This window comes from Frondihabitans sp. PAMC 28766, from assembly GCF_001577365.1.
Taxonomy (GTDB): Bacteria; Actinomycetota; Actinomycetes; order Actinomycetales; family Microbacteriaceae; genus Frondihabitans.
This window is the reverse complement of sequence record NZ_CP014513.1, coordinates 1403751-1461120: the sequence shown is the minus strand read 5'-3', so window position 1 is coordinate 1461120 and position 57370 is coordinate 1403751. Positions and strand designations below refer to the sequence as shown.

At 68.0% G+C, this 57370-nt stretch carries 52 protein-coding genes, 3 tRNA genes, 3 rRNA genes and 1 pseudogene (2 of these 59 only partly in view); 23 read left to right on the top strand and 36 right to left on the bottom strand.

Annotated features, from left to right (window positions below):
• A protein-coding gene (locus tag AX769_RS07170; RefSeq protein WP_082763543.1) for an aldo/keto reductase crosses the window boundary here: on the bottom strand, positions 1-329 show its beginning. 469 nt of this gene lie to the left of the window's left edge; 329 of the gene's 798 nt are visible here — the first part of the coding sequence; its start codon is at positions 327-329; the stop codon falls past the left edge of the window.
• A gap of 52 nt (positions 330-381) precedes the next feature.
• On the opposite strand from AX769_RS07170, the gene AX769_RS07165 reads away from it, so the two are divergent.
• Positions 382-1638: an FAD-dependent monooxygenase gene (locus AX769_RS07165; protein WP_066277588.1), complete on the top strand. Its 1257-nt coding sequence runs from the start codon at positions 382-384 to the stop codon at positions 1636-1638.
• Between the two features lie 12 nt (positions 1639-1650).
• On the opposite strand, the gene AX769_RS07160 is transcribed toward AX769_RS07165, so the two are convergent.
• From AX769_RS07160 to AX769_RS07145, 5 genes are all read right to left on the bottom strand, one after another.
• Entirely contained in the window at positions 1651-2610 is a 960-nt protein-coding gene (locus AX769_RS07160; RefSeq protein ID WP_066277585.1) for an amidohydrolase family protein, read from the bottom strand.
• 136 nt (positions 2611-2746) lie between these two features.
• The gene (locus AX769_RS07155; RefSeq protein ID WP_066277583.1) at positions 2747-3859 is read right to left on the bottom strand and encodes a Gfo/Idh/MocA family protein; all 1113 of its coding nucleotides are present in this window, start codon (positions 3857-3859) and stop codon (positions 2747-2749) included.
• Positions 3856-4674 carry a sugar phosphate isomerase/epimerase gene (locus tag AX769_RS07150; protein WP_066277580.1) on the bottom strand — a complete coding sequence of 273 codons (819 nt, stop codon included), beginning with the start codon at positions 4672-4674 and terminating at the stop codon, positions 3856-3858. Before AX769_RS07150 ends, AX769_RS07155 begins: the two co-directional genes overlap by 4 nt.
• A gap of 454 nt (positions 4675-5128) precedes the next feature.
• Positions 5129-5272: a hypothetical protein gene (locus tag AX769_RS23775; RefSeq protein ID WP_157887494.1), complete on the bottom strand. Its 144-nt coding sequence runs from the start codon at positions 5270-5272 to the stop codon at positions 5129-5131.
• 132 nt (positions 5273-5404) lie between these two features.
• Entirely contained in the window at positions 5405-6265 is an 861-nt protein-coding gene (locus tag AX769_RS07145) for a helix-turn-helix transcriptional regulator (protein WP_066277578.1), read from the bottom strand.
• Between the two features lie 85 nt (positions 6266-6350).
• Between AX769_RS07145 and AX769_RS07140 the strand changes: the two genes are divergently transcribed.
• Complete coding sequence (locus AX769_RS07140; protein ID WP_066277573.1) at positions 6351-7136, top strand: SDR family NAD(P)-dependent oxidoreductase; 786 nt, start codon at positions 6351-6353, stop codon at positions 7134-7136.
• 60 nt (positions 7137-7196) lie between these two features.
• Here AX769_RS07140 and AX769_RS07135 read toward each other — a convergent pair whose 3' ends face one another.
• Positions 7197-7724, bottom strand: a complete 528-nt coding sequence (locus tag AX769_RS07135; protein WP_204249333.1) for a TetR/AcrR family transcriptional regulator — start codon at positions 7722-7724, stop codon at positions 7197-7199.
• A gap of 75 nt (positions 7725-7799) precedes the next feature.
• On the opposite strand from AX769_RS07135, the gene AX769_RS07130 reads away from it, so the two are divergent.
• Positions 7800-8840, top strand: coding sequence for an aldo/keto reductase (locus AX769_RS07130; protein WP_066277566.1), 1041 nt, complete (start codon positions 7800-7802; stop codon positions 8838-8840).
• Positions 8841-8898: 58 nt separating this feature from the next.
• The gene (locus AX769_RS07125) at positions 8899-9648 is read left to right on the top strand and encodes a triose-phosphate isomerase family protein (RefSeq protein WP_066277561.1); all 750 of its coding nucleotides are present in this window, start codon (positions 8899-8901) and stop codon (positions 9646-9648) included.
• A 1-nt stretch (position 9649) separates the two neighbouring features.
• Here the strand turns inward: AX769_RS07125 and AX769_RS07120 are convergent.
• The 4 genes from AX769_RS07120 to AX769_RS07105 form a co-directional block, all read right to left on the bottom strand.
• Positions 9650-9721: transfer RNA gene (locus tag AX769_RS07120), tRNA-Arg, on the bottom strand.
• Positions 9722-9743: 22 nt separating this feature from the next.
• Entirely contained in the window at positions 9744-10238 is a 495-nt protein-coding gene (locus tag AX769_RS07115) for an HNH endonuclease (protein ID WP_066277558.1), read from the bottom strand.
• Positions 10239-10583: 345 nt separating this feature from the next.
• Positions 10584-11507, bottom strand: coding sequence for a C40 family peptidase (locus AX769_RS07110; protein ID WP_066277555.1), 924 nt, complete (start codon positions 11505-11507; stop codon positions 10584-10586).
• Positions 11508-11727: 220 nt separating this feature from the next.
• Positions 11728-12420 carry a metal-dependent transcriptional regulator gene (locus AX769_RS07105; RefSeq protein ID WP_066277553.1) on the bottom strand — a complete coding sequence of 231 codons (693 nt, stop codon included), beginning with the start codon at positions 12418-12420 and terminating at the stop codon, positions 11728-11730.
• Between the two features lie 149 nt (positions 12421-12569).
• Here AX769_RS07105 and serC point away from each other — a divergent pair, with 149 nt between their 5' ends.
• Positions 12570-13706, top strand: a complete 1137-nt coding sequence (gene serC / locus AX769_RS07100; protein ID WP_066277552.1) for a phosphoserine transaminase — start codon at positions 12570-12572, stop codon at positions 13704-13706.
• A gap of 82 nt (positions 13707-13788) precedes the next feature.
• Here serC and AX769_RS07095 read toward each other — a convergent pair whose 3' ends face one another.
• Positions 13789-14391 carry a DUF3027 domain-containing protein gene (locus AX769_RS07095; protein ID WP_066277550.1) on the bottom strand — a complete coding sequence of 201 codons (603 nt, stop codon included), beginning with the start codon at positions 14389-14391 and terminating at the stop codon, positions 13789-13791.
• The gene (locus AX769_RS07090; protein WP_066277545.1) at positions 14384-14761 is read right to left on the bottom strand and encodes a cold-shock protein; all 378 of its coding nucleotides are present in this window, start codon (positions 14759-14761) and stop codon (positions 14384-14386) included. Before AX769_RS07090 ends, AX769_RS07095 begins: the two co-directional genes overlap by 8 nt.
• 161 nt (positions 14762-14922) lie before the next feature.
• Here AX769_RS07090 and AX769_RS07085 point away from each other — a divergent pair, with 161 nt between their 5' ends.
• From AX769_RS07085 to AX769_RS07065, 5 genes are all read left to right on the top strand, one after another.
• Positions 14923-15204, top strand: a complete 282-nt coding sequence (locus AX769_RS07085) for a hypothetical protein (RefSeq protein WP_066277543.1) — start codon at positions 14923-14925, stop codon at positions 15202-15204.
• A gap of 36 nt (positions 15205-15240) precedes the next feature.
• Positions 15241-17133 carry a helicase-associated domain-containing protein gene (locus tag AX769_RS07080; RefSeq protein ID WP_066277540.1) on the top strand — a complete coding sequence of 631 codons (1893 nt, stop codon included), beginning with the start codon at positions 15241-15243 and terminating at the stop codon, positions 17131-17133.
• Between the two features lie 170 nt (positions 17134-17303).
• Positions 17304-18938 carry a DNA repair helicase XPB gene (locus AX769_RS07075; RefSeq protein WP_204249332.1) on the top strand — a complete coding sequence of 545 codons (1635 nt, stop codon included), beginning with the start codon at positions 17304-17306 and terminating at the stop codon, positions 18936-18938.
• Positions 18939-19038: 100 nt separating this feature from the next.
• Positions 19039-19731 (top strand): response regulator transcription factor, encoded by a 693-nt coding sequence (locus AX769_RS07070; protein ID WP_066277534.1) that lies wholly within the window; start codon positions 19039-19041, stop codon positions 19729-19731.
• 47 nt (positions 19732-19778) lie between these two features.
• Positions 19779-21437, top strand: a complete 1659-nt coding sequence (locus AX769_RS07065; RefSeq protein ID WP_066277532.1) for a cell wall metabolism sensor histidine kinase WalK — start codon at positions 19779-19781, stop codon at positions 21435-21437.
• Positions 21438-21767: 330 nt separating this feature from the next.
• Here AX769_RS07065 and groL read toward each other — a convergent pair whose 3' ends face one another.
• From groL to AX769_RS07040, 5 genes are all read right to left on the bottom strand, one after another.
• Positions 21768-23387, bottom strand: a complete 1620-nt coding sequence (gene groL / locus AX769_RS07060) for a chaperonin GroEL (RefSeq protein ID WP_066277531.1) — start codon at positions 23385-23387, stop codon at positions 21768-21770.
• Positions 23388-23577: 190 nt separating this feature from the next.
• On the bottom strand, positions 23578-23781 hold the full coding sequence (locus AX769_RS07055) for a cold-shock protein (protein WP_066277529.1): 204 nt from the start codon (positions 23779-23781) through the stop codon (positions 23578-23580).
• A 174-nt stretch (positions 23782-23955) separates the two neighbouring features.
• Positions 23956-24567, bottom strand: coding sequence for a LytR C-terminal domain-containing protein (locus tag AX769_RS07050; RefSeq protein ID WP_066277523.1), 612 nt, complete (start codon positions 24565-24567; stop codon positions 23956-23958).
• Positions 24568-24599: 32 nt separating this feature from the next.
• On the bottom strand, positions 24600-24863 hold the full coding sequence (locus AX769_RS07045; protein WP_066277522.1) for a DUF3263 domain-containing protein: 264 nt from the start codon (positions 24861-24863) through the stop codon (positions 24600-24602).
• 82 nt (positions 24864-24945) lie between these two features.
• Positions 24946-25938 carry a DUF2332 domain-containing protein gene (locus AX769_RS07040; protein WP_066277521.1) on the bottom strand — a complete coding sequence of 331 codons (993 nt, stop codon included), beginning with the start codon at positions 25936-25938 and terminating at the stop codon, positions 24946-24948.
• 126 nt (positions 25939-26064) lie between these two features.
• On the opposite strand from AX769_RS07040, the gene msrB reads away from it, so the two are divergent.
• Together msrB and AX769_RS07030 are read left to right on the top strand one after the other, a co-directional pair.
• Positions 26065-26469, top strand: a complete 405-nt coding sequence (msrB, locus tag AX769_RS07035) for a peptide-methionine (R)-S-oxide reductase MsrB (protein ID WP_066277516.1) — start codon at positions 26065-26067, stop codon at positions 26467-26469.
• Positions 26470-26549: 80 nt separating this feature from the next.
• A complete protein-coding gene (locus tag AX769_RS07030) occupies positions 26550-27047 on the top strand; it encodes a nitroreductase family protein (protein ID WP_239451963.1) in 498 nt (165 codons plus the stop codon).
• A gap of 35 nt (positions 27048-27082) precedes the next feature.
• Here the strand turns inward: AX769_RS07030 and AX769_RS07025 are convergent, their stop codons facing one another.
• Entirely contained in the window at positions 27083-27268 is a 186-nt protein-coding gene (locus tag AX769_RS07025) for a hypothetical protein (RefSeq protein WP_066277515.1), read from the bottom strand.
• 75 nt (positions 27269-27343) lie between these two features.
• Between AX769_RS07025 and AX769_RS07020 the strand changes: the two genes are divergently transcribed.
• From AX769_RS07020 to AX769_RS07000, 5 genes and pseudogenes are all read left to right on the top strand, one after another.
• A tRNA-Thr gene (locus AX769_RS07020) sits at positions 27344-27419 on the top strand.
• A gap of 180 nt (positions 27420-27599) precedes the next feature.
• Positions 27600-28217: a M15 family metallopeptidase gene (locus AX769_RS07015; protein WP_082763542.1), complete on the top strand. Its 618-nt coding sequence runs from the start codon at positions 27600-27602 to the stop codon at positions 28215-28217.
• A 136-nt stretch (positions 28218-28353) separates the two neighbouring features.
• Positions 28354-29376: a 3-oxoacyl-ACP synthase III gene (locus tag AX769_RS07010; protein WP_066277511.1), complete on the top strand. Its 1023-nt coding sequence runs from the start codon at positions 28354-28356 to the stop codon at positions 29374-29376.
• A pseudogene (locus AX769_RS07005) lies at positions 29373-32079 on the top strand (alpha/beta fold hydrolase). The gene AX769_RS07010 and the pseudogene AX769_RS07005 overlap by 4 nt, the downstream one beginning before the upstream one ends.
• Complete coding sequence (locus AX769_RS07000; RefSeq protein ID WP_066277509.1) at positions 32076-33053, top strand: NAD(P)-dependent oxidoreductase; 978 nt, start codon at positions 32076-32078, stop codon at positions 33051-33053. The pseudogene AX769_RS07005 and the gene AX769_RS07000 overlap by 4 nt, the downstream one beginning before the upstream one ends.
• Here the strand turns inward: AX769_RS07000 and AX769_RS06995 are convergent.
• The 10 genes from AX769_RS06995 to AX769_RS06950 all read right to left on the bottom strand — a co-directional run bounded on the left by AX769_RS06995 (position 33050) and on the right by AX769_RS06950 (position 47704).
• The gene (locus tag AX769_RS06995; RefSeq protein ID WP_066277506.1) at positions 33050-33460 is read right to left on the bottom strand and encodes a VOC family protein; all 411 of its coding nucleotides are present in this window, start codon (positions 33458-33460) and stop codon (positions 33050-33052) included. The genes AX769_RS07000 and AX769_RS06995 overlap by 4 nt on opposite strands.
• 346 nt (positions 33461-33806) lie before the next feature.
• Positions 33807-33881, bottom strand: a tRNA-Gln gene (locus AX769_RS06990).
• A gap of 52 nt (positions 33882-33933) precedes the next feature.
• Positions 33934-34878: an NAD(P)/FAD-dependent oxidoreductase gene (locus tag AX769_RS06985; protein WP_066277504.1), complete on the bottom strand. Its 945-nt coding sequence runs from the start codon at positions 34876-34878 to the stop codon at positions 33934-33936.
• Entirely contained in the window at positions 34875-36365 is a 1491-nt protein-coding gene (gltX, locus tag AX769_RS06980; RefSeq protein WP_066277501.1) for a glutamate--tRNA ligase, read from the bottom strand. The genes AX769_RS06985 and gltX overlap by 4 nt, the downstream gene beginning before the upstream one ends.
• Positions 36366-36480: 115 nt before the next feature.
• A 5S ribosomal RNA gene (rrf, locus tag AX769_RS06975) occupies positions 36481-36597 on the bottom strand.
• A gap of 208 nt (positions 36598-36805) precedes the next feature.
• Positions 36806-39936: ribosomal RNA gene (locus AX769_RS06970) — 23S ribosomal RNA — on the bottom strand.
• A gap of 516 nt (positions 39937-40452) precedes the next feature.
• Positions 40453-41988, bottom strand: a 16S ribosomal RNA gene (locus tag AX769_RS06965).
• The 16S, 23S and 5S rRNA genes sit together here, the layout of an rRNA operon.
• 586 nt (positions 41989-42574) lie before the next feature.
• The gene (locus AX769_RS06960; RefSeq protein ID WP_066277494.1) at positions 42575-43345 is read right to left on the bottom strand and encodes a fumarylacetoacetate hydrolase family protein; all 771 of its coding nucleotides are present in this window, start codon (positions 43343-43345) and stop codon (positions 42575-42577) included.
• A gap of 88 nt (positions 43346-43433) precedes the next feature.
• Complete coding sequence (locus AX769_RS06955; RefSeq protein ID WP_066277492.1) at positions 43434-46940, bottom strand: bifunctional proline dehydrogenase/L-glutamate gamma-semialdehyde dehydrogenase; 3507 nt, start codon at positions 46938-46940, stop codon at positions 43434-43436.
• A 53-nt stretch (positions 46941-46993) separates the two neighbouring features.
• A complete protein-coding gene (locus tag AX769_RS06950; RefSeq protein ID WP_066277490.1) occupies positions 46994-47704 on the bottom strand; it encodes a TetR/AcrR family transcriptional regulator in 711 nt (236 codons plus the stop codon).
• Between the two features lie 58 nt (positions 47705-47762).
• Here AX769_RS06950 and AX769_RS06945 point away from each other — a divergent pair, with 58 nt between their 5' ends.
• Positions 47763-49010: an MFS transporter gene (locus tag AX769_RS06945; RefSeq protein ID WP_066277489.1), complete on the top strand. Its 1248-nt coding sequence runs from the start codon at positions 47763-47765 to the stop codon at positions 49008-49010.
• Here the strand turns inward: AX769_RS06945 and AX769_RS06940 are convergent.
• Positions 48994-49200 carry a DUF2945 domain-containing protein gene (locus tag AX769_RS06940; RefSeq protein ID WP_066277487.1) on the bottom strand — a complete coding sequence of 69 codons (207 nt, stop codon included), beginning with the start codon at positions 49198-49200 and terminating at the stop codon, positions 48994-48996. The two genes, AX769_RS06945 and AX769_RS06940, sit on opposite strands and share 17 nt — an antisense overlap.
• 736 nt (positions 49201-49936) lie before the next feature.
• Positions 49937-50662, bottom strand: a complete 726-nt coding sequence (locus tag AX769_RS06935; RefSeq protein WP_066277485.1) for a LysR family substrate-binding domain-containing protein — start codon at positions 50660-50662, stop codon at positions 49937-49939.
• Positions 50663-50898: 236 nt separating this feature from the next.
• Between AX769_RS06935 and AX769_RS06930 the strand changes: the two genes are divergently transcribed.
• Entirely contained in the window at positions 50899-51237 is a 339-nt protein-coding gene (locus AX769_RS06930) for a DUF5997 family protein (protein ID WP_066283285.1), read from the top strand.
• Between the two features lie 108 nt (positions 51238-51345).
• Complete coding sequence (locus tag AX769_RS06925; RefSeq protein WP_066277482.1) at positions 51346-52431, top strand: NADP-dependent oxidoreductase; 1086 nt, start codon at positions 51346-51348, stop codon at positions 52429-52431.
• Between the two features lies 1 nt (position 52432).
• Here the strand turns inward: AX769_RS06925 and AX769_RS06920 are convergent, their stop codons facing one another.
• Complete coding sequence (locus AX769_RS06920; protein ID WP_066277480.1) at positions 52433-52663, bottom strand: hypothetical protein; 231 nt, start codon at positions 52661-52663, stop codon at positions 52433-52435.
• Positions 52664-52677: 14 nt separating this feature from the next.
• The gene (locus AX769_RS06915) at positions 52678-53151 is read right to left on the bottom strand and encodes an SRPBCC family protein (RefSeq protein ID WP_066283283.1); all 474 of its coding nucleotides are present in this window, start codon (positions 53149-53151) and stop codon (positions 52678-52680) included.
• Between the two features lie 106 nt (positions 53152-53257).
• Between AX769_RS06915 and AX769_RS06910 the strand changes: the two genes are divergently transcribed.
• Positions 53258-54199 carry an ROK family protein gene (locus AX769_RS06910; protein WP_082764029.1) on the top strand — a complete coding sequence of 314 codons (942 nt, stop codon included), beginning with the start codon at positions 53258-53260 and terminating at the stop codon, positions 54197-54199.
• An 87-nt stretch (positions 54200-54286) separates the two neighbouring features.
• Here the strand turns inward: AX769_RS06910 and AX769_RS06905 are convergent, their stop codons facing one another.
• Entirely contained in the window at positions 54287-55444 is a 1158-nt protein-coding gene (locus AX769_RS06905) for an AI-2E family transporter (protein WP_066277473.1), read from the bottom strand.
• Positions 55445-55519: 75 nt separating this feature from the next.
• Here AX769_RS06905 and AX769_RS06900 point away from each other — a divergent pair, with 75 nt between their 5' ends.
• Positions 55520-56023 carry a metallophosphoesterase gene (locus AX769_RS06900; protein ID WP_066277470.1) on the top strand — a complete coding sequence of 168 codons (504 nt, stop codon included), beginning with the start codon at positions 55520-55522 and terminating at the stop codon, positions 56021-56023.
• A gap of 4 nt (positions 56024-56027) precedes the next feature.
• On the opposite strand, the gene AX769_RS22940 is transcribed toward AX769_RS06900, so the two are convergent.
• Positions 56028-56690, bottom strand: coding sequence for a thioredoxin domain-containing protein (locus tag AX769_RS22940; RefSeq protein WP_239452017.1), 663 nt, complete (start codon positions 56688-56690; stop codon positions 56028-56030).
• Positions 56639-57046, bottom strand: a complete 408-nt coding sequence (locus AX769_RS25070) for a hypothetical protein (RefSeq protein ID WP_066277464.1) — start codon at positions 57044-57046, stop codon at positions 56639-56641. Before AX769_RS25070 ends, AX769_RS22940 begins: the two co-directional genes overlap by 52 nt.
• A 123-nt stretch (positions 57047-57169) precedes the next feature.
• Between AX769_RS25070 and AX769_RS06885 the strand changes: the two genes are divergently transcribed.
• Positions 57170-57370: the 5' end (the start) of an ABC transporter ATP-binding protein gene (locus tag AX769_RS06885; protein ID WP_066277461.1), read on the top strand. Its footprint extends 900 nt past the window's final position; only the first 201 of its 1101 coding nucleotides appear in the window; it begins with the start codon at positions 57170-57172; the stop codon falls past the right edge of the window.

Genomic DNA, 57370 nt, shown 5'->3' with positions numbered 1-57370 from the left:
GGCCAGTGGATCAGCAGCAGGTCGACGGTGTCGACGCCGAAGTTGCGGCTCGACAGGTGAAAGGCGCGGCGCACCCCGCCGTCGGACATGTCGGTGCGCCAGATCTTCGTGGTCAGAAAGCGGTCGGTCGGGGCGAGCCCCTCGTCGGCCAGGCCCGAGGTGACGTCGCGCTCGGTGTGGTAGCTCGTGGCGCTGTCGAATGCGCGGTAGCCGGCGGCCGCCGCGACGGCCACGGCCGCGTGATCCACCTGCCAGGTGCCGAACCCGATCAGGGGCATCTCGACGCCGGGGGCGTTGGTCAACGGGATGGTCAGGTCGGCGACGCTCATCTCGCCAGGCTAGTCGGACGTGCGCCCAGCCTCGCCGGGCCAGGATGGGTCGATGCAGCAGCCACTCGCGCACACCCGACCCCGCATCCTGATCGCCGGCGCCAGCATCGCCGGCCCCGCCCTCGCCTTCTGGCTGAACCGCTACGGCTACGACACGACGATCGTCGAGCGCGCCGCCGCCTTCCGCGAGGGCGGCCAGAACATCGACATCCGCGGAGCCGGCCGCGAGGTGCTGCGGCGCTCCGGCCTCGAAGACGCCGTCCGTGAGGCGACCACCGGCGAGGTCGGCACGCGCTTCGTCGGCAGCGACGGCAGGCCGGTCGCCGAGTTCGCCGCCTCGAAGTCCGACACGGTGGGGCCGACGGCGGAGGTCGAGATCCTGCGCGGCGACCTGTCGCGCATCCTGGTCGACGCCACCCGGCCCGACTCCGAGGGCGGCACCGCCTACGTCTACGGCGACAGGATCACGGGGCTCGACGACTCGGGCGAGCAAGTCACGGTCGCCTTCGAGCAGGGCCCGTCACAGAGCTTCGACCTCGTCGTGGCCGCCGACGGCATCGGCTCGGCGACCCGCGGTCTCGTCTTCGGCGACGAGGTCTCGATCACCTCGCTCGGCATGGAGACGACCTACTTCACCATCCCGCGCACCGACGCGGACGACGACTGGTGGAACTGGTTCAACGCCACCCCGGGCCTCTCGGTCACGCTGCGCCCCGACCGCCACGGCACCATCCGCGCGGTGCTCTCGACCGTGATCTACGACCCGGGCGAGGCTCGCGGGGCCGGTGTCGATCGGCGCTCGCTCGCCGACCAGAAGGCGCGCCTCCATGACGAGTTCGCGGGAGTCGGCTGGGAGGCTCCCCGAGTGCTCGCCGCACTCGACGCGACGCAGGATGCCTACACCGAGTCGATCGGGCAGGTCCACGCCCCGGCCTGGTCGCGTGGCCGCACGGCCCTCCTCGGCGACGCCGCCTGGTGCGCCTCCCCCGTCAGCGGCATGGGCACGAGCCTCTCGATGGTCGGCGCCTACGTGCTCGCGGGCGAGCTCGCGGCGCACGTCGACCACCGAGACGCCTTCGCCGGCTACGAGCGGATCATGCGGCCGTACGTCGATCAGGCGCAGAAGCTGCCGCCGGGGGTGCCGCGCATCGCGAACCCGCGGACGCGCGCGGGCCTGGCTGCCTTCCACGCCGGCCTGCGGGTCGCGTCCAGCAGGCTCGTCGGCGGCCTCGGCAGCAAGCTCTTCTCGCCGCCGGCCGACGAGATCGAGCTGCCCGACTACGCGCACCTCGAGCGCACTCGCGTGTGACCTGAAGGCGGGCTAGAACCGCAGCACGCGCTCGGCGGTGCCGTGCGCGATCGCCTCCTTCTCGGCATCCTGCAGCCTGGCCTCGGCGAGAAAACTCTCGGCCTTCTCGTTGCCGATGAAGGGGTAGTCGACCGCGTACATGATGCGGTCGACGCCGACGGTCTCGACGCAGAACTGCAGTTGCGCCTGCGTGAAGAGCCCGCTCGGAGTGATGTACATGTTGTCGCGGATGTACTCGCCGAGAGTCCGGTCGAGCCCCGTCATCCCTTTCGGCAGCCGGTCGTCGAGCCGGTCGAGATAGAAGGGGATCATCTCACCCCAGTGCCCGAGCACGAACTGCAGGCGCGGGTGCCGGTCGAAGACGCCACTGAGTGCCATGTGCAAGAAGTGCACCGCGGTCTCCTGGTGCCAGCCCCAGCCGGCCGTCTCGAAGACGCCCGTGACCTGTTGCGAGAGGCCGGCGTAGTTCCAGTCGACCACGGCGCGAGGCGGCGGCGCCGGGTGCAGGTAGATCGGCACGTCGAGGCGCTCGGCGGCTTTGAGGATCGGCTCGAACGGCTCGGCGTCCAAGAAGTCGCCCCGGGTGCGGCCGAAGATCATCGCGCCCACGAACCCGAGGTCGCCGATGCTCCTCTCCAGCTCGTGCACCGAGGCGGCAGGATCAGCGGTCGGCAGAGACGCGAAGGCCTTGTACCGGCCAGGATGCCGGTCGACCGCCGCTGCCATCCGATCGTTCGCCCGAGTGACGAGCCCGGCCGCCGACGCCGGCAGGGTCTGCGCCCCGAGGGTCGACAGCACCTGCACGTCGATGCCGTTCTGGTCCATGACGGCGAGGCGGCCCTCGTCGAGATCCCGGAGCGTGTCGGACAGAGTGTTGGGGAAGGGAGACATCGGCGTCTCGTGGGGCGAAGGTGCGGACGCCGCCATCACGGCGTCGTCGATGGTGTGCTCTTCGAGCGTGATGATGCGCATACGTCACGCTACGCCGCGGCACCTCATCGCCACCCACGTGGCGACCACCATCGCGGCGACACCCCGCATTCCGGCCGAGGTCCCAGCGCCGCGGCGCTGGGAGGTCGCCCGAAAGACGGGGTGTCGCGAGCCGCAGCTAAAGCGTCGCGGCAGCCGGGTCGAAGTCGACCGGCAGCGTCTCCGGCTGCTCGACCGAGCTCGTCAGGGCGACGGTCTCGCTCGAGACGGCCGCGTCGCGGATGCCGAGCAGCACGTCGAGCACGTGCGACGCGATGGCGCCGCTGGCGTGCTCGGTGACGCCTGCGCGGATCGATCGCGCGAGGTCGACCACGCCGGTGCCGCGGCCCCAGGTCGAGCCCTCGGCCGTCAGCGTCTCGGGCTCGCTCTGGCCGAATCGCCACAGCGTCGAGTCGCCCTCGAACGTGTTCGGGTCGGGCAGGACGATCGTGCCCTCGGTGCCGGTGATCTCGACGAAGCCCATGCGGGGCAGCGCCTGCTGGAACGAGAACGTCGACTGCGACGACTGGCCGCCCTCGAACGAGATCAGCGCCGCGTGGTGCGTCGGTACCTCGACGGGGAAGACGGTGCCGGCGCGCGGGCCCGAGCCGATGGTGCGCGTGTCATGCGACTTCGACGACACCGCCTGCACGTGGTCGACCGAGCCGAACGCGTGCACGAGCGTGGTCACGTAGTACGGGCCCATGTCGAACAGCGGGCCGGCACCCTTGGCGAACAAGAACTCGGGGCCGGGGTGCCACGACTCGGGGCCGGGCACCTGGAAGAGCGTCGTCGCCGTGAGCGGCGCGCCGATCTTGCCTGCACGGATGGCGCGGAGTGCCGACTGGATGCCCGCGCCGAGCACCGTGTCGGGTGCGCAGGCGACCCGCAGGCCTGCGGCCGACGCGTCGGCGAGCAGCGACGAGGCGTCTTCGGCGGCGAGCGCCAGCGGCTTCTCGCTCCAGACGTTCTTGCCGGCCTTCAGGATCTGACGCCCCACCTCGGCGTGGACGGCCGGGATCGTGAGGTTGACGACGATCTCGATCTCGTCGATCGCGAGCAGCTGGTCGACCGTGCCGAAGCCCTCGATGCCGTACTTCGTCGCCTGAGCCTCGGCAGCGGCCAGGTTGATGTCGGCGATGAAGAGCACCTTCACATCGGCGAACTTGGTGAGGTTGTCGAGGTACTGGGTGCTGATGACACCCGCGCCGATGAAGCCGACTCCGACCGCGGCTGTGCTGGTCGTCGTCATGCGCTGACGGTCTCGGGGTCGTTCGCCTTCAGCCACGCCAGGGACGTGGCGATTCCCTCGAAGACGTCGCCGGCGTAGCCGTCGAACTCGACGACACGCAGCGCCTGCGGGGCGGCCTTCAGGATGCCGGCGACATCGACGTCTCCGCTACCCGCGGGAAGCTGCAGCTTGAACGCGGCCATCAGCTCGTCGGGCACCACGAGAGCGCTCTCGGAGGAGGGCAGGATCGCGGCGATGTCGCCGGAGACCTTGCCGTCTTTCACGTGGATGAACTGCACGCGGTCGCCGAGGTCTTTCAACAGCTGGACCGTGTCGGCGCCGCCGACGGTGGACCAGAACGTGTCGAGCTCGAGCACGACCGCCGGGTCGAGGTTCTCGACGAACGTGTGATAGATCGAGCGGCCGTCGACCTTGTTGCCGAACTCCCACTGGTGGTTGTGGTAGCCGAAGCGCAGACCCGACGTCGCCGCCTGGGCGCTCAGCTGGTTGACGCGCTCGGCGATCTTCTTCGCGTCGTCGGCGGTCTGCCAACGGTCGGAGGGGATGAACGGGTCGATGACCGTCTCGATGCCCACCACTGCTGCCGCGTCGAAGATGACAGCGGCGTCATCGGAGTCGATCGCGGGGGCGTGGCCGGAGGGCGCGGCGAGTCCGGCCGACTTCAGCGCGGCCGCGTAGGCGGGAGCCCGGTCGACCCAGCCGTACGGCTCGACGTTCTGGTAGCCGATCGCAGCCACACGGTCGATGCTGCCGACGAGATCGTCGGCGATCGCGTCCCTCACCGAGTAGAGCTGGACGGATGTCTCGGTAGCCATGGGAACTCCTGGATCCTGGTGCCTTCGGGGCCCGATGCGACGGAGTCGTCGACCCGTGGAGGACTTCTGTTGATGGACAGTCGAAAGTCGCGCAAACGGCGACAAAACGACCATAGTCCCATTCTGGAAGGCCTGACAATCGACCCGACGCTCTTCGCGACGCCCGTCGCGCCGACTCCGCACGACCCGCATTCAGGAGCGATTTGCGCAAGCCCCTGGTGAACCGCGCGGTTCACGACTAACTTTGCCCCGACCGGGCTGGTTACTCGGTCGAGGTCGGCGATCTCGCCGCGGCAGCGGGGACCCCCTGATCCGGGCCCTCAACGCTTTCGCATGTCGTCGGCCGCGGGCCCCGGGCGCTCCCCCAGCGACCGGGGCCCGCGCCTCGGCGCCCCCTTCTGACATGGCCCCCGAAGAGGGGTCGCCAGACTTTCTCGGGGGGCGCAGACTGGGGCTACCTCGTCATGTGGATCAGGGTCGAGGCGCTTTCGGGGTTCGGGGCCTCACCACCCCGAACCCCGATCACCTGGCTCAGACGCTGACGCTCGTCGGGGTCGAGCCGAAGGAAGTCGGCGTAGCAGGGCTCGGCCCGCGACATCGGCTCGACTCGTTCTGGCCGCCCGCACTGCCCGTGGATCGGTGTGAGGGCCCCACCGAACTAGCTGAACGGTTCTCACTCGTTCTCGCCATTTGCGCATCTCGGACATCGGCGACAGCCGCGACGAAGGCCTCACGAGGCGTGCGGACGAGTCGACAGCGCCTGAGCCCCGATGACGCCGAGCAGTGCGAGGTTCTCGGCGTCACGAGACCCGACGGGTGCCGTGTAGAGCACGAGGTGCTGGTCGCGCTCACCGATCGTGAGCGAATCGCAGTCGACGGTGATCGGGCCGACAGGGGTGTCGCTGAACGTCTTGGTGAGCGGCGGCGGCACGTGAACGTCGTGGCGCTCCCAGAGGCGAGCGAATTCGGCGCTGCCGTCGCGGAGATCCTGGATCAGGTCGGCGATCGCACGGTCGGACGGGTACCGCGCCTGCGCCGACCGGAGTCGCGTGACGACTCCGACTTTGAACTCGACGCCGTCCGAGATCCCGTAGATCGCAGCCTCAGGATCACCGGGGCTGAGAAACGCGCGACGTGCGAGGTTGCGATCGCGGGGCTCGAGTGCCGCGAAGTCCTCCATCAAAGCCGCTGCGAGATCGTTCCAGGCGAGCACCTCGTAGGCGACGGACAGCACGATGCCCGCGGTCTGGGGCAGTCGCTCGAGCAGCGCGAGGACGCTCGGCCGGACATCGCGCCGGTGCACGCCCGACGGGGTGGGCGCGGTGCCGGCGAGGAGGTGGAGGTGGTCGGACTCCGCATCCGTCAGCCGGAGCGCGCCCGCGATGCCGGCGAGGACCTCGGCCGACGGGCGAGGCGCCCGGCCCTGCTCGAGACGCACGTAGTACTCGATGGAGATGTGAGCGAGCACGGCGATCTCCTCGCGCCGGAGCCCGGGGGTGCGGCGCCTCGATCCTGACGGCATCCCGACGTCTTCGGGGTGGAGCCGCTCGCGCCGACTGCGCAGGAACGCGCCGAGTTCGTCCTTGTCCATCCGCCCAGTGTGCGCCGTTCGAGGCTGCCGACCCTGGTACCGTCTGTGCCTGCATCCGGTTCTCGACAGGAGGGACGGTGTCGATATGACACTCATCTCCGAATCCTCTCCCGTCGCCCTGCTGGCCGGCAAGGTCGTCTTCATCACCGGCGCCAGCCGCGGCATCGGCGCGGAGGCCGCTCGGCTCTTCGCCGGCGAGGGCGCAGCCGTCGTGCTCGCCGCCCGCAACACGACGGCCCTCGACGCTCTCGTCGACGAGATCCGCACAGGCGGCGGCACGGCCGACTCCGTCGCCATGGACCTCACCGACCGCACGTCCATCCGCGCCGCCGTCGATCGGGTCGAGCAGTTGCACGGCCGCCTCGACGCCGCCTTCAACAACGGCGGGGTGGGCCAGCGGGTCATCGGCCCGCTCGACAGCACCCCCGACGACGACATCGACGAGCAGTTCACCGTGAACTTCCGCTCGCACTGGGTCGCGATGGTCGCCGAGGCGGCCCTCATGCGGAAGTCCGGCGGGGGTGCAATCGTGAACACGTCCAGCATCGGCAGTCGTCGGGCCGTCCCTCCGCTGCCCGCCTACGCCGCCATGAAGCGCGCCCTCAACAGCATCACCGAGACCGCTGCCGTCACCTGGGCGGCCGAGGGCATCCGGGTCAACGGCATCACTCCGGGCGGCACCGCGACCGAGATGATGGACGAGTGGGAGGCTCAGGCCCCCGGCATCATCGAGGCCAACAACGCGGCCAGCCCCATCGGCAGGATGGCGACGCCTCGCGAGGTGGCGGAGGTCGCAGGGTTCCTCCTCAGCGACCGCGCCTCGGCGGTCACCGGTGCCATCGTCCCGGTCGACGGCGGCGCGGGCGCCTGACCCCTCGACGCACCTGCGCGACATCGGCGGCCGGCTCACTCGAGCTCCGGGTCGAGACGGTCAGAGCCTGCTCGCGGCCAGGAGCGCGGCGGTGGCGGCATCGACGTCGACGTCGACACCCACCGCCATCTGCAGTGAGTACCCCTGGCAGAGCGCCGCGAAGGCCACCGCCATTCGACGGGCGTCGGCGGCGTCCCGCTCGGGCACGAGTGCCGCAAGGCGCGCCCGGACCTCGTCGAGTTGAGTGCGGACGATGCCCGCCACGTCGGGCGAGACAGCTGCCTCGGCGTAGATCTGGGCGACGAGCTGGGCGTGCCCTCGCTGCTTCGACAGCGTCTGCACCTCCTCCAGGAAGGCCCGGATGGCGGGTGCCGTCAATTCACCGGGCAGCGACTGGGCGCCCTGCTCGCAGATCGCCCGGACGATCTCGTCCTTGCCAGTGAAGTAGCGGTAGATCGCGCCGACCGAGAGCCCGGACTTCTCGACGATGTCGGGCATCGACGTGTGGGCGAAACCTCGCGCGGCGAAGAGGTCGCGAGCGGCGTCGAGGATCTGCTCGCGACGCGCGTCGAGGTGCGATTGGCTCACCTTCGGCAAAAGAGAACGACCTTTCGTTTTGTGATACGTTCCTAGCCTAATCGATCGCGAACGGAAGGAGCGCTCATGCGCTATCAGACATTCGGGCGACGGAGCGGCTTGCGCGTCTCCGAACTCGTGCTCGGGACAGCCAACTTCGGGTCCGCGCCGACATCGGCGGGGGTCGAGGGGTCGCGTGCGATCTTCGACTCGTTCGTCGCAGCCGGAGGCACGACCTTCGACACCTCGAGCATCTACCAGGCCGGCGAGAGCGAGCGAGTTCTCGGCACCCTGCTCGGCCACGAGCGCGACCGCTTCGTCGTGGTGACGAAATACAGCGCCAGCATCGACCCGCAGGCTCGGCCGAGCGTCACCGGCAACTCCCGCAAGTCGATGGTGCGGTCCGTCGAAGACAGCCTCGCTCGCTTGAAGACGGACTACGTCGACATCCTCATGCCGCACTTCCCTGACGGCATCACGCCCATGGCCGAGATCCTGGCAGGATTCGACGAGCTCATCCAGGCGGGCAAGATCCGCTACGGCGGCCTGTCGAACTTCCCCGCGTGGCGCGTCGCCGGGGCCGCCCTCCGCTCCGAGCTCGGCTCGGGCTCGTCCGTCATCGGCATTCAGACCGAGTACAGCCTCGCAGAACGCTCTGCCGAGCGAGAGCTGCTGCCGATGGCCGAGGCGCACGGGCTCGGTGTCGTGATGTACTCGCCGCTCGCCGGCGGCCTGCTCACGGGCAAGTACCGACGCGGCGAAGAGGGAAGGCTGAGCACCTCCGACCGGCTGCACTCGGGGCAGCGCGACGCCGTCCTCGACGCGGTCCTCGACGTCGCCTCCGCCCTCGAGACGCCGCCGGCCCAGATCGCGCTGGCCTGGCTGCGGAAGCGCGCCTCACTGTCGGCGACGTCGCTCGTGCCCATCGTGGGGCCCCGCACGACGGCCCACCTCGACGGCTACCTGGCGTCGCTCGACGTCGAGCTCGACGACCGGCACTACGAGGCTCTCGAGACGGCGAGCGCCATTCGTCTCGGCGCACCGTTCGACGACGTCGTCGGCGCCCTCCGAAACGGTGCCGACGGTGACCGCTCGCAGCTGACGCCGTCGGCGATCCCCGCCATCTGACGACCCCGCAGCCGCTCATCGACGGCGCCTTCACGGCGCACTGACCTACGCTCGAACCATGTCGAGTCGCCCTGTCATCGTCGGAATCAGCACCAAGTCGTACCTCGGCTACCGAGCCTCGCTGGAGTGGCTGCAGCAGGTCACCGACATCGCGCGGCACCACGAGGCCGTCTCCTCCGGGCGGGTGCGGCTCTTCATCGCACCCTCCGAGCCGCTGCTCGAGTCGGCCGTCCGTCTAGCCGCGGGCTCGGCCGTGGTCGTCGCGGCGCAGGACGTCTCCTCAGACGCTGCCGGGCCCCACACGGGCGATGTCCCGGCGACGCTGCTCGCCGAGATGGGTGTGCAACTCGTCGAGATCGGGCACGCCGAGAGGCGAGCCACGAGATGCGAGACGCCCGAGGTGATCCGAGCGAAGCTGGCCCAGGCGCGGGATGCCGGGCTGGCCTCGCTGCTCTGCATCGGTGAGGGCGAACGCACCACGGTCACCGGCGCGGTCGACGCCTGCCTGACGCAGGTCGCCGACGCGTCGGAGGGACGGATCGTGCTCGCCTACGAGCCCGTCTGGGCGATCGGCGCCCCGGAGGCCGCCCCCGCCGACTACGTCCGCGCCGTCGTCGAGGGAATCCGGGCCGGCCTACCCCAGGCCCTCGCCGACATTCCCCTCATCTACGGCGGAAGCGCCGGCCCCGGCCTCCTGGCCTCGCTGCGACCCGCCGTCGACGGCCTCTTCCTGGGTCGTTTCGCCCACGACCCGTCGAACGTCGAACGCGTGCTGGACGAGGCCGCCACCCTCGGACCGAACGACTAGGTGCCCCTGGAGGGACTCGAACCCCCAACCCTTTCCTTAGGACGGAACTGCTCTTCCATTGAGCTACAGAGGCTGACCCTCCAGCCTACCGAAGGCTAGGCGGCGGCGAGGTACTCGTCCCAGACGGCCTGCGGCTGCTCGACCCCGCGCACGACCCAGCCGACGCCGTGCGGCGCCTTCGGCACAAAGCGGAGGTTCCAGCCCATCTCGAGCGGCGTGCGGTCGCTCTTGATGTTGTTGCACTTCAGGCAGCAGGCGACGAGGTTCTCCCACGAGTCGCGGCCGCCGCGCGACCGCGGCTGCACGTGGTCGATCGTGGTCGCCGCCTTGCCGCAGTAAGCGCACTTGTGCGCGTCGCGTCGCAGCACGCCACGGCGGGACACGGGGATCTGGCGCTGGTGCGGCAGCCGCACGTAGCGCGTGAGCACGATCACGGAAGGCCGGTCGAAGACGGTCGTGGCGGCGAGCACCGGGTGCTCGGCGTCGGCCGCCAGCACCGTCGCCTTCTGGCTCATCACGAGTACGAGTGCTCGGCGGAACGACACGACGGCCAGCGGCTCGTAGCCGGCGTTGAGGACAAGAGTGCGCATTGGGTCCCTTTCGAAACGGCCTGGACGGCTTCCAGGCATTCGATCTCTCGGGGTGCTGCACGCGAAGGGGTGGGGCCCGACGAAAAAAGCACCGTCACGACGTGACGGTGCTTCAGGCGGCTGGCGATCCAGTCTGTATGGCACAGCTCAGGCGTGCATCCATGGTGCGGATGACTCCTGTGTGCGACATCAGACTCTCCCAAGGGCGTACTGGAACTCCGAGAGCACCAGGTTACGACATGAGCCGCCCTGCACATAGCAGGGCGGCTCATGGTTTACAAAGGGTTCACGGGGCGAAGCCTGGCTGCGAGGCCGACAGGGCCGCAGGATCCGACGGCTCGGCTCTTACTTGATGCCGAGGCGCACGAAGTGGTGCGCCTGGTCCCAGATGGGTCGGACGCTCACGACGCCGCCGGGCTTGGGGGCGTCGAGGATCATGCCGTTGCCGGCGTAGAAGCCGATGTGCTCTTCGTTGTCGAAGACGACGAGATCGCCGGGCTCGGCGTCGGCCTGCGAGATCGTGGTGCCTGCGGCGTCTTCGAGCGGCACGGAGTGCTGGAGCGAGATGCCGTACTGCGCGTAGACGTACATGACGAAGCCGGAGCAGTCGAAGCCGGCCGGGGTGGCGCCGCCGAAGACGTAGGGCACGCCCTGGTATTGCAGGGCCGTCTGGTAGACGGCCGCGAGGCTGAAGGCGGGGTGGGCCGGGGCGGCGAGGTAGTCGGCCGCGGTCTGGCCGGTGTAGGCGGTGCTCGCGGCGAAGGTGGCACGCGAGGCCTCGGCGGCCGCAGTGGTCGACGCAGTGGCGGTCGAGGCCAGCTTCGTGGTCGCGGTCTGCACCACGGGCAGGGTCGTCGTGTACGTGTCGCGAGAGACGGCGGCGCCGGCGACGGTGCTGGCGACCTTCATGTTCTGGGCGCCGGTGGCGCGAGCCGAAGCGATGGCGGCGGCGCTGGCCGACGAGCCGGTGGCGGTGGTCGCCGGGTGGGCGAAGGCGGGGAGGGCCATGGTGCCGAAGAGGCCCGCGGTGATCGTCATGACGGCGACCGACACGACCGTCTTCTTGGCGCCGGTGCGCTTCGAGCGGGCGGCCGCAGCGGCAGCGCGCTCCTGGGCTCGTCCGGCCTCGCGAGCGGCACGACGGGTGGTCGGTGCGGCGGCAGCGGTCTGCGTCACGGTCGTGATGGGACCGGTGCGGATCGGGTCGGTGCGGGGAGTCGATCGACGGGCGAGCTGTGTGCTCGGCGTCATGATGATGCCATTGGTCAAGAGTGGGTCTCTCCTGCGCCTCGACAGCCTGCAGGGCTGTCCCCATCCCGTTCGTTGGATCAACGACTCACAGCAAGAGACGGGGTCGGAGACGTCTTGCCACGGATCCGACAACCGGCCTTCCTGGCTGTTCGGACTTGGCGAGCGTACCCGAGTACGACGCCGGTGTCATCCTGAAGGCTGATCTTTGTAACGAAAAGGTAAAGATCTGCCCGCAGAACTACGCGGAGAGGTAGATGTGCGATGCGACGTCGGGCGCGAGCTCGATCGCCGCGTCGTACCCCTCGACGCGGATGGAGATGTACGAGCCCGCCGCAGACACCGTGGCCGTCTTGCCGGGTTGTACCCCGGAGTCGTGCAGCTGCTGGAGGAACTCGGGCTCGAACTGCACGGGCTCTGCCAGGCGACGAATCGTTCCTGACTTTCCGCTGGGATTCTGAGCTGCCACGTCGACGATCGAGATGACGCCGTCCATGAAGCGCCCCGCCGGGGAGTCGCCGAGCTCGTCGAGACCCGGGATGGGGTTGCCGTAGGGCGACTCGGTCGGGTGGTCGAGCATGTCGAGCAGGCGGCGCTCGACCTGCTCGCTCATCACGTGCTCCCAGCGGCAGGCCTCGTCGTGGACGAAGGCCCAGTCGAGGCCGATCACGTCGGCGAGCAGACGCTCGGCGAGACGGTGCTTGCGGATCACATGGGTCGCCTTCGTGCGCCCCGCCTCGGTCAACTCGAGGTGGCGGTCGCCCGACACGATCACGAGGCCGTCGCGCTCCATGCGGGCCACCGTCTGCGAGACGGTCGGGCCGGAGTGGCCGAGGCGCTCGGAGATGCGGGCACGGAGAGGCACGATGTTCTCCTCCTCGAGGTCGAGGATCGTGCGAAGGTACATCTCTGTGGTGTCGACGAGATCGGTCAACAGTGCCTCCCGGTACAGCGCTCGAAAGCAACAGGGCGCTTTACCCGCAATCCTACCGGCTCGCCTGTTACGACCGATTCACCTGCGCGTCTACTGGACGATCCTGGCGCAGCCTCATCGGGCTCTGCGCCGTCGATACGATCGAACGCATGCCGGACACACGAACGATCACAGACATCACGATCCCTCAGGATCTCCTCCCCGCCGACGGCCGTTTCGGCTGCGGCCCGTCGAAGATCCGGGGTGCGCAGCTCGAGCACCTCGTGACGCAGGGGGCCTCGATCCTCGGCACCTCGCACCGCCAGGCTCCGGTCAAAGACCTCGTCGGCCGCGTGCGCGAGGGTCTCGCTGATCTCTTCTCCGTGCCCGAGGGCTACGAGGTCGTTCTGGGCGACGGCGGCTCGACCGCGTTCTGGGACGCCGCGTCGTTCGGCCTCATCGACAAGCGCGCCGAGAATCTCTCGTTCGGCGAGTTCGGCTCGAAGTTCGCCAAGGCGGCCGGCGCCCCCTGGCTCGAGAAGCCGCACGTGATCACGGCCGACGGCGGCTCGCGCGCCGAGGTCGAGATCGTCGCCGGCGTCGACGTCTACGCCTGGCCGCACAACGAGACCTCCACCGGCGTCATGGCTCCGGTCACGCGGGTGCGCGGCGACGCCGGCGCGCTCACCGTCGTCGACGCCACGAGTGCTGCGGGCGGCGCGCAGTTCGACGCCGCCGAGTCCGACGTGTACTACTTCGCCCCGCAGAAGAACTTCGCCTCGGACGGTGGTCTCTGGTTCGCACTCATGTCGCCCGCCGCCCTCGAGCGCATCGACCGGATCGCTGCGACCGACCGCTACATCCCCGAGTTCCTGAGCCTCAAGAACGCCGTCGACAATTCCCGCCTCGACCAGACGCTGAATACGCCGGCTCTCGCCACGCTCCTGCTGATGGAAGACCAGATCGACTGGATCCGCGGCAACGGCGGTCTCGACTGGGCCGACGCCCGCACCAAGGAGTCGTCGGGCGCGCTCTACGACTGGGCGACCGCTTCGGAGTACGCGACGCCGTTCGTCGTCGACCCCGAGCACCGCTCGCAGGTGGTGGCGACCATCGACTTCGCCGAGACCATCGATGCGGCCGCCGTGGCGAAGATCCTGCGCGCCAACGGCGTCGTCGACACCGAGCCCTACCGCAAACTCGGCCGCAACCAGCTGCGCATCGCCACGTTCACGGCCATCGAGCCCGACGACGTGCGCCAGCTGATCCGCTCGATCGAGTTCGTCGTCGAGGCGATCTCCGCCTAGCGCGAATTCGGCCGCACGTCGAGAAACGGCTGCGGCGGTGGCCCGAGGGCTACCGCCACAGCCGTGTGACGGTGTTGAGGTGCTACTCCGACTCGTCGTCGTCGCCGCTGCGCGTTTCGGCGGCACTGGCGTCGAGGCCGGCGGCCTCAGCCGCCTCCTCCACGTCGACGCCGTCGAACTCGTCGTCGCCCGCGTCGCCTTCGAGGTCGTCGTCTTCGTCGTCGTCGTATTCGTCCGACTCGTCATCGTCGTCAGAATCGTCGTCGTCGTCGGAGTCGTCAGAATCGTCGTCGTCAGAATCGTCGTCGTCATCGTCATCGTCCGAGTCGTCGCCCGCTTCACCCGAGTCGCTGTGCTCGGCCGCGTGCGCCGCCTCCTGCGTCGCCTCGTACTCGGCGAGCCGCTCGGCCCACGGCACCCAGTCGGGCGCGAGCAGCGACGAGTCGCCGGGCAGCAGCTCGGTCTCGAGCACGGTGGGCTCTTCGCCCTCGACGTGGGCGATGCTGACCGTCCACTTCCAGTCGGGGTAGCCGGGCAGAGTGTTGGCGAAGCGGACGGTGGCCACGCCTTCGCCCTCGTCGACGATCTCGAGGGGTTCGCCGAGGGTGTCGTCGCGCGTGATCTCGAGCAGGGCTCGACGAGCGAGGGCGTAGTACGCCTCGGTGTCGATGGCCGCGTCAGGCATCGAGGTCGTCCGCGATGTTGCGCAGCATGGCGGCGATCGGCTTGCCGTTGGCCGGGTAGCGGCCGCGGCGCAGCTTGTTGCCGGCGTCGTCGAGCACCTTGACCAGGTCTTCGACGATGACGGCCATGTCTTCGGCCGACCGACGGTTGCGCTGGGCGAGGCTGACGGGCTTGTCGAGCACACGCACCGAGAGCGCCTGCGCGCCCTTCTTGCCGTCGGCGATGCCGAACTCGAGGCGGGTGCCGGCCTTCACACCGGTCGTGCCGGCGGGCAGGGCCGACGCGTGGAGGAAGACCTCTTGGCCGTCATCGCTCGAGATGAAGCCGAAGCCCTTCTCGTCGTCGTAGAACTTGACCTTGCCGGTGGGCATGACTGGACTCCTAGGGGTTTTGGGGCGACCTCAGCATACGGGCCCCACTCGACGGCGGCTCACTACGGTGACACAGGCGACGGCAGACGACCGCGTGCGCCCGTGGGCGACGGCAGGATCCCGGGCCCACAGGTCGGGCTCGCCCGGCTACGCTTGGCTCCGTGGCCAAGAACATCGAAACCAGCGGCAGCCTGCACGGCATCGAGCGTGTGGCGCGCGTGCTCATCTTCGGTGCCATCTCCGTCGTCGGTCTCGGCGTTGTCTGCATCGTGCTCACACTCGTCGGCTCGGTGACGGGGGCGAGCAACTCGCGCGCCGGCATCTGGCCCACCATCAACCTGCTTCCTGAGATCGCCTTCCCGATCGCCGTGCTGATGATCCTGGCGCTGATCGTCGTCAACATCGTGCGTCTGTCCCGAAAGAACAAGGGCACCTCACGCTGATCGGCAGCGCCGACCGCCCCGGTGCAACGGCGCCCCGTGGCTAGCGCGCTCGAACTCGCCGGTGCCCTCCGCGAACTCTCCGCCGACGAGCTGCGCGTGCGCCTCCGCGAGCGCCAGATCGCGCGGGCCGCGCAGGTCAAAGACGCCTTCGACCTCGCCGACTCCCTCCTCGAGCACGCGTCGATCCGCGACGCCCTGAGCCGACTCGACCGGGTTGCCCTCCTCACTCTTCAGGCGGCGCGCACGGCCGCCGACCCCGCGGGTCTTCTCGAGGCCATAGCACCCGCATTCTCCGTGTCGGTCGCCGACGTCGAGCGCGCGGCCGAGCACGTCCGCGTGCTCTTCCTGGCGCTGCCCGTCGAGGGCACCGACCGCACGGTCACACTCGACGCCGTCGCGCTCGTCCTCGACGACGACACGACCCTGTCGGCGCTCGAGCTGGCGACCACCACGCCTCCGGTCGTGCTCGAGGCAGTCGACTCCGTCGATCGAGAGGCGCAGGATGCGACGAGTTCCGAGCGCCTGTACGCCGTCGTCGTCGAGACGGCCGAGATCGTTCGGGCCGTGACGACGTCACCGGCGCGCGAGCTGGCCAAGGGCGGCCTCGCCCTGCCCGAGACCCGACGCCTGGCCGAATCCGCGCGCGTCGACGTCGACGACGTCGCACCTCTGCTCTCGGCGGCGAGCGCTGCGGGTCTGGTCGAGCCGGGCCCGGACGGCTGGGGCCCCGGCCCCGAGGCCGATGCCTGGCTGCTCGCGACGTGGGCCGAGCGCTGGGCGCGACTCGTCGGATCCTGGCTCGACACCCTGCCCCGTGAGGTGCGCGTGGTGCTCGACCAGCGCGCCGACACGTCGTGGGGCGAGCCGCTGCGCACGTTCAGCGACTGGTTCTTCCCTGCCGGGCACGCGTGGGTGCCCGACCGCCTCGCCGCGTTCGAGCGGGCGGCCGAGCTGTTCGGCCTGACGACGGGGTCGCGGCCGACCAGCGTCGCCATCGCCCTGCTGCGCGACGGCGTCGACGCGGCCGAGGCGATCGTCGCCACCCTCATGCCGACGGCGATCGACAGCGTCTACCTTCAGCACGACCTCACCGTCGTGGCACCGGGCCCGCTCGCGCCCGACCTCGACGCGCGGCTCCGGACGATCGCCGAGGTCGAGAGTGCCGGGCTCGCGGCGACCTACCGCATCAGCGAGGCGGGAATCCAGCGTGCACTGAGCGAGGGCGAGACCGAGAAGGGCCTTCGCGAATTCCTCGGCGCCCTGTCGTCGACGGGCATCCCCCAGCCGGTCGACTATCTGCTGACCGAGACGGCCGCGCGGCACGGTCGATACCGAGTGTCGACCCTCGAGGCCGACAGGCCGGGGCGCGCGGGCGGGCTCGACCAGGAGGCTCTGCGGTTCGGGGCGGTGAGCCAGCTGCGCGCCGATGATCCTGCGTTCCTCGACACGGTCGAGGTCGACCAGGCGCTGTCTCCGCTCGGCCTCAGGCGGGTCGGTCCGCTGCGAATGCTGTGCCGATTCGACGCCGAGACCGTCTACTGGGGGCTCGTCGACGAGCGCTACCCCGTCATCGTCGAGGGCGTCGACCAGGAGGCGCTGCGAGCGCCCCGACGCCGCCGGTCACGGAGGCCCGCACCGGCCGCGACGACCGACCAGCTCGGCGACCTCGTCGCGCGGGTGGTCTCGTCGTCGTCGGGCAGCGAGTCCGACACCGACCGCGCCTGGATCGCGCGCCAGCTCGACGCCGCCGTCAAGGGCAGGCTCACCGTGCTCGTGACCGTCGCGATGCCGGACGGCTCGACCTCCGAGCTGCAGATGGAGCCGACCGGCGTCGGCGGCGGGCGCGTGCGCGGCCGCGACCGCCGCTCGGACATCGAGCGCACCCTGCCGCTCTCGAGCATCGTCGCCGTCGCCGCCGCCCCGCGCTGAACATCCCGCCGAGAGTGCGCGACTCGCGGCTCACTTTCGCGCTCAGCCGCGATTTGCGCACTCTCGAGTAGGCCGACCGGCTCACAGGGGCCGCGCAGAGGATCGCTGATCGTCCGAACAGAGCTGCACCCCTGATCGGCTCACAGGGGCCGCGCATAGGATCATCGGTTGTGAACGGACCCCTGATCGTCCAAAGCGATCGCACCGTGCTGCTCGAAGTCGCCCACCCCGACGCCGAAGACGCCCGGCACGATCTCTCCGTCTTCGCCGAGCTCGAACGCGCCCCCGAGCACGTGCACACCTACCGCATCACGCGCCTCGGCCTCTGGAACGCGCGTGCTGCCGGCCACTCCGCCGACGACATGCTGGCGACCCTCGAGAAGTACAGCAAGTTCCCGGTGCCGCAGAGCGTCACCGTCGACATGACCGAGACCGTGGCCCGCTACGGCCGGATCGTGATCGAGCGCGACGGCGACCAGCTGCTGCTCCGAGGCACCGACAAGGCCGTGCTCGGCGAGGTCACCCGCGCCAAGAAGGTCGGCGAGCTGCTCGGCGTGAAGCGCGCCGACGATCTGTGGGAGTTGCTGCCCTGGGCTCGAGGCGAGGTCAAGCAGCAGTTGATCAAGCTCGGCTGGCCCGCTGAAGACCACGCCGGCTACACCCCGGGCACCCCGCACGACATCGACCTCGACACTTCCGAATGGCACCTCCGCGACTACCAGCAGAAGGCCGTCGACAACTTCTTCGCCGGCGGCTCGGGCGTCGTCGTGCTGCCCTGTGGCGCGGGCAAGACCCTCGTCGGGGCGGGCGCGATGGCCGAGGCCAAGACGACCACTCTCATCCTCGTCACCAACACCGTGAGCGCCCGCCAGTGGCGCGACGAGCTGCTGAAGCGCACCACGCTCACCGAAGACGAGATCGGCGAGTACTCGGGCGCCGTCAAAGAGATCAAACCGGTCACCATCGCGACCTACCAGATCCTCACCGCGCGCAGGGCGGGCAAGTACACGCACCTCTCTCTGCTCGACGCGCTCGACTGGGGCCTCGTGGTCTACGACGAGGTGCACCTGCTGCCCGCGCCCGTCTTCAAGCTCACCGCCGAGCTGCAGGCCCGCCGCCGACTCGGGCTGACCGCGACGCTCGTGCGCGAGGACGGCCGCGAGAGCGACGTGTTCAGCCTCATCGGCCCGAAGCGCTTCGACGCCCCGTGGAAGGAGATCGAGGCCCAGGGCTTCATCTCTCCTGCCAGCTGCTACGAGGTGCGCGTCGACCTGCCGCAGGAGGCCCGACTCGAGTACGCCGCCTCCCCCGACGACGAGCGCTACCGTCTTGCGGCCACCGCCCCGATCAAGCTCGATGTCGTGCGCGACCTCGTCAAGAAGCACGAGGGCGAGCAGATCCTGGTGATCGGCCAGTACCTCGACCAGATCGACGAGTTGGCCGAGAGCCTGAACGCCCCGAAGTTGACCGGTGCGACGAGCGTCGACGAACGGCAGCGGCTCTATCAGGCCTTCCGCGACGGTGAGGTCAAGGTGCTCGTGGTGTCGAAGGTGGCGAACTTCTCGGTCGACCTGCCCGAGGCGACCGTGGCGATCCAGGTCTCCGGATCCTACGGCTCGCGTCAAGAAGAGGCGCAGCGTCTCGGCCGGCTGCTGAGGCCGAAGAAGAGCGGGTTGCCCGCCTCGTTCTACACGCTCGTCTCGCGAGACACCGTCGACCAGGACTTCGCGCAGAACCGCCAGCGTTTTCTCGCCGAGCAGGGCTACAGCTACACGATCCTCGACTCGATCGCCCTCGCCGCCTGACCCGGGCTGCCGAGGCGGGCCCCGGCCTCACCGGCCACAGACAACTCGCGCACGAGCGACTCCCAGGAAACGCTTAGACGGCGCGCAGATACTTGATTCCATGAGCGATGGCCCCAAGATTCTGATCGTCGATGACGAGCCCAACATCCGCGATCTCCTGACGACGAGCCTCCGGTTCGCCGGGTTCGCCGTCCGTGCCGTGGGCAACGGGGCGCAGGCGATCTCCGCGGTTCTCGAAGAAGAGCCCGACCTGATCATCCTCGACGTGATGCTGCCCGACATGAACGGCTTCGGCGTGACCAAGCGCCTCCGCTCGTCCGGCTACACCTCGCCCATCCTCTTCCTCACGGCGAAGGACGACACCGAAGACAAGATCACCGGCCTCACCGTGGGCGGCGACGACTACGTCACCAAGCCGTTCAGCCTCGACGAGATCGTCGCCCGAATCAAGGCGATCCTCCGCCGCACCATGAACGAAGACGAAGACGCCGTGATCCGCACCGGCGAACTCACGATGGACCAGGACACGCACGAGGTCACCATCGGCGACACCGCGATCGAGCTCAGCCCCACCGAGTTCAAGCTGCTGCGCTACCTGATGCTCAACCCCAATCGCGTGCTCTCGAAAGCTCAGATCCTCGACCACGTCTGGGAGTACGACTTCAACGGCGACGCCGGAATCGTCGAGAGTTACATCTCGTATCTCCGCCGCAAGCTCGACCAGTTCTCGGCCGAGCCGATCATTCAGACCAAGCGCGGCTTCGGCTACATGCTGAAGGCCGCCAAGGCCTGACCCTCGCGGCCTCACCTCTCAGTTCCAGCCGCTAATCTGGCGGATCTATGCACAGTCGCCTCTCGCAGTGGTGGAACGAGATCTCCATCCGCACCAAGATCACCGGCATCACGGTGGCTCTGGTGACCCTCGGGCTGCTCGTGGCGGGCCTCGGCACGATGACGGTGCTCAGCACGTATCTGTATGCGCAGGTCAACACGAACCTGTCGACGGCGGCCAACAGCACGGGCACGGTGCAGAAGGCCGGCACTTACTGCATCGCCCAGTTCGGCTACGAGTCGTCGGCGTACCTGGCGATCATCGCCCCCGACGGCACACTCGTCTGCGACAACGAGCGTGATCTCGACAAGGGCTCGAACCCTTACCTGCCCGGCTTCACGGCGGCCGACGTGAAGAAGCACAAAGGGGCGTTCACCGCCTACAACAAGACTCACACGCAGGAGTGGCGGCTGTTCGCCACCGAAAGAGACGTGACCGACACGACCACGGGCACGACGAGCGTGAACAGCGTCGTGACCGGTACCAACCTCGCCCAGACCAACAACACGATCGCCCGTTTCACCTACATCTTCCTGGGGTTCGGTCTCTCGGTCGTCGTGCTCGGCGCAGCCATCACGCGCCTCCTGGTGACGTCGACGTTCGCCCCCCTCCGAGACGTCGAAGAGACCGCGGCCCGCTTCGCCGACGGCGACTTCAGCCAGCGCCTCGACACCACCACGCCCAACACCGAGGTCGGCCGCCTCAACGGCTCGCTCAACCTCATGCTCTCGCGCATCGACTCGGCCTTCGACGATCGTGCGAAAACCATCGACCAGATGCGGCGCTTCGTCGGCGACGCCAGCCACGAGCTGCGCACCCCCCTCGTCTCGCTGCGCGGCTACGCCGAGCTCTACCGCATGGGCGCGCTGCAGAAGCCCGAAGACGTCGCCCAGGCGATGGACCGCATCGAAAAAGAGGCCATCCGCATGGGCGGCCTGGTGCAGGATCTGTTGCAGCTCGCCCGCCTCGACGAGTCGAAGCCGCTCGAGCTCGGGCCCGTCGACCTGGTCACGATCGCCCGCGACTCCGCGCTCGACACGATGGCGTCGAACACCGACCGTGAGATCCGCGTGATCGTGCGCGAGCCCGTCGAGCCGGGCGACGACCGCCCCGAAGAGTACGTCGTTCCACGGGCAGTCGTCACGGCCGCAGCGTCACCGAACGTCACGGGCCCCATCGCCTTCGCCGGCGCCACCCTCGCCCGGCTTCGCACCCGCAGGGCCCGAGCCGCGGCCGCGGGGGTCACTCCACCCGAAGACCTTCCGCGTCTCGATCCTGCGACCGAGAGGGCCATCAGCCCGATCGTGCTCGGCGAAGAGAACAAGATCCGGCAGGTCGTCACGAACCTCATGGGCAACGCGATGCGGTTCACCGACTACGACGCGCCCATCGAGCTCGCCGTGCAGGCCGACCCGGGCCGCGGCATGGCGACGATCGACGTGATCGACCACGGCGAGGGCATCCCTCCGCAGATCCGCGAGAAGATCTTCCAGCGCTTCTGGCGCGCCGACACCTCCCGCACCCGCGACACCGGCGGCTCGGGGCTCGGCCTCGCCATCGTGTCGGGCATCGTGGCGGCGCACCACGGCGACGTCGACGTCTTCGACACCCCTGGCGGCGGCGCCACCTTCCGCGTCTCGCTGCCGCTCCTCCCCGCCGCCGCCTAGCCCCACGCGGGGCTCAGACCCGCGCCCCCGGACACCGCGGTGGTCTTGGGTCCGTAGCGTGGTCCGGCGACGAGGGTCGAGCCCGTCGACGTGCAGCTCCGGGAGGCGCCCACTCCTCTTTCCAGCGCCATCACTCCCCTGGCACAGGCCCCCGCGCCCAGCACACACCCTCGCGGACGGCGTCCGCGCAATGCCTAGGCGCGGCGCGCACGCCGTCCGCGAGGGTTCAGGCCCAGCGGCCGCGGCGGCCGCCGCCGCGAGCGCAACGGCAAAGGCCGGCTCCCCCGAAGGGGAACCGGCCTGAGCGTTGCAGCGGCAGAGCAGCCCGGACTAGAAGTCCATGCCACCCGTCGGGTCGCCGGCCGGAGCCGAGACCTTCTCGGGCTTGTCGGCGACGACGACCTCGGTGGTGAGGAAGAGGCCGGCGATCGAAGCGGCGTTCTGCAGAGCGGAGCGCGTCACCTTGGCGGGGTCGATGATGCCGGCGGCCAGCATGTCGACGTACTCGCCCGTGGCGGCGTTCAGGCCGTGACCGACGGGCAGGTTGCGCACGCGGTCGGCGACGACGCCGGGCTCCATGCCCGCGTTGAAGGCGATCTGCTTGAGCGGAGCGTCGATGGCGACCTTGACGATGTTCGCACCGGTCGCCTCGTCACCCGTGAGGTTCAGGGTGTCGAGCACCTGCTTGCCCGCCTGGATCAGGGCGACGCCACCACCGGCGACGATGCCCTCTTCGACGGCGGCCTTCGCGTTGCGAACGGCGTCCTCGATGCGGTGCTTGCGCTCTTTGAGCTCGACCTCGGTCGCAGCGCCGGCCTTGATGACGGCGACGCCACCGGCCAGCTTCGCGAGGCGCTCCTGGAGCTTCTCGCGGTCGTAGTCGGAATCGGTGTTCTCGATCTCGGCACGGATCTGCTTGACGCGACCGGCGATGACGTCCTCTTCGCCGGCGCCCTCGACGATGGTCGTCTCGTCCTTGGTGATGATGACCTTACGGGCACGGCCGAGGAGGTCGAGGGTGGCGTTCTCGAGCTTGAGACCGACCTCCTCCGAGATGACCTGGCCGCCGGTCAGGATCGCGATGTCCTGCAGCTGAGCCTTGCGACGGTCGCCGAAGCCGGGGGCCTTGACGGCGACCGACTTGAAGATGCCGCGGATCTTGTTGACTACGAGAGTGGCCAGGGCCTCTCCGTCGACGTCCTCGGCGATGATGAGCAGCTGCTTGCCCGACTGGATGACCTTGTCGACGATCGGCAGCAGGTCTTTGATGTTCGAGATCTTCGAGTTGACGATCAGGATGTAGGCGTCTTCGAAGACGGCTTCCTGGCGCTCGGGGTCGGTGACGAAGTACTGCGACAGGTAGCCCTTGTCGAAGCGCATGCCCTCGGTGAGCTCGAGCTCGGTGCCGAAGGTGTTCGACTCCTCGACGGTGACGACACCCTCTTTGCCGACCTTGTCGATGGCCTCGGCGATGAGCGCGCCGATCGTGGGGTCCGCAGCCGAGATGGAAGCCGTGGCGGCGATCTCGTCCTTGGTCTCGATCTCCTTGGCGTTCTCGAGCAGCTGCGCGGAGACGGCCGCGACGGCCTTCTCGATGCCGCGCTTCAGGCTGATCGGGTCGGCGCCGGCAGCCACGTTGCGGAGACCCTCGCGAACGAGAGCCTGCGCGAGGACGGTGGCGGTGGTGGTGCCGTCGCCGGCGACGTCGTCGGTCTTCTTGGCGACCTCTTTGACCAGCTCGGCGCCGATCTTCTCGTAGGGGTCGTCCAGCTCGATCTCCTTGGCGATGGACACGCCGTCGTTGGTGATCGTGGGGGCGCCCCACTTCTTTTCGAGGACGACGTTGCGACCGCGCGGGCCGAGCGTGACCTTCACTGCGTCGGCAAGAATGTTCAGGCCGCGCTCGAGGCCGCGTCGGGCCTCTTCGTCAAAAGCAATGATCTTTGCCATGTGGTTTTTCGTCCCTCCCGGACGTAATGAAGCATGAACCTTGGCACTCACTACAGAGGAGTGCCAATTGATTCTGGCACTCACCCCCTGTGAGTGCAAGTGCGTCGGGAGCGCCGCGCGAAGGAAGCCGGACCGACGGAAAAGGCGCCACCCCATCAGCGGGGTGACGCCCTTTCAGAAGGATGCCGAGTCAGGCGAGGCAAACAGCCTCGGCCTGCGGGCCCTTGTTGCCGGTGCCGACTTCGAAGACGACTGCCTGGCCCTCCTCGAGGACCTTGTAGCCGCTCATGTCGATGGCTGAGTAGTGAACGAAGACATCCTGCCCGCCCCCCTCGACGGTGATGAAACCGTAGCCCTTTTCGGCGTTGAACCACTTGACGCTTCCGTTTGCCATTTCGTACTCCCTAGCTGTGAACGCTCGCCACCAGCCCATGTGCTCGGACGACGACTGGTTCCAGATAGTAATGAAGAACGACCCCGAAATCCCTCCCTCGGCGGTAAAAAATCGACTCGGAGAGCCTGGATCAGCCGCTTTTAACACGGCCGTAACCTGACGCGCGGTTTGACGTTACTTGGAGACGTAATCGCTGCCCAGCACGACGGTGATCGTCGAGCTCGGGAAGGCGGTGCTCTGCTGCACCTGCGAGATGCCGAGGGTCTTGGCGATGCCGAGGGCGATCGACTCGTTGTCGGCCGCCGACGAGTCGTAGTAGACGACGGACGTCGGCACCTCGGTCGTCGCGTTGCCCTCGTTGCCGACGACCCAGCCGCCGTTCTTCAGGGCGCCGCCGGCGTTGGCCGCGAGGCCTGCCGTCTTCGTCGAGTTCAGGACCGTGATGGTGGTCACCGCCGAGTTGATCTGGGACGGGTCGAGAAGGGGCGTCGGCGTCGGGGCGACCGTGGGCGTCGTCGAGGTCGATGCGCCGGGCGACGGGGTGCCCGACGAGCTGCCGGGCGTCGCCGAGATGCTCGGCGCGGTCGTCGAGGTGTCGTGGAACTGGTTGTTGCTGTCGGTGATCTTGAGCACGGCCACGCCGATGCCGACCAGGACGAGGCAGGCCAGCGCCGCCCAGGCGAAGACGATCCAGCCGCCGTGCCGCTTGACGCCCGAACGGTGCGCACCGACGCGCAGGGGCGATTCAGGGACGCCGTCGAACCGGTCGGGCGGGAACTTGGCCATGGATGTGGTGGTCTTCCGTCGTGGGCTTCGGGTCAGCGCCCGAAGCTGCGGGCACTGCGCGCCTCGGCTCGGGTGTCGCGAAGGCGCAGGAGCCTCCCGACGAGCATGGGCGCGTACGCCAGTGCACCGGGTTTTTCTATGAGCCAACCGAGCAATTGCTGATATCTCGGCCCGGTCAGGCCGAATTCCGTGCGAATCGCTGCCTCCTTGCGGGAGACCGCGACGGGTGCGCGCTGCTCGAAGTCGAGGATCCTGCGATCCTGCTCCGTCAGCTCGTTCGCCCTGTCGTCTCTCATCGCCCGCCTCTGCAGTCTTTGGAATCCTAGGGCGGGCAGGGGTGAGCGCCGGGAAGGCACGCCCGGCGTCGACGAGGCTGCGCTACGTCAGCAGGTGCAATCGTCGGCCGTACGCGTCGCCGACGGCGATGGCGCGACCGTCGACGGCGAGCGTCGCGAACCAGCCGTCGGCGATTTCAGGATGCGGGAGGGTCGCGTGCACCCTCGTCAGCAACCCCGTCCGTTCGTACGAGATCCACCGCACGCCCAGCGCCGCGACCGTGTCGACGAATGCCTGGCGCCGAGCACCCGGCAGGTAGACGAGCGTGCCGACCGTGACGACGACGGGCACGGTGCCGGCCGGAGCCAGCGCGACGAGGTCTCCCAGCGCGTCCACGGCGTCGCCGATGAGCAGCGTCGGCGGCTCTCGCCGGACCACGTCGGCGGCGGCCCGGAGGAGGGCGACACGGTCGACCTGCCCCGGCCACAGCAGCGTCTCGAGCCATTGCATGGCGGCCTCGTCGCGGACATCGAGAGGCGCGAGGTCGAGGCCCGCGCGAAAGGCGACGGGAGGGATGCGACCGACGTGAGCGAGGGCATCCTGCGCCCCCTCGACAGCGACGGTGACGCGGACCACGCTCGACGGGTCGCCGAGGCGCGCCGAGCCGACGCGCACGTCGAAGCGGTCGGGGTAGAGGCCGAGCCCCGCCGATGCCCCGACTTCGAGCAGGGCGACGGGCGGCACGGCATCGGTCTCGAGAGCGCCAGGCGGCAGGATGCGAGAAAGCGCCCACGCGATCGGCCCGACTCGGCGCACGTCGTTCGTCTGCGTGTGTCGGCGGTCGAGCTCGGCCACCAAGTCGTCGGCGTGGCCTCGCAGCCACGACCGCAGCTCGTCGAACGATCCGAGAGGCGCCCCCAAGAGGCGAGCCACCGCGAAGACGAGAACGGGCTGGCGCTGCGACGCCCGGGCCCGGTCGACGAGGGCGACCAGCTCGGCATCCTGCGCCATTCCCGTCGCCCACTCCGCGTAGACCGGCGAGCCACCGAGTGCCGCGGCCTCGGCGAAGTCGGCGAATCGTCCGGCCGTCGTCATGCGGCGAGCCTACGGTCGACGTACGGCCGGCATGGGGCCGACTCACGGAATCAACCGGGCCGGATGCGTGTTGAATGATGTGGGCCCCGAGACCATCGGGTCGCCCCGCAAACGAAGGAGAACCCTGTGGAATACAAGGTCGAGAAGTCGGACGCCGAGTGGCGCGAGGAGCTCAGCCCTGAGGAGTTCGCCGTGCTTCGCCAGGCGGCCACCGAGCGCCCGTGGACGGGCGAGCTGCTCGACGAGTCGCGCTCCGGTCTGTACGCGTGTGCCGCCTGCGGCGCCGAACTGTTCAAGAGCGGAACGAAGTTCGACTCGAACTGCGGCTGGCCGTCGTTCTACGAGTCGGTGAACCCCGACGCGGTCGAGCTCATCGAAGACGACTCGCTCGGCATGGCTCGCACAGAGGTGCGCTGCGCCAACTGCGGTTCGCACCTGGGCCACGTCTTCCCCGACGGGTTCGGCACGCCGACCGGCGACCGCTACTGCATGAACAGCCTGTCGCTCACGTTCGAGCCCGCGGCCGAGTGACCGACGATTCGGTGACGCCACCGCCGCGCGCACCGTCTCCGGTGCGCGCGGCAGCGCTTCGTCGGCGTTCGCGTTCGAAGGTGGCCGAGAGGGCGCCGTCGCATGCCGAACTCGTCGAGCTGGTGCAGGCGGCCGGCACTGTCGCCGACCACTCTGGTCTGCAGCCGTGGCGCATCATCGAGGTGCGCGGCGACGCCCGTCTCGACGTGGGCCACGCGATCGCTGCGGCCGGCGGCGCCGAGGGCGACGCTGCCGCGAAGCTCGCGCTCAAGCCGCTTCGGGCACCCCTTCTGGTCGCCGTCGTGCTCTCGCCCCGCGAGAGCCGCAAGGTGCCCGAGTGGGAGCAGGAGGCCGTAGCCTCGGGCGTCGCGCACCTGCTGAGCCTGCTGCTGGACGAGGCCGGGTGGGGCGTGCTGTGGCGCACCGGCATCTGGACTCGATCACCCGAGGTCGCCGCAGCGCACCGTTTAGCGCCCGGCGAGAAGCTGCTCGGTTGGCTCTATGTCGGAGAGCCCGTTCGAGACGACGAGAAGCCTCGCAAGACGATCGACGCCGAGCGGTTCGTCACCTCGCTCTGAGGCGTGCGGGCCGGCGCCGAAGCGACTGGAGGCTGTTACCAGCTGCGGTTGCTGCGCCCGATGAAGGTCATCGGCACGAAGAGCGCCGCCGTGCAGGCGAGGATGCCGCCGAGGAAGGTCAGGTAGCGCCACGCCTCGGGCACCTGGAAGGCGAACCCGAAGCAGAGGAAGCCGAAGATGAACAGCGCGATGGCGAGCACGGCGATGATGATGTTGGACAACAGGACTCCTCGTTCACTCCGATTACTACGACAAGCCTAAGCCCTCGCGGAGCTTCCCGTAGACTGGGGCCACTTGCCGACTTGGCGCAATTGGTAGCGCAGCTGTCTTGTAAACAGCAGGTTGCGGGTTCAAGTCCCGCAGTCGGCCCCATTGATTCCGTAGGTTCCCAACTCTCCTGCGACATCCGCAAGCTCCCTGAAACGCGATCATGGTGACCGCCGGCAGGCCCTGACCCACGCCCGAATCAAGCCGCCACGCCGCACTGCCCCCGGACTGGGGAGACCCGGTCTGGGGGCAGATCATCCGGAAGGATGATGCGAGGGTCGACGCATGTCCTCATTGACCACGAGAACCCCTGCTCTTGCCTCCCGCCGCACCTTCCTGACCGGGGCTGCCGCTGCTCTCGCCGTCGGCCTGACAGGGGCCGCACTAGCCCTCCCCGACCAGGCGAATGCGGCCGCGTACCAGCAGCCCGACGCCTGGGGCGGCTTCACGAACGGCAACATCCCGACGTCCCGTCTCGCTCCGGTCGCCGACGGCTCGCACGTGCGCGCCGACGCCGCCGTCGCGTACAACTCCATGGCGGCCGCTTTCCAGTCGGCCTTCCACAAGCCGCTTTCCGTCACGCAGGGCTACCGCCCCCTCAAGCAGCAGCTCTCGATCTTCGAGTCGCGCTACACGCCCCACAAGAACAAGGTGGCCGGCAGCGTCTTCTGGGCGGGGTTGTACTGGACTCTGAACAAGGGCCAGTCGGTTGCCGCAGCCCCGGGCACCTCGGTGCACGGCTGGGCCCTCGCCATCGATTTCTCGTCGGGCGTGCAGACGGCGGGCAGCGCTCAGAAGAAGTGGGCCGACAAGAACGGCCCGACATTCGGCTGGTTCCCGATCGGCAACTCCTTCGGCGAGGCGTGGCACTTCGAGTTCACGCCGCCGAAGGCGAAGAAGTAGCGCCACCGGCGACAACCCGCCCATATGCTCATCGGGGCATAATGGGCACACACACGCGCGGCACATGTCCAGTTGAACCGGTCGTAAACTCGAGGGGCTACAAAGGCACCCGAGCACAATTCGACAGGGAGATCCGTTGGACGGCAATGCAACGACGAGACACAAGAATGTGGCTCTTTTGTCGGTGACGAGCACTCTCGCCGACCGTGTCACGACATCCGACGATCTCGACCGTCTACTCCAACCCGTCCTCAAGCGGCTCAAGCTGCCGAAGGGCCTTCTCCAGCGAGTCGCCGGGGTGATCGAGCGTCGCAACTGGGGCGCCACGCAGACCTTCGAGAAGGCGGCCATCGACGCCGGCAAGCGCGCCCTCGCCGAGGCCGGCATCCGCGCCGACCAGGTGGGCCTCCTGATCAACACGTCGATCACGCGCCGCAACCTCGAGCCGAGCGTCGCCGTGCACCTGCACGACGGCCTGGGTCTCGGGTCGGCCGCTCTCAACTTCGACATCGCGAACGCCTGCCTCGGCTTCGTCAACGGCATGAACCTCGCAGCCACGCTCATCGACGCCGGCCAGGTCGACTACGCGGTCATCATCGACGGCGAAGACTTCGACGACGTCCAGACCAACACGGTCGATCGCCTGCTGCACGGCGACATCGCCCGCAAAGATTTCATGAGCGAGTTCGCCAGCCTCACCCTCGGGTCGGGTGCGGCGGCGGCCGTCCTCGGCCGAGCCGACCGGCACCCCGAGGGGCACCGCATCGTCGGCGGCATCACGCGCTCGGCCAGCCAGTACAACGACCTCTGCGTCGGCACCGTCAACGGCATGTTCACCGACGCCAAGGGTCTGCTCAAGCACGGAATGGAGCTCGTCGTGCAGGCCTGGACGGATGCCAAGACCGAGTGGAACTGGGCCCACATGGACCGCTATGTCATGCACCAGGTCTCCGACATCCACACCGCCGACTTCGTCAAGTCGGCCGGCATCGACCGGGCACTCGTGCCGGTCACCTATCCGACCCTCGGCAACGTCGGCTCCGCTTCGATCCCGATCACCCTCGTCGAAGAGAAGGCCACCCTCTCGAAGGGCGACCGGGTGCTGCTGATGGGAGTCGGGTCGGGCATCAACACCGCCATGACCGAGCTGGCCTGGTGACCTCGCGCCTGCCGGCCGCAAGCCGGGCTCCAGCGCCCGCGTCTCTGCCGCCGACGGGACTGCCCGGCCTCGACCGGCGGTTCTCCCGACTGGTCGAAGCTTCCGGCCGCACCTGGCACGTCGTCGACAACCAGGCGGCGCTCGACGAGGCCGGCATCGACGCCCGGGGCACCGTGCTCTGCGTGCACGGCAACCCGACCTGGTCGTACCTCTGGCGATCCCTCGTCTCGGGAGCCACCGAGCAGGCCCTCACGGGCGGCGCCGCCTGGCGCGTCATCGCAGTCGACCAGCTCGACATGGGCTTCTCCGAGCGCACGGGGGTCGAACGCGACCTCACCCTGCGCGTCGGCGATCTCACCGATCTCACCGATTCGCTCGGCCTCGACGGCCCGGTCGTCACCTTCGGCCACGACTGGGGCGGCGTCATCTCGCTCGGCTGGGCCGTCGACCATGCCGAGCAGCTCGCAGGCGTGATGCTGCTCAACACGGCGGTCAACCAGCCGTCCGATTCACAGATCCCGGCCCCGCTCCGCTTCGCGCTGAGTCGGGGCGTGCTCGGGCAGGCGACCGTCTCGACACCGGCCTTCCTCGAGACGACGCTCGCGCTCGCGCATCCCGCGCTGCCCCTCGACGTCAAAGAGGCCTATCGCGCGCCCTACCGCGGCGCCGAACGCCGCGGCGGCATCGGCGGCTTCGTCGCCGACATCCCCACCGACAAAGGCCACCCGAGCGAGCCCGAGCGGCGGCGCATCGCCGAGTCGCTCCGCACGCTCACGGTGCCGGCGCTGATGCTGTGGGGCCCGCGCGACCCGATCTTCTCCGATCGCTACCTCGACGACCTCGTCGGCCGGCTGCCGCACGCCGACGTACACCGCTACGAGGGCGCCGGGCACTTCGTGGCCGAAGACGTCGACTTCGCCTCCGCTGCGCTCACCTGGCTAGGCGACCGCTTCGGCGACGGGGCCGGCGCCGACGAGGCGGGGCATCAGGATCCTGCGCCCCACCAGGTCGACGAGGCCGCGTCGCGTCGACTCTGGGCCTTCCTCGACGAGCGCCGCGACAGCCGCGACACCGCCCTGGTCGAGATGGCCCCTCGGGGCACCCGTTCGTCGATGCCCCGAGCCGTGACGTGGCACGCTCTGTCGCACCAGGTCGCGCGGCTGGCGGCGGGCCTCCGGGCTGTCGGCGTCGAGCACGGTGACCGGGTGTCGTTGCTGGTGCCGCCCGGGGCCGACCTCACCGCCGTGCTGTACGCGTGCCTCCGCATCGGGGCCGTGGTCGTCGTCGCCGACGCCGGGCTCGGGTGAGAGGGCTGACGAGAGCGGTCCGCGGATCCTGGCCCCGCCACCTCATCGGAGAGCTGCCCGGCCTCACGGCGGCGCGAGCCCTTGGCTGGCCCGGCCAGAAGATCTCGACGCGCACCCTGGCCCCGGCCGTGGCGCGCTCGCTCGGTGTGGCGCACTCGCTGCCCGAGATCGCCTCGCTCGGCGCCGCTGCCCAGCATCCCGTGCCCGCTGCGCCGTCAGTCGACGATCTCGCCGCCATCCTGTTCACGTCGGGGTCGACCGGCCCGGCCAAGGGGGTCGCTTACACGCACGCGCAACTCGAGGCCGTGCGAGACCTGCTCTCGGCGACCTACGACGTGGGGCCCGACACGGGGCTCGTCGCCGGGTTCGCACCGTTCGCCCTGCTCGGGCCGGCCCTCGGCGCCCGCTCGGTGACCCTGACATGGACGTCACGAAGCCCTCCACGCTCTCGGCGACCGCGGTGGCCGCCGCAGCGCACGAGGCCCGGGCGACAGTGATCTTCTTATCGCCCGCCGCTGTCGCCAACGTGGTCGCGACATCGGGTGCCCTGTCGCCGGCCGACCTCGAGGCGCTCGACGGGGTGCGCACCTTCCTCTCGGCCGGCGCTCCGGTCGCACCGCCTCTCGTCGAGGCGGCTGCACGCCTGATGCCGAATGCGACAGCGCACACGCCCTACGGAATGACCGAGGGCCTGCTGATGACCGACGTCACCCTCGACGAGATCCACGCGGTGGCCGCGTCCGCACCCGGCGATGCTGCCCGATCCGGCGGCGGCGTCTGCGTCGGTCGCGCCGCGGCAGGAGTGAGAATCCGTGTCAGCGCCCTGGACGCCGACGGCCACGCCACCGGCGCGCTGACCGAGTCGCCCGATCTGACCGGCGAGATCGTCGTCGCGGCCCCGCACGTGATGGACCACTACGACCGCCTCTGGCTGACCGATCGTGCCAGCCGCCGCGTCAGCGGGGCTCGTCCCGGCGAGCGCTGGCATCGCACCGGCGACGTCGGCCACCTCGACCGGGCTGGTCGGCTCTGGGTCGAAGGGCGCCTCCCCCACGTCATCACCACGGCCGACGGCGTCGTCACGCCCGTCGCCGTCGAGCAGGGCGCCGAGTCGGCGTCCGGTGTCGCCCGCGCGGCTGCCGTCGGTGTCGGCCCCTCCGGCACCCAGCAGGTCGTCGTGGTGGCCGAGACCAGCCCGCCCTCGTCTCGGGTGCAGTTGGCCGGCGAGAGCCTCGCCGCCTCGATCCGCGCCGCCGCGGGCGTTCCCCTCGCCGCCGTGATCCTGGTGCCTCGGCTACCCACCGACGTGCGCCACAACTCGAAGATCGACCGCTCGGGCCTGGCCGCCTGGGCGAGCCGCCTCTTGCGCGGCGAGAACCCGGGCCGACCGGCGTGACCACCCTCGTGACGGGCGCCAGCGGCCTTCTCGGCGGCGCAGTCGCGGCCGAGCTCGTCACGCGCGGACACGACGTCCGCACCTTCCAGCGTCGCCCCTCGGGCGTCGAAGGGGCGCAGGATGCCACGGGGTCGCTCACCGAACCGGCCGCGGTCTCTCGCGCGCTCGACGGCGTGGACTCCGTTGTGCACCTGGCCGCGCGGGTGTCGCTCGCCGGCGACCCCGGGGAGTTCCGCATCGTCAACGTCGGCGGCACAGCCCACCTGCTGAAGACCGCTGCCGATGTCGGTGTCTCCCGCTTCGTCTTCGTGTCCTCGCCGTCGGTCGCCCACGCGGGCTCGTCGATCTCGGGAGCCGATGCCGACCCGGCCGACCCGGCGCGGGCCCGCGGCGACTACGCCCGGACCAAGGCCGAGGCCGAACTCCTGGCCCTCGCCGCTGATCGCCCCGGCTTCGCCACCGTGGCAGTCCGCCCGCACCTCGTCTGGGGCCCAGGCGACACCCAGCTGATCGGGCGGATCGTCGACCGTGCACGGCGCGGCCGCCTGCCGCTGCTCGACCACGGCCGGACCCTCATCGACACCCTCTACATAGACAACGCCGCGTCGGGCGTCGCGCAGGCGCTCGCTCGGGCGGAGACAGTGCACGGCAACGCCTACGTGCTGACGAACGGCGAGCCACGGCCCGTCGCCGAACTGCTCGCCGGCATCTGCCGCGCGGCCGGTGTGACACCGCCCCGGCTCAGCGTGCCGGCGGGCCTCGCTCGGGGCGCCGGATCGCTGATCGAACGGATCTGGAGCGTCAGACCGGGGCTCGACGAGCCGCCCATGACACGCTTCCTCGCCGAGCAGCTCTCGACGTCGCACTGGTTCGACCAGCGACGCACCCGGCACGACCTCGACTGGCGTCCTGCCGTCTCGCTCGACGAGGGCTTCGCCCGCCTGGCCGCCTGGTACGCGGCCCCGTCTCCCTAGCCTTCTTCGGCTTCGTAGCCGATGAGCCAGGTCACGCCGAACCGATCGCGCACCTGCCCGTCGGAGGCACCCCACGGCCGCACCTGCAGCCGGTCGAGCACCGTGCCCCCGTCGCCCAGCGCGTCGAACCACCGATGCAGCACCTCTCGCGGGGCGATGCCGAGCAGCGAGAACAGCACCCCCTCCCCGGCGAAGGGCTTGTCGTCGCCCGTCGCGTCGGCGGCGTAGAGCTCGACGTCCCCGGCCAGGATCCCGTGCGCGACCGCCTCGGCGGGCCCGTCCTCGCGCCCGAACTCCGCCAGGGTGTACACGGTCACCTCGCCGCCGAAGACCCGGCCCCAGAACTCGAGCGCTGCCCGCGCGCTCCCTGGCATCAACAGGTACGGCTTCGGCCCACGGCTGCTCATGCCCGGCACCCTATCCGCTCCCGCTGCGGCGTGTCTCCTGGCACAGCCGAAATCATATGGCGGAAGCCGACCCCCCGGATGTCAGCCGAGATGATCGACAGCCCACGGCCAGCGTTCGGCCGGCGCTGCGGCGTCGGCCGCCGGGAGCGCGCGGCGAGCGAAGCGAAGCCGCATATCGGCGGAGCCGGCGCGCGGCGAGCAAAGCGAAGCCGCACCCCCAACCGAACAACTCGATGCGGCGGGAGAACATTGGCTGCCCTGCTGCAGCCGCATGTCGGCGGAGCCGACCAATCGACACAGACAGCGATTCCCCGCTCCTTCCGAAGGAAGGACACGGGGAACCGAATGGCTGGGGTACCTGGACTCGAACCAAGAACAACTGAACCAGAATCAGTCGTGTTGCCAATTACACCATACCCCAAAACTGATATGCAGAACATCTCAGCCTCGCGACTCGTTACCGAACCGAGTGTCTACTGTACAGCATCCGCGAGGTCTCGAATGCCGCCGACGAGGTCGCGGTTGATGGTCGCGGCGGTGCGTGCCCCGGATCCTGCGGCCACGATCAGCTGTTGGGGGCCTGGGGCTGCGGATTCACCGGCGACGTAGAGGCCGGGCACGCTGGTGCGCCCGTGGCTGTCGGCGACGAGCAGGCCGTCGATGTCGAGATCGGGGGCGAGCGTGTCGAGGTAGCCGAGTTCGCTCGACCAGGCGGGCCGCACGAAACCGCCCTGGCGGGGGACGACGTCGCCGTCGGCCAGGCGGATGCCGGTGAGACCGTCGCGGTCGCCTTCGATGGACGAGATGGTGCGTCGGTCGGTCGTGATGCCTCGGGCTTCGAGGGCTTCTTCGTCGCCGCGGCTGACGATGTCGACGCCGTTGGTGAAGACGATGAGGTCGTCGCTCCACTGCGAGAGCAGCACTGCCCGCTCGGCGAGGTCGTCGTGCTCGCCGATGACGGCGAGGGCCTGGTCGCGTTTGTCGTAGCCGTCGCATTCGATGCAGCTGTGGATGGCCGTGCCGTAGAAGGCGCGGAGGCCCTCGATGGTCGGCAGCGTCTCATGAAGGCCGGTGGCGGCGAGCACGGTGCGCGCAGTCGCCGAGCTGGCCTTGTTTCGCATCGCGCACTCGATCACATAGCCGTCTTCGGCGCGTGTAACCTTCTGAGCCAGTGTCGTACGGTGCTCGGCGCCCTCGTAGCCCAAGAACTCGTCGCGGCCCAGCCGACGCAGCTCGAGCGGCGAGATGCCGTCGCGGGTGAGGAAGCCGTGCGACATCAGAGTCGCCGAGTTGCGGGGGCGGTTGCTGTCGATCAGCAGCACGCGTCGGCGCGCCCGCACGAGGTTGAGGGCTGCGCTCAAGCCGGCGGGCCCTCCTCCGACGACGGCGACGTCGTAGGTGTCGGCGGTGCCGCTCACACCCTCGCTGCCAGCTTCTCGAGGCGGGCCACGGTCGACTCCCGGCCCAGGATCGCCATCGACTCGAAGAGAGGAGGGCTCACCCTGCGGCCTGACACAGCGACTCGAAGGGGGCCGAAGGCCACTCGAGGCTTGAGCCCCAGGCCCTCGACGAGCGCACCCCTGAGCGCCTCTTCGAGCGCGGTGTGCGTCCACTCGCCCGCCGCGGACACGGCCTCGACCGAGGCACGCAGCACGTCGCCGGCGTTCTCGCCGAGAGTCTTCAGCGCGTCGTCTTCGTACACGAGGTCGTCGTCGCTCGTGAACAGGAAGCCGAGCATGCCGGGCGCCTCGCCGAGCAGCTGCATGCGCTCCTGCACCAGCGGTGCGGCCGCGATCAGAATCGCCTGCTGCGCGGGCGTCGGCGGGTTCGCGACGATCCCGTCGAGGTACGGCACGAGGCGGCCGGCGAAGTCGGCGGACTCGAGCAGGCGGATGTGGTCGCCGTTGATCGACTCGGCCTTCTTCTCGTCGAAGCGCGCCGGGTTGGGGTTGACGTCGACCACGTCGAATGCCGCCACCATCTCGTCGATCGAGAACACGTCGCGATCGTGGCTCAACGACCAGCCGAGCAGCGCGAGGTAGTTGACCAGACCCTCGGGAATCATGCCGTTGCTGCGGTGCAGGAAGAGATTCGACTCGGGGTCGCGCTTCGACAGCTTCTTGTTCTTGTCGCCCATCACATAGGGCAGGTGACCGAAGCGCGGAATGAACTTCGCGATACCGATCTCGTAGAGCGCCTCGTAGAGGGCGATCTGGCGGGGGGTCGACGACAGGATGTCCTCGCCGCGCAGCACGTGCGTGACGCCCATCAGGGCGTCGTCGACGGGGTTCACGAACGTGTAGAGCGGAATGCCGTTGGGCCGCACCACGACGAAGTCGGTGAAGGATCCGGCGGGGAAGGTGATGGGGCCCCGCACCAGGTCGTCGAAGCTGAGGTCGCGGTCGGGCACTCGAAGACGCAGAGCCGGCGCCCGGCCCTCCGCCCGATACGCCGCCCTCTGCTCGTCGCTGAGCTCACGCTCGAAATTGTCATAGCCCTGCTTGGCGTCGCGCCCGTTGGAGACGTTGCGTGCTTCCATCTCGTCGGGCGTGACAAAGCTTTCGTAGAGGAGGCCGCGCTCCTTCAGCTGCGCGATGACGCCCTGGTAGATGTCGTGCCGCTCCGATTGGCGATACGGCGCGAAGGGACCACCGACCTCGACCCCTTCGTCCCAGTCGATGCCGAGCCAGTGCAGGCCGTCGATGATCTGGTGGTAGCTCTCTTCGCTGTCGCGCGCGGCGTCGGTGTCTTCGATGCGGAAGACCAGCTTGCCGCCGGTGTGGCGCGCGTAGGCCCAGTTGAAAAGGGCAGTTCGGATCAGGCCGACGTGGGGTGTACCGGTGGGCGACGGGCAGAACCGGACGCGCACGTCGGCGCCGGTCGCGGTCGTGAAGGAGGCAGACATCGCCGTCAATCCTACCGTTCGCGGTCTCCACCGAAGCTGCAGGTTAAACGCAGAAAAGGCCACCCGTGTGGGGTGGCCTTTGCTGGTGCTGCACCAGTTGGTGGAGCGAAGGTGAGTCCGGCGGTGTCCTACTCTCCCACAAGGTCCCCCTTGCAGTACCATCGGCGCTGAGAGTCTTAGCTTCCGGGTTCGGAATGTGACCGGGCGTTTCCCTCTCGCTATGGCCGCCGAAACACTAGGTCGTAACGTGCGCGGTGCGCCGGTACGAAGTCTGTGTTCCAGGCTGCGTCGTTCACACGACACATAGCTCTGTCTTCTGTTGTATTTTCTGATTCTGTTGTGTTTTCTGTTCCGTGCAACGGTCGGTCCGACCGTTTTCCGGGAACCACATAGTGGACGCGAACATCACCGCCCAACCCGCAGAACGAAGGGGTTGGGGTGTTGTCAAGTTATCGGCTTATTAGTACCGGTCAGCTCCACGAGTCGTTAGTCCTCGCTTCCACATCCGGCCTATCAACCCAGTAGTCTAGCTGGGAGCCTCTCCCCCCGAAGGGGATGGAAATCTCATCTCGAAGCCGGCTTCCCGCTTAGATGCTTTCAGCGGTTATCCGTTCCGAACGTAGCTAATCAGCGGTGCTCTTGGCAGAACAACTGACACACCAGAGGTTCGTCCATCCCGGTCCTCTCGTACTAGGGATAGATCTTCTCAAATTTCCTACGCGCGCAGCGGATAGGGACCGAACTGTCTCACGACGTTCTAAACCCAGCTCGCGTACCGCTTTAATGGGCGAACAGCCCAACCCTTGGGACCTACTCCAGCCCCAGGATGCGACGAGCCGACATCGAGGTGCCAAACCATGCCGTCGATATGGACTCTTGGGCAAGATCAGCCTGTTATCCCCGAGGTACCTTTTATCCGTTGAGCGACAGCGCTTCCACAAGCCACTGCCGGATCACTAGTCCCGACTTTCGTCCCTGCTCGACTTGTCAGTCTCACAGTCAAGCTCCCTTGTGCACTTACACTCGACACCTGATTGCCAACCAGGTTGAGGGAACCTTTGGGCGCCTCCGTTACTTTTTAGGAGGCAACCGCCCCAGTTAAACTACCCACCAGGCACTGTCCCAGAACCGGATCACGGTTCGTAGTTAGATATCCAAAGTGACCAGAGTGGTATTTCAACAATGACTCCACCCGAACTAGCGTCCGAGCTTCACCGTCTCCCACCTATCCTACACAAGCCACTCCGAACACCAATACCAAGCTGTAGTAAAGGTCACGGGGTCTTTCCGTCCTGCTGCGCGTAACGAGCATCTTTACTCGTAGTGCAATTTCGCCGAGTTCGCGGTTGAGACAGCTGGGAAGTCGTTACGCCATTCGTGCAGGTCGGAACTTACCCGACAAGGAATTTCGCTACCTTAGGATGGTTATAGTTACCACCGCCGTTTACTGGGGCTTAAATTCTCAGCTTCGCCTTGCGGCTAACCGTTCCTCTTAACCTTCCAGCACCGGGCAGGCGTCAGTCCGTATACATCGTCTTGCGACTTGGCACGGACCTGTGTTTTTAGTAAACAGTCGCTTCCCACTGGTCTCTGCGGCCTTTCCCGCTCCCGGAGTAAATCCGTTCACGGTTCCGGCCCCCCTTCTCCCGAAGTTACGGGGGCATTTTGCCGAGTTCCTTAACCACGATTCTCTCGATCTCCTTGGTATTCTCTACCTGACCACCTGAGTCGGTTTGGGGTACGGGCAGCTAGAACCTCGCGTCGATGCTTTTCTCGGCAGCATAGGATCACTGAATTCCCCCAATCGGGGTACGCATCGGATCTCAAGCATCATTGACGACGGATTTGCCTATCGTCAGCCCTACATCCTTACACCAGGTTCACCTTACGGATACCATCGCCTGGCTCAGCTACCTTCCTGCGTCACACCTGTTAATACGCTAAACGCACCAGCATGGGGTCGAGCGTTAGACCGGCCGGCATCACCCCGAAGGGATCCACTCAGCCGGGTTAGGACTCTTAGCACCACTGGATTATCTTGGGCGGTTCTTCGCCGGTACGGGAATATCAACCCGTTGTCCATCGACTACGCCTGTCGGCCTCGCCTTAGGTCCCGACTTACCCAGGGCGGATTAGCCTGGCCCTGGAACCCTTGGTCTTTCGGAGGACGGGTTTCTCACCCGTCTTTCGCTACTCATGCCTGCATTCTCACTCGTGTAGCGTCCACGGCTGGTTTCCACCGCCGCTTCACTCGCCACACGACGCTCTCCTACCACTCCGTACGACTGGACCACGAAGGCCTGTCAAAAATACGAAATCTACAACTTCGGTGGTGTGCTTGAGCCCCGTTACATTGTCGGCGCGGAATCACTTGACCAGTGAGCTATTACGCACTCTTTCAAGGGTGGCTGCTTCTAAGCCAACCTCCTGGTTGTCTCTGCAACTCCACATCCTTTCCCACTTAGCACACGCTTAGGGACCTTAGTTGGTAGTCTGGGTTGTTTCCCTCTCGACGATGAAGCTTATCCCCCACCGTCTCACTGCTGCGCTCTCACTTACCGGCATTCGGAGTTTGGCTGACGTCAGTAAGCTTTTGGGCCCCATCGGCCATCCAGTAGCTCTACCTCCGGCAAGAAACACGCAACGCTGCACCTAAATGCATTTCGGAGAGAACCAGCTATCACGAAGTTTGATTGGCCTTTCACCCCTATCCACAGCTCATCCCCTCCATTTTCAACTGAAGTGGGTTCGGTCCTCCACGACGTCTTACCGTCGCTTCAACCTGGCCATGGATAGATCACTTCGCTTCGGGTCTAGGACATGCGACTGAATCGCCCTATTCAGACTCGCTTTCGCTACGGCTACCCCTCACGGGTTAACCTCGCCACATATCGCTAACTCGCAGGCTCATTCTTCAAAAGGCACGCTGTCACCCCTACTAAGGAGGCTCCAACGGTTTGTAAGCAAACGGTTTCAGGTACTATTTCACTCCCCTCCCGGGGTACTTTTCACCTTTCCCTCACGGTACTTGTCCGCTATCGGTCATCTGGGAGTATTTAGGCTTATCAGGTGGTCCTGACAGATTCACACGGGATTTCTCGGGCCCCGTGCTACTTGGGATCCACGTCCAGCCAGCAACACCATTTCGGCTACGGGGTTGGCACCCTCTATGACCCGGCTTTCAATCCGGTTCGCCTATAATGCGCTGTAACTGCTCCTGTCCGGCAGAACAGGACGACATGTCCCACAACCCCGACCACGCAACGACCGCCGTCTATCACACATGACCGGTTTAGCCTCTTCCGATTTCGCTCGCCACTACTCACGGAATCACTGTTGTTTTCTCTTCCTGTGGGTACTGAGATGTTTCACTTCCCCACGTTCCCTCTACCCGCCCTATATATTCAGGCGGGAGTCACCAGGTACGCACGCGCCCTAGCGGGGTTTCCCCATTCGGAGACCCTCGGATCACAGCTCGATTATCAGCTCCCCGAGGCTTATCGCAGATTTCTACGTCCTTCTTCGGCTCCAGATGCCAAGGCATCCACCGTTTGCTCTTAAAAACTTGACCACAAAGAACCACGCCACAACGCACCCCCGAAGAGGCCCGACATGACGCGGTAAATCAGTGTTATCTCGTTACCCCAACAGACACGCTGCTGGGGAAGAAATTGCACTCACATACTCACCTCACTCCAGACCCGAAAGCCTGTCGCCGGCAAGCACATAAGATGCTCGCGTCCACTGTGTAGTTCTCAAAAAACGGGCGGACCCAGGAACAACCGGCAATAAATGCCCTCGAACCTGGTCCGTCAGAGGAGTTCAACCAAACAACTGCTCTACGCAGCCGGCTGGTTCGGTCCCTCAGGACCCAACAACGTGCACGCCCCCAAACACCCAGCCTCACACCGTTCCAAACCCCCGAAGAAGCCGTACTAAGCACAAGACCTTCGCTTCGAAGGCCACTGTCAATGTTCCACCCATGAGCGCCACCCACAGACATTCGCTGCAGTGTGACTTGACCAGTTGATCCCCGTGACTGGATGTACGCAAAGTACAGTCCGCGGGGCTGGTGCATGCTCCTTAGAAAGGAGGTGATCCAGCCGCACCTTCCGGTACGGCTACCTTGTTACGACTTAGTCCTAATCACCGATCCCACCTTCGACAGCTCCCTCCCACAAGGGGTTGGGCCACCGGCTTCGGGTGTTACCGACTTTCATGACTTGACGGGCGGTGTGTACAAGGCCCGGGAACGTATTCACCGCAGCGTTGCTGATCTGCGATTACTAGCGACTCCGACTTCATGAGGTCGAGTTGCAGACCTCAATCCGAACTGAGACCGACTTTTTGGGATTCGCTCCACCTTACGGTATTGCAGCCCTTTGTATCGGCCATTGTAGCATGCGTGAAGCCCAAGACATAAGGGGCATGATGATTTGACGTCATCCCCACCTTCCTCCGAGTTGACCCCGGCAGTCTCCTATGAGTTCCCACCATAACGTGCTGGCAACATAGAACGAGGGTTGCGCTCGTTGCGGGACTTAACCCAACATCTCACGACACGAGCTGACGACAACCATGCACCACCTGTATACCGACCTTGCGGGGCGACCATCTCTGGACGTTTCCGGTATATGTCAAGCCTTGGTAAGGTTCTTCGCGTTGCATCGAATTAATCCGCATGCTCCGCCGCTTGTGCGGGCCCCCGTCAATTCCTTTGAGTTTTAGCCTTGCGGCCGTACTCCCCAGGCGGGGAACTTAATGCGTTAGCTGCGACACAGAAACCGTGGAATGGCCCCTACATCTAGTTCCCAACGTTTACGGCATGGACTACCAGGGTATCTAATCCTGTTCGCTCCCCATGCTTTCGCTCCTCAGCGTCAGTTACGGCCCAGAGATCTGCCTTCGCCATCGGTGTTCCTCCTGATATCTGCGCATTCCACCGCTACACCAGGAATTCCAATCTCCCCTACCGCACTCTAGTCTGCCCGTACCCACTGCAGGCTGGGGGTTGAGCCCCCAGATTTCACAGCAGACGCGACAAACCGCCTACGAGCTCTTTACGCCCAATAATTCCGGACAACGCTTGCACCCTACGTATTACCGCGGCTGCTGGCACGTAGTTAGCCGGTGCTTTTTCTGCAGGTACCGTCACTCAGAATAAATTCATTCGCTTCTTCCCTACTAAAAGAGGTTTACAACCCGAAGGCCGTCATCCCTCACGCGGCGTTGCTGCATCAGGCTTTCGCCCATTGTGCAATATTCCCCACTGCTGCCTCCCGTAGGAGTCTGGGCCGTGTCTCAGTCCCAGTGTGGCCGGTCACCCTCTCAGGCCGGCTACCCGTCGTCGGCTTGGTGAGCCATTACCTCACCAACTACCTGATAGGCCGCGAGTCCATCCTTGACCAAAAAATCTTTCCACCCCCAACCGATGCCGGTAGGGGTCATATCCGGTATTAGACGTCGTTTCCAACGCTTATCCCAGAGTCAAGGGCAGGTTACTCACGTGTTACTCACCCGTTCGCCACTAATCCCCCCAGCAAGCTGGGGATCATCGTTCGACTTGCATGTGTTAAGCACGCCGCCAGCGTTCGTCCTGAGCCAGGATCAAACTCTCCGTAAAAGAAAAACACCACCACCCACCCAAAAGCAGATGGCAGCAAGTTTGATGCTGACCAAAAGAACAAAACAATCTGACGATTGTTGTCCATTCAATCTCAAAGAAACCCAACACCCAGACACCACAACTCCAAAGGAGAAACAGTAAACCCAGATGCCGAGGTATAAATTGGCATTTGACAATGTGCACGCTGTTGAGTTCTCAAGGACCAAACGCACCCCAAACCCACCCTGACCAGCAGGACTTCGTCGGAGGCAACTTTGATACCGTAGCCACCTCGGCGGGCCAAGTCAATTCAGCTCGAGAGCTGTAATCCACTCGACTTCAACTCTCCGGGGAGAGTTGCACGCCAGCTGGGCTGGCGAGGTGACGGACTTGCAATCCTAACCACATTCGATTCGACCGGCAAGAGGGAATCAAGGGGAGGATGCCACCACTTGAGGAAGGTTGGCTCGGTTGCTTTCGCACCCGGCCCGTTTCCGTTCCTTTGGGCTGACAAGAGGAAACACTACGGGTGAGACGGCCATCGGGCAAATCTCGGCCGTATCCCGGGCGTGTCGCGCGGCACGTGTTGCCGAACGACAAGGCCTCAGTCGCGGTCGCGCGCCGTGCTGATCAGGGATCCGAGGCCCTCGATCGCGATCTCGACGGTCTGGCCGGCGCGGAACGGGCCGACGCCCGACGGTGTCCCCGTCAGGATCACGTCACCCGGCAGCAGGGTGAAGATGTCACTGACGTATGCGACGAGCTCGGGAATCTTGTGGATCATCTGCTGCGTCGTCTCGCGCTGCAGCACCTCGCCGTCGACTCGGGACGTGATCCTGGCGTCCGTCCAGTCGAACTCCGTCTCGATATACGGGCCGAGGGGGCAGAAGGTGTCGTAGCTCTTGGCTCGAGTCCACTGGCCGTCGGACTCTTGAACGGTGCGCGCGGTGACGTCGTTGGCGATCGTGTACCCGAAGACGACGTCTGCGTAGTCTTCGGCGCGCACCTTCTTGGCGATGCTGCCGATGACGACGGCCAGTTCACCCTCGAGGTCGATCCGGCCCTCGACCGGCGGGATCTGGATGGCGTCGCCCGGGCCGATGACGGTGGTGTTCGGCTTGAGGAAGACGACCGGGAACTCCGGTGCCTCCTGGCCCATCTCGTCGGCGTGGTCGTAGTAGTTCAGCCCGATGCCGATCACCTTCGAGCGGGGGATCACCGGCGCCAGGATCTTCACGCCCCGCATCGGGACGCGCTCACCCGTCGTCTCGTAGCCGGCGAACATGGGGTCGCCGGCCAGCACCACAAGGTCTTCGCCGTCGACGACGCCGAATCGAGGGTCTTCATCAGGACTGGAAAAGCGCGCGATCTTCACGCCCCGAGCCTACCGAGGCCGCCCGGAGGTAGTGCACAAACAGCCGGTCACCGAGAAAGTGAGGGGCGAGTTGCGCACTACCGAGGGATCAGAGAACGGACTCGCTCCAGGCGTCGGGGTTGCCGAAGCGATGGGCCGTCACGGCGATGGCCTGCTCGCGCAGGTACGGGAGGAGCTCGAGGCGGGGTGCGGGCGTCACGGGGGCCGCGAAGACGGCGACCGACGGATCGCCTCTGAGTGCGACCGCGAGCCGCCCGTGGGCCGCTGCGGGGCCGACGAGACGGATGCGGGGCGTCGTGAGGGCGCCGCGCGACACCGAGGCGTGGAAGCCCGCGTCGTCGATCTGCGTGACACGGTGGCCGGCGAGGGCCGAGACGACTGCGGCGGGAAGTTCGACGGCCGTGCTGATCGGCAGCTCTCCCCCGGCGCGCAGACCTGCGGCCAGCGTGCGAGCGAAGTCGTCGAGCGACCCTCCTTCAGCCAGACGAACCGTGACGGGCAGCGGGCGGTAGCGGAACACGTTGCGCTCGAGACCCACCTGCGAGACGTCGGCCGACGCGCCGTAGGTGCGCGACCAGGCGCGCTCGTCGGCTTCGGCTGCGGTGCGGAGCGAGCCGTCGCCTCCTGCGCCCTCGAACGCCGTGACGAACGAGTGCACACGCGGCGACAGAGTGGCGGCCGGAGCCTTGGAGGCCAGGGGCGCGGGTGACCACGACCCCAGGTGAACCAGGTAGTTGGGCCCACCGGCCTTGCCGCCCGCGCCCACCGCCGAGCGCTTCCAGCCGCCGAACGGCTGTCGGCGCACGATCGCGCCGGTGATGCCGCGATTGACGTAGAGGTTGCCCGCCTCGACCCGGTCGAGCCAGGTGCCGAGCTCGGCGCTGTCGAGCGTGTGGATGCCGGCGGTGAGGCCGAAGTCGGTGGCGTTCTGCAGCTCGATCGCCTCGTCGAGGGTCCCGGCAGTCATGATGCCGAGCACCGGCCCGAAGAACTCGGTGCGGTGGAAGTCGCTGCCGGGGGCGACCCCGGCGCGGACTCCAGGCGACCACAGCCGCCCGGTCTCGTCGAGCCGCTTCGGCTCGACGAGCCAGCTCTCGCCGGGCGCCAGCGTGGTGAGCGCACGCAGAAGCTTGCCCCGCGCGGGCTCGACGATCGGGCCCAGCTGCGTCGTCGGGTCGGAGGGCAGACCCACGCGCATGCTCGACGCGGCGTCGACGAGCTGGCGACGGAACCGCTCGGACGAAGCGACCGAGCCCACCAGGATCACGAGACTGGCCGCCGAGCACTTCTGCCCCGCGTGCCCGAAGGCCGACTTGATGACGTCGGAGGCAGCGAGGTCGAGGTCGGCGCTCGGAGTCACGATGATCGCGTTCTTGCCGCTCGTCTCAGCGAGCAACGGCAGGTCGGGGCGCCACGAGCGGAACAGCTCGGCCGTCTCGAAGGCCCCGGTGAGGATCACCCGATCGACGGCAGGATGCGAGACGAGCTGCTTGCCGAGATCGCCCTCCTCCACGTCGACCAGGCGCAGCACCTCGCGCGGCACCCCCGCCGCCCAGAGCGCTTCGACCAGCACGGCGCCGCAGCGCTTCGCCTGCCCGGCCGGCTTGACGATGACGGAGGCACCGGCCGCGAGGCCGGCGACGGTCGAGCCCGTCGGGATCGCGACGGGGAAGTTCCACGGCGGCGTCACCACGATCAGCGACGGCGCCTCGTAGACCGCGCCGTCGACGTGGTCGAGCTCTTCGGCGAGGGTGGCGTAGTAGTTTGCGAAGTCGATCGCCTCGCTGACTTCGACGTCGCCCTCGGCGATCGTCTTACCCGTCTCGGACGCGGCGACCTCGATGAGGTCGGCGCGACGCTTGCCGAGCTCGACGGCGGCACGGCGCAGCACGGCGGCCCGGCCCGAGCCGCCGAGGGCCGCCCACGCGGGTGCCGCCGCGAGTGCGACCTGCACCTCGCTCTCGAGAGCGTCTGCGGCGTCGATGCGAGCGGCCTCGATCGTCGCGGTGCCCAGCGTCGAGGTGGGGACCGAGCGCAGGATCCTGCGCCCCCACTCACGGTTGTCGGCCAGTGCCGGGTCGGTGTCGGGGGTGTTGTGGAAGGCGGTCTCGATCGGCGCGAGCTGCTCGGTCGTCCGCGACTGCACGCGGTGCGGCGCCGGAGCGTCAGCCCCGCCCGACGGGCTCAGGACGGCAGCGAGTGAAGCGAGGAATCGCCCCTTCTCGCGCTCGAACAGCCGCTCGTTCGACGCCAGCTCGAAGACGGCCGACATGAAGTTCTCGTGCGACGCGTTCTCTTCGAGGCGGCGGATCAGATAGCTGATTGCGACGTCGAACTCGCGCGGGTGCACAACCGGCGTGTAGAGCAGGAGCCCGCCGACCGCCTTCTTGACGAGCTCGGCCTGACCCTCGGCCATGCCGAGCAGCATCTCGAACTCGACCGCCGACGCGACGCCGCGCTGCTGGCTGAGAAGGTGCGCGAACGCGATGTCGAAGAGGTTATGCCCCGCGACGCCGAGGCGCACCGCCCGCGTTCGCTCGGGCGTCATCGCCCAGGAGAGGACGCGCTTGTAGTTGGTGTCGCTGTCCTGTTTGGTGTCGTAGGTGGCGAGGGGCCACTCGTGAACGGCCGCGTCGACGTGCTCCATGGCGAGGTTGGCGCCCTTGACGACGCGGACTTTGACCGGGGCGCCACCGGCGTCGACGCGGCGCTGCGCCCAGGCGTTCAGACGCTGCATCGCCGAGAGGGCGTCGGGCAGGTAGGTCTGCAGCACGATGCCGGCCTCGAGGCTCGTCAACTGCGGCTGATCGAGCACCGCCATGAACACCGTCAGGGTGAGATCGAGGTCGCGGTACTCCTCCATGTCGAGGTTGATGAACTTCGGCACGCCTGCGCGGGCGGCGATCTCGTAGAGCGGAGTGAGCTTCGAGACGACGCGCTCGACGGTCTCGTCGAACGCCCACATCGACAGCTGGCTCACGATCGACGACACCTTGATCGACACGTAGTCGACGTCGTCGCGCTCGAGCAGGGCCGTGGTGCCCGCGAGACGGTGGTCGGCCTCGGCATCGCCGAGAACGGCCTCGCCGAGCAGATTGAGGTTGAGTCGGGTGCCGTGCTTCTTGAGCGTCTGGATGGCCGCGCCGAGCTTGTCGGGGCGAGAGTCGACGATGAGGTGGCCCACCATGCCGCGCAGCACGCGACGGGCGATCGGCACGACGGTGCCGGGGAGGGCCGGGGCGAGAGCGCCGCCGACGCGGACGGCCGCGCGCATGGGCAACGGCAGGAAGGCCGGGACGCCGGACGCGAGGTGCGAGAGGTTCCGTGCCGCGACGCCGAGGTCTTCGGGGCGCACGACCCGGTCGACGAAACCGATCGTGAAGGCCAGGCCCGACTCGGCCTTCAGCACTTGGGCGAGCAGCTCGGCCGACTTCGTGCTCGGTGCGTGCGTGGCCTCCGCCGCCCAGGAGCGCGCGAGGGCAACCGCCTCGTCGGCGAGCGCGGCCGGGATCGGCGGGGTCGCGGTGGCTGGGAGGGCCGGGAGGGTCTGAGATGCGGGGTCGACGACGATGGGGACCGTCTCAATGTCTGCCATGCGGCAAGGATACGATCGGAGTTTGCCGGGTGGCAAGGATTGAAACCTGTTGTTTACACGGCCTCGTCGGCATCCTGTCGGCCCGCTGCGCCGGTCGCGGCATCGGCCTCTGCGTCGGATACCGCCAGCGCATCGAGCTCGTCGAGCGGCACGGTCACTATCGTGCGGATCACGAGGCGCATCGACTCGGCCACGTGCACCGCATCGCGATCGTAGAGCCACTGCAGCTGCAGGCCGTCCTGCACAGCGAGCACGACGCGGACCGCCGTTTCGGCCGTGAACCCCGGAGCGAGGAGCCCGTGGCGTTCGGCCACGGCGAGCGAGGCGCTCGTCGAGGCGACGATGCGGTGGTAGAAGTCGGCGTAGTAGTCGTGGGCGGGGTGCTCGGGCGACGTCGCCTCGGCGGACGCCGTGTTGAAGAGCTGGATGACCCCCGGCACGTCGCGGTTGTATTCGGCGAGCTCGACCAACTCGGCCAGGCGCATGCCGCCCTCGTCACCGAAGTGCCGCCTCAGCCGTTCGTCGCGACGCCGCACCACGGCCAGCAGCAGCTCCTCCTTCGTCGGGAAGTAGTGCATGAGCGACTGGTGCGACACCCCGCACTGCCGGGCGATCTCGCGGAGCGACGCCCCGTGGAAACCCGACTGCCCGAAGACGGGCAGGGCCGCATCGAGGATCGCCTCGCGCTTGGCCAGCCCCTTCGCATAGTGGCCAGGGGCCGACGCCTGCCGGGATGCGCCGCCGGGGCCGGTGTGGATGCTCACGCATCCAACGATACGGGCCGCGTGAGTAGGCTCGGCCCGTGGATCAGCCGGGCGCTCGATGAACGGATCGCTGCTGCGCCTTCCCGCCTTTCGCGCGCTCTGGGTGGGCCGCCTGCTCTCGTGGATCGGAAGCGGTCTGGGCCCCATCGCCTTCGCGTTCGCGGCGATCGACCTCGGCGCCGACCCGGTCGAGCTCGGCGTCGTCGTGGCGAGCCGCGCGGTGCCGAACGTGGTGCTGATCCTGTTCGGGGGGGCCGTCTCCGACAGACTGCCGAAGCGCACGGTGGCGATGGGCGCGTCGATCCTGTCGGCGGTCGGGCTCGCCGGCGCCGCCGGGCTGCTCGCGACAGGGCTGGCCGACCTGCCGCTGCTGGCAGTCGCCGCAGCGGTGAGCGGTGCGGGTGCGGCGTTCTTCGCGTCCGCGACGAACGCGGTGCTGTGCGATGTGGTGGGCGAACCGCTGACCCGAGCGGCCACCGTGCTCAACCGGACCGGCATGAACATCGGGCTCGTCGTCGGAATCGCAGGCGGTGGCATCCTCGTCGGCTTCGCGACCCCCGAGGTCGCCCTCGCGGTCGGCTCGCTGGCCTTCACCTTCGCCGTCGCGGCGTTCGCGGCCCTGCCGAGGCGAGTGATCGGCTCGATCCGCGGCCGGTCGTTCACACGCGATCTCGCCGACGGCCTCGCCTTCGTGGTGCGGACGAAGTGGCTTCTCGCCTGCCTGACCCTGGTGTTCGTCGGCCAGCTGGCCTTCGCGGGGGGCGTGCAGGTGCTCGGCCCGTTCGCGGCCGACGACTCGTTCGGGCGGACGCCCTGGGGCCTCGCCGGTGCCGTCCAGACCGTGGGGCTGATCGTCGGCGCCACGATCGCCGGTCGTCTGCGGGCGCGCATCCGTCTGCCTCGAGCGGCGGTCGTCGCAGGAGGAATGGGGCTGCCTCTGGTGGTGCTCGCGCTGATCCTGCAGCTTCCTCGGGGCGTGGTCGACCCGTTGCACTGGTTCTTCTGGCTGAGCCTGGCGCTCTTCGCGGCCAGCACGGGGCTGCAGGTCTTCACGGTGTCCGTCGACACGACGGTGCAACTGCTCGTGCCGCGCGCGTTGCGGACGCAGGTCTACGCGTGCCTGACGGTGGCGGCCCTCGCGGGCATGCCGATCGGCCAGATGGTGATCGGTCCGCTGTACGACCTGGTGGGAGCGCCGCTCGCTCTCGCGATCCTGGCCGCGCTCGTCGCCGCGGCGGTCGTCGCCGTGTCGGCCAACCCGCGTGTGCGGCGGCTCGGCTCTTCTTCGTTCAGCTCTTCTTCGTGAGAGCCGACTCCTTGTGGGCGGCCTTCGCGTCGGTCTTGTCCGACTGCACGATGAAGTACGGCTCGTCGTGCGAGGCGTTGAACTTCTGCCCGTCGAATTCGAACGGATCGAGGCGCCTCTCGACCACGTGGCCGTTCGTGTCGCCCTGCGACGTCTTCCACGTCACCTTGTCGCCCTTGCTCAGCGCCACTGCTCCTCCTCGGTCGGTGGGCGGGACGCTACGCCGCCGCCACGGTGCTCGTGCGCAGGATGTGCCCCGGGCTCTCGGGAGCCCCGGGCTCTCGGGCGCCCCGGGGTCTCGAGAGAAACGGGTGGAATCATGGCGCACGGTCGGAGGGAGACCGGTGTCGGGGAAGAGGTCGACATTCGGGAGGATGAACGGGATCAGCTTCCTCCTGGGCCGCGGGGCCTAGGTGGGTTTACCTCCCGGTGACGCGGTTGCGGCCGGATTTCCTCCGAGCCCATCGAGGGTTCCTCCCGACTGATGGCGGGGCACACGAAATACGCGCCGCGGGGAGGAATTCGTCGGCTTCGGTCCGCCCGGCATGGCACGACTCTGGAGTCGGACGGCGCGACGGGCTGCGCGCCGAGCGGTCAGGCGCGGAGCGACTCCAGCGCCTTGTCGAGCCGCCGCTGGCGGGTGTCGGCGGCCTTCGCCTGGTCGAAGGGCTCGACGAGAAGCACGCTTTCGGCTGTACGAGAGGGCGTCGAACGCGGTGCGGAGCGCAGGATCCCGGACGAGGAACTGCCCACCCATGCTCCCGATCGTGCTGCGGTAGCTGTAGTCGCCGATCGTACGACGCAGCCTTATCTTTTCGGCAGACCCGTGCCCACGCGAAGGTCAGGCCGTGCCGAAAAGGTAAGGGGCGGGGACGAGGCGCGGGTCGGCGGCCGACCGGCCGCCGAGGGAGAGAGCGGGGCGGGCGTCAGCGGCGACCCTTGCGCGGGCCCGAGCCGCGGCCGCGCGGCGGCGTCTTGCGGGAGCCGCGCGCAGTCCCCTTGGCCCCGGCTGTGCCGGCCGCCTCGGCGGCCGCGGCCCGTTTCGCCTTGGCCTTCGCGACGGGGCCGATCTTGTCAGCCGGCGCCTCGTCGCCGCCGGCGCGGGAGCTGTTCGCCGTGCGACCGCGCACCACGCCGATGAAGTCGTCGACCTCGGGAGTCGTCGCGCCCTCGGGCCAGACCAGCGCAATCGTGGTCGGCGGCAGATCCGTGATCGGGCGCACCGTGATGCCCTTGCGGCCATAGAGGCGGGCCAGCGACTGCGGCATGATCGCGATGCCGGCGCCGGAGGCCACCGTCTCGACCTGCATCGCCTCGTCATGGGAGAGAGCCGGGTCGAGGTCGAAGCGAGGCTCGCCCTCGAGATCCGCGGCCGTGAACGACATGAACTCGGCGAGCGCGTGCTCTTTCGGCAGCACCACCACGGGCTGCTCGTCGTAGAGCGCGATCGAGTGGAAACCCTCGGCCGGGACGGGCAGCCGGGCGAAGACCACGGCGAGGTCGTCGTCGGCGAGGTGAGCCGTCGGATCCTGCGCCCCGATCGTCACCGCCTCGAGGGCGAGTTCGGGGTGACGCTCGGCCCAGACCCGCGACCACTTGGTCAACGTCACGCCGGGCACGAAGCCGACACGGAAGGAGGTCTGGTCGGTCACGCCTGAAGGGTACCCTGAGGCTCATGACCACCGAGAACAGCGAGCAGCCGGTTTCGCCCGAGAGCGCACCGACCCAGACCTCGCTCCCCCGCGACGCCGAGCACACCGACCACACCGACCACACCAGCCAGCCCGACACGACCGACCGCCCCGACAAACGCCAGCAGCCGAAGCCCCGGTCGAAGGCGCCGCAGAGCCTCAAGCCGTTCACGGCGGCCAAGAAGCTCGGCGTCTTCCTGCCGGCCACGCCCCAGAGTTTCCAAGACAACCCGGTCACTCGCGAGGAGTTCGACGAGCTCTCGACCAACCCGCCGACGTGGCTGGTCGAACTGCGCCTGAACGGGCCTCACCCCCGCCAGGAGGTCGCCCGCAAGCTCGGTGTCACGATCTCGGGGCTCGCCCGCGGCGGCATCGCCGACACGCTGACGACCGACGAGATCCAGACCCTTCTCGAAGAGATGCCGCAGTGGCTGTCGCAGGAGCGCTACAACCTGGCCGAGGTGCGCGACGAGGAGATCCGGGTGCGCGAGCGCAACGCCGAGCGCGCGGCAAGGCGGGCTGCCGAAGGGCGCTGACCCGCCCCCGATCGGCTCCTGGCAACCGGCTGGGCGCCAACCTGGTGATTCACCGGGCGCTTTCTGAGACTCGAGCGCAGACTTCCCTCACGACAGAGGGGTCATCTCATGAAAAGCACCTACAGCGTTCTGGAATACGACGACTACGGCGACACGAGCGTGCTCCACATCACCGAGCACCCCATGCCCACGCCCGGCCCCGACGAGCTTCTCGTCGAGGTGGTGTCGTCGGGCCTCAACCACATCGAGAACTTCATCCGCCGCGGTGACTTCCAAGAGCGCCTGCCGCAAGAGCTGCCGGCGCGCCAGGGGTCCTGCTTCGCGGGCATCGTCGTGAAGCGCGGCGCGAGCGTGCACGACCTCCACATCGGGCAGGCCGTCATCGGCCACGCCATCGGCGGCGGCTCGCACGCCACCTATGTCGTCGTGCCGCGAAGCCAGGTCGTCAAGAAGCCCGACATCATCCCGTGGGAGGTCGCAGGAGGCCTGTACCTCGCCGGGTGCACCGCCTACGCGATCGTGTCGTCGATCGGCATCGACCCCGAGCAGCGCAGCACGATCGAGCCGCGACCGGTGCTCGTGATCTCGGCCGCGGCCGGCGGCGTCGGCAGCATCGAGTGCCAGCTGGCCATGGTCGCCGGCTGGAAGGTGATCGGCACCTGCAGCCCGCAGAACCACGACTATCTCCGGTCGATCGGCGTCGTGCCGGTCACGTACGGCGAGGGCATCGAGGGCAGGATCCGCGAGGCAGCCGGGCGGGACGTCACGGCGTTCATCGACAACTTCGGCGGCGACAACCCCGCCCTCGCGAAGTCTCTCGGCGTCGACGACGAGCACTTCTCGTCGAGCGACGACCGGCTGGCTGTCGAGTTCCGCTTCCTCGAGGCGGGCGCCGCCGACCCCGAGCCGGCGCGCGTCCTCACGATCTTGGTGAAGCTGCTCACCGACATGAAGGTCCGCCTGCTCATCTCGGGCTTCTACCCGTTCGAGTACATCGTGCAGGCCTTCGAAGACATGGCCGAGATGCACTCCCGCGGCAAGGTCGTCGTCGGCATGCAACCCGTCGAGACCGGCGGGCGATCGAACTGGTACCTGTCGGGCAAGGCCCGCGCGACCCACGACGTGCTGGTGCCGAAGGGGCCCGGCCCGTGGAAGGGCCGTCAGCCGAAGGCGCCCGTGGCACCGACCCAGTGAGTCAGATGTCGGTGCCGAGCGTCTTGCCGCTCGTGTCGTCCGCCCAGGTCTTCTTCTCGGGGTCCTGGCCCTCGTCGTAGCCGTGGTCGTCTTCGTCGGCAGTCGCGGCACCCGGGACGTTCGGGTTAGTGCCGAGCGGGTCACCGCCTTCGACCTCGCGGTCGAGGGCGGTCTCGTGCGACGCCTTCTCTTCGTTGTCGCCGTTGTCGAGGTAGTGGTCTTCGCGTGCCATGGCTTTCTCCCTGCTCAGCGGCCGGTCGCGTCCGGTGCGCGATCGACGGTACCGCGCCACGAGCCGGTCTCGAACCCGTTGGCCTCGATGATCTCCTTGAACTTCTCGAGATCGCGGTCGATGGCGATGTCGTCGACCTGCAGGATCGCACCGAGGTGCTCGACGAAGCCCTCCGGCTTCCACTCCAGCTGCACCACGATTCGCGTCGCGGCGTCACCGAGGCGGTGGAAGGTGACGACGCCCGAATGCGCGTCGCCCTCGACGCTCTTCCAGGCGATCCGCTCGTCGGGGATCTGCTCGGTGATGACGGTGTCGAACTCGCGCTCGACGCCGGCGATCCTGACGACCCAGTGCGAGTGCGTGTCGTCGGTCTGCGTGATCTTCTGGATGCTGTCCATGAACTGCGGAAAGCTCTCGAACTGTGTCCACTGGTCGTAGACGACGCTGATGGGCACGCTGACGTCTTCTTCGCTCTTCACTGAAGTCATGCGCTCATGCTCGACCCACGGCATGATGGCGCGTTCAGGATCGACGAGGCGTCCCCCGGATCCTGCGTTGTCTCACGTTGTCATGAAGCGCAGGTATCCTGTGGCCGTGACCAACTACGCACTCGCCGTCGATGTCGGCGGCACCAAGGTCGAGGCGGCCCTGGTCTCCGACGACGGCACTCTGCTCGCTGCCAGCCGCGACCGTCGCCCGACCGGCGCCGAGTCGACGTCGGACCAGTTGGCCGAGTGCGTGCGGGCGGTCGTGCAGCAGGCCCTGGAGGCGCTGCCGACCGGAGACGCCGTGGTCGGCGTGGGGATCGGCAGCGCCGGCCCGGTCGATCTGCACGAGGGCACCGTCTCGCCCATCAACCTGCCGTCGTGGCGCGGGTTTCCGCTGCGCGACCTCGTCGAAGGTCTGGTGGCTTCGACTCTGCCCGACTCCGTGCCGGTCACGCTGCGGCTCGACGGCGTGAGCCTCGCCCTCGCCGAGCACTGGGTCGGCGCCACGCAGGGTATCGACAACGCCCTCGCCATCACCGTCTCGACGGGTGTCGGTGGCGGCCTGATCGTCGGCGGCCGGCTGCTCTCGGGCGGCACCGGCAACGCGGGGCACATCGGTCAACTGCAGATCGCGACACGCACGCCCGGCGAGAGCTCACGCGACGTGACCCTCGAGGTGCTGGCATCCGGGCCGCACACCGTGGCCTGGGCGCAGACGCAGGGCTGGTCGGGCGAGCGCGGCGAAGACCTCGCGCGCGACTACGCGGCGGGCGACGAGATCGCGATCGCAGCCGTGAAGCGCTCCGCCACCGCGCTCGGCGAGGCGATCACCGCCGTGACGACGCTGCTCGACCTCGACGTGGCCGCCGTCGGCGGAGGCTTCTCGCGGGTCAGCCCCGACTATCTCGACCTCGTGCGCGCCGTGATCGACGAGGCGGCGTACAACCGCTACGCCACCAGGATCCGGGTGGTCGCCTCCGGGCTCTCCGACGAGAGCCCGCTCATCGGTGCGGCCGCACTCGTGCACCAGGCGCACCTGCTGGGCTGAGCCCCCCGTGGCCGACTTCACGCACTCGGCGGCTTCTCGCTAGCTCGCCCGAGGTGCGTCAGAGGCGCGAAGTTCACGAGGGGCCTGCTACATCTCACGCTCGGGGCGCTTCTGCCGCGCGAACTCGGCGGGCTGCGTCGGGCCGTTCCAGATCGTGACGATGCCCCAGGCCACCGCGGCGACCGGCACCGACAGGATCGCGCCGATGATGCCGCCCAGCAGCGTGCCCGCCGTCAGAGCGAGCAGCACGACGAGCGGATGCAGTTTGAGCGAACGTGCCATCACGACGGGCTGCAAGAAGTTGCCCTCGAGCTGGTTGACGGCGATGACGATCGCCACGACGACGATCGCCGCCACGGGGCCGTTCGCGACGAGGGCGACGAGGGCCGCCAGGATCCCCGCGACGGTCGCCCCGACGAGCGGCACGAACGCCGAGATGAACACGAACACCGACAGCGGGATGGCGAGCGGCACCCGGAGGATGAACAGGCCGATGCCGATCCCCAGCGCGTCGACGAGCGCCACGGTTGCGGTGCCCCGCACGTAGCCGCCCATCGTCGAGACCGTCTTGGCGCCGATTCGGACGGCCCTCTCGTACTGTCCGCCCTCGAACGGCCGCAGCAGGAAGCCCCAGATCTTCGGCCCGTCCTTCATGAAGAAGAACAGCACGACGACGAAGAGCGCGAGCCCCGTCACGAAGCTGGTCGCCGCCGACACCCCGGCGAGCGCCCCCGACGAGAACTGGCTCGACTGCACGAAGTGCGAGATCGCGTCGACCGCCTGCTGGATCTGCTTGTCGCTGATGTGGAAGGGGCCGTCTTTCGCGTAGCTCTGCAGCTCGTCGAGGCCCTTGACAGCCTGCTTCGCCAGAGCGCCCGCCTGGTTGGCGACGGCCGACACGATGAGCCAGACCACGAGCCCGAGGATCACGATGATGGCCACGAGCGCGATCCAGGTCGCCAGGATCGACGGCAGGCCGCGCCTCCGCATGAGCTCGAGGAAGGGATACATCGCCGACGCGAAGATGAGCGCCAGCACCACGGGGATCACGACGAGGCTGAGTTGCGTCATGGCGAACACGACGCCGGCGGCGATTGCGACCACCAGGACGATCTGCAGACAGCGGGTCGCGAGGCGGCCGAACGAGTCCGTCCAGAGCGTGCGCTGCGCGGCCCAGGTCACGCTGCCGCGCGACTCGACCGGCTCGGTCGAAGGCTGCGGCGGGCTGCGTCGGAAGAGGGCCATGAGTCGCTGCTTTCGTCGGTGTGATCGATCGACGGGTTGCGCCCCAGGCTAGCGGCCGCCGCGTACCGTCGGTGTGTGCCCACGTCTGTCGCCCTCGTCTCCGACACCCACGTCCCCTCTCGGGCCCGAACCCTTCCGGCCGAGGTGTGGGCGGCCGTCGAGGCCGCCGACCTCGTGATCCATGCGGGCGACTGGACGGGCATCGCCCTCCTCGACGAGTTCGAGCGGCGCTCGTCCCGGCTGCTCGCCGTGCGGGGCAACAACGACGGGCCGGAGTTCGACACCCGGCTGAAGCTGGTGGAGCAGGCGGTCGAAGGTGGCGTGCGAATCGCCGTGGTGCACGAGACCGGGCAGAAGGCGGGGCGGGAGGTGCGGGCCGACACGTCGCATCCTGAAGCCGAGTTGGTGGTGTTCGGCCACAGCCACATCCCCTGGGACTCGGTGACACCCGAGGGGCGCAGGATGCTGAACCCCGGCTCGCCGACGGACCGCCGGCGCCAGCCCTTCCGCACCTTCATGACGCTCACCCTCGATGCCGGGGCCGTGAGCGACGTCGTGCTGCACCGGCTGGAGCCCTGACGGCCTAGCGGGTCGCGGGCGTGCCGATCTTCTTGACCCCGGGCACCGGGCTGCCGCTCGCCGTGGGCGTCGGGGTGGCCGTGGGCTTCGCGGTGGCGGTCTCCGCGGAGCCGCCCGTCGCCGTCGGGGTGGGCGTCGCCGTGGCCGTCGGGTCGGCGGAGTAGCTGTTGCCGGCCGCCGTGACCACGAAGTTGCTGAACTCTTCGACGGTGAACGGAGTCGAGTATTTGTACTGCTGGCCGTTCGCGAGCACCGTCGGCGTCGACGCGATCTTCGAGATGCGAGCCCCGGGGATCGGCCCGCTCAGCGCGCGCTGGGTGGCGTCAGCGACCCACGAGGCGTACGTCTCGTCGCTGATGCACTTGTCGATCCGAGAGGTCGAGGTGATGCCGTCGACGCCGTTCACGAGCGAGACCAGTTGGGCGTTGCTGAGCCCCGAGGTGTTCTCGGCGGGCTGCTTCGCGAACATCGCCGCGTTGAAGTCGAAGAAGGCGTCGGGCGAGTAGGTGGCGACGCACGCGGCCGCGTTCGCCGATCGCACCGAGTATTTCGTGCCGAGCGACTGAGACGTCAGGATCGCCAAGGGGTGATACGTCACGGTGGCCGCTCCCGACTTCACGAGGCCCCGGATGTACGCAGTGTCGGTCTTCTCGAACGACCCGCAGATCGGGCAGAGGTAGTCGGCGTAGACGTCGATGGCGACGGTGTCGCTGCGGGGGCAGTGCTGCTGGCGCTCGGAGTCGTCGACGACGCGGCGCCCGTGCGCTCGGCGACGAGGCCTTTGCCGATCGTGATGCCGTCGCCGGCCATGTTGCGCGGGGTCGCCCCGCTCGCTCCGCCGCCCGAGCGCACGACCACGACGACAGCGATGACGGCAGCGATCACCAGGATCGCGACGCCGCCCTGGATGGCCCACCGGCCGCCCCGAGCACGGCGCTTCTGGCGACGTCGGGCGAGCTGCGCCTTCTCGCGCGCGGCCTGGCGGCGGTGCCCCCGGTCGCCCTGCTCGTCGTCGTCGCTCATTGCCCCCAAGGGTACATGTGGTGCTATAAATAGCGAGGCGGTCACCGTTGACCGCCGAGGCCCCAGAGCCATCCATTCACAACGGATCGTCCGGCACGTACCTGCCGGTGAAGGAGAAACATCATGGCGTCAGTGACGTTCGACAAGGCAACCCGTCTCTACCCGGGTTCCACCCGCCCCGCAGTCGACGGGATCGACCTGCAGGTCGCCGACGGCGAGTTCCTCGTGCTCGTCGGCCCGTCCGGTTGCGGAAAGTCGACCACTCTCCGAATGCTCGCCGGCCTCGAAGAGGTCAACTCGGGCGACATCCTCATCGGCGACCGA

Bases quoted from the DNA above. Each gene is read 5' to 3' on its own strand.
- AX769_RS07125 (WP_066277561.1), top strand. From the start codon at position 8,899: ATGTCGAGTCGCCCTGTCATCGTCGGAATCAGCACCAAGTCGTACCTC.
- AX769_RS06905 (WP_066277473.1), bottom strand. From the start codon at position 55,444: ATGGCCCTCTTCCGACGCAGCCCGCCGCAGCCTTCGACCGAGCCGGTC.
- AX769_RS06955 (WP_066277492.1), bottom strand. From the start codon at position 46,940: ATGGCAGACATTGAGACGGTCCCCATCGTCGTCGACCCCGCATCTCAG.
- AX769_RS07055 (WP_066277529.1), bottom strand. From the start codon at position 23,781: ATGGCAAACGGAAGCGTCAAGTGGTTCAACGCCGAAAAGGGCTACGGT.
- AX769_RS07130 (WP_066277566.1), top strand. From the start codon at position 7,800: ATGCGCTATCAGACATTCGGGCGACGGAGCGGCTTGCGCGTCTCCGAA.
- AX769_RS06925 (WP_066277482.1), top strand. From the start codon at position 51,346: ATGAAAAGCACCTACAGCGTTCTGGAATACGACGACTACGGCGACACG.
- AX769_RS07095 (WP_066277550.1), bottom strand. From the start codon at position 14,391: ATGCCTGACGCGGCCATCGACACCGAGGCGTACTACGCCCTCGCTCGT.
- AX769_RS06915 (WP_066283283.1), bottom strand. From the start codon at position 53,151: ATGACTTCAGTGAAGAGCGAAGAAGACGTCAGCGTGCCCATCAGCGTC.
- serC (WP_066277552.1), top strand. From the start codon at position 12,570: ATGCCGGACACACGAACGATCACAGACATCACGATCCCTCAGGATCTC.
- AX769_RS07145 (WP_066277578.1), bottom strand. From the start codon at position 6,265: ATGGACAAGGACGAACTCGGCGCGTTCCTGCGCAGTCGGCGCGAGCGG.
- AX769_RS07115 (WP_066277558.1), bottom strand. From the start codon at position 10,238: ATGCGCACTCTTGTCCTCAACGCCGGCTACGAGCCGCTGGCCGTCGTG.
- AX769_RS06995 (WP_066277506.1), bottom strand. From the start codon at position 33,460: ATGAGCAGCCGTGGGCCGAAGCCGTACCTGTTGATGCCAGGGAGCGCG.
- AX769_RS07150 (WP_066277580.1), bottom strand. From the start codon at position 4,674: ATGGCTACCGAGACATCCGTCCAGCTCTACTCGGTGAGGGACGCGATC.
- AX769_RS07065 (WP_066277532.1), top strand. From the start codon at position 19,779: ATGCACAGTCGCCTCTCGCAGTGGTGGAACGAGATCTCCATCCGCACC.
- AX769_RS07015 (WP_082763542.1), top strand. From the start codon at position 27,600: ATGTCCTCATTGACCACGAGAACCCCTGCTCTTGCCTCCCGCCGCACC.
- AX769_RS06920 (WP_066277480.1), bottom strand. From the start codon at position 52,663: ATGGCACGCGAAGACCACTACCTCGACAACGGCGACAACGAAGAGAAG.
- AX769_RS07165 (WP_066277588.1), top strand. From the start codon at position 382: ATGCAGCAGCCACTCGCGCACACCCGACCCCGCATCCTGATCGCCGGC.
- AX769_RS06945 (WP_066277489.1), top strand. From the start codon at position 47,763: ATGAACGGATCGCTGCTGCGCCTTCCCGCCTTTCGCGCGCTCTGGGTG.
- AX769_RS07070 (WP_066277534.1), top strand. From the start codon at position 19,039: ATGAGCGATGGCCCCAAGATTCTGATCGTCGATGACGAGCCCAACATC.
- AX769_RS23775 (WP_157887494.1), bottom strand. From the start codon at position 5,272: ATGTCGCGGGCCGAGCCCTGCTACGCCGACTTCCTTCGGCTCGACCCC.
- AX769_RS25070 (WP_066277464.1), bottom strand. From the start codon at position 57,046: ATGAGCGACGACGACGAGCAGGGCGACCGGGGGCACCGCCGCCAGGCC.
- groL (WP_066277531.1), bottom strand. From the start codon at position 23,387: ATGGCAAAGATCATTGCTTTTGACGAAGAGGCCCGACGCGGCCTCGAG.
- AX769_RS07090 (WP_066277545.1), bottom strand. From the start codon at position 14,761: ATGCCCACCGGCAAGGTCAAGTTCTACGACGACGAGAAGGGCTTCGGC.
- AX769_RS07155 (WP_066277583.1), bottom strand. From the start codon at position 3,859: ATGACGACGACCAGCACAGCCGCGGTCGGAGTCGGCTTCATCGGCGCG.
- AX769_RS07045 (WP_066277522.1), bottom strand. From the start codon at position 24,863: ATGAGAGACGACAGGGCGAACGAGCTGACGGAGCAGGATCGCAGGATC.
- AX769_RS07140 (WP_066277573.1), top strand. From the start codon at position 6,351: ATGACACTCATCTCCGAATCCTCTCCCGTCGCCCTGCTGGCCGGCAAG.
- AX769_RS07050 (WP_066277523.1), bottom strand. From the start codon at position 24,567: ATGGCCAAGTTCCCGCCCGACCGGTTCGACGGCGTCCCTGAATCGCCC.
- gltX (WP_066277501.1), bottom strand. From the start codon at position 36,365: ATGTCTGCCTCCTTCACGACCGCGACCGGCGCCGACGTGCGCGTCCGG.
- AX769_RS07160 (WP_066277585.1), bottom strand. From the start codon at position 2,610: ATGCGCATCATCACGCTCGAAGAGCACACCATCGACGACGCCGTGATG.
- AX769_RS07040 (WP_066277521.1), bottom strand. From the start codon at position 25,938: ATGACGACGGCCGGACGATTCGCCGACTTCGCCGAGGCCGCGGCACTC.